This is a genomic window from Streptomyces sp. NPDC002088 (genome assembly GCF_040296605.1).
Lineage (GTDB): Bacteria > Actinomycetota > Actinomycetes > Streptomycetales > Streptomycetaceae > Streptomyces.
Map to the genome: position 1 here is coordinate 55,832 of NZ_JBEOXO010000029.1, position 57,054 is coordinate 112,885.

Consider the following 57,054-nt stretch of genomic DNA (forward strand, 5'->3'; position numbering starts at 1 on the left):
GTGGCTCTCGGCCTGCATGGTTGTACGGTCGGCGAGAAAGACAACGGCCAGGTTGTCGTCGCCGCAGACCGCAGTCAGCACCTCGTCAACGGTCGCCCCTGCCCAGGCCGGATCGTCGATGAAGAGGACGTGGGCCTCGTACTGCCTGTCTCCCCAGGGCTCCATCAGCGCCGCCGCCACGTCCTGCCACGCCTGGTCGTCGAGGTAGTCGGTTCTGACGACCAGGGCATCGAACTCATCACGGCCGGTGACGGCGGGCAACGTTCTCATGGATCCTTCTCCTCGGTGACGATCGGTGAGCCGTGCCCGACTGTCTCATGGGCCGTTTCCGAGGATGCGGGTCCGGAGGAGTTCAAACGAGGCTCGGCCATACATAGCTCGCTTGAGTGTTTTCACCCGGTTTACGTGTCCCTCGACGACCTCAGAGCTCCAGGGCAGGGTCAGACTGGCGGTCACCGCGTCGAGGTCCTGGCGGAGGAAGCCCGCGAAGCCCTTCATCGGCTTCGGCGCGTCCTGCTCGGCCTTCCGGATCCACTCCAGCAACAGGTATCCGCGCCGGTGACGGACCAGGTCGGCGAACGCCCGAGCGAGGTCGCAGGCCCGGGTGATGTCCGGGCAGGCGAGCCGGACTTAGTTTCGGCGTGCCGTGCGGGCGGTTCGGCAACTGCCTCGGGCTCCGGGGCAGAGGACTCGTCGGGACGCCCGGACGTTTTCATCCCCAGGCGTCGCCGTGGCGACGCGGCACAGGCACGGCGGCCCCGGCCGACGCGTCTCGGCGGCTCGCGCGGTCCCGGACATGCCACTGAGCCGGGGTTGGTGCGATCCAACGCCGTTATCTGGAACCGAAGTCCTTGAGACAGAACCCGAACACTCACAGGATCATTCCAGGATCGACTCGGCCCTAGTGTCATCGGTGTCAGCAGGAAACACCACAGCCGCTGGAGATCAAGATGCGTTCGCGTCTGGCCGCCCGTTCCGCCCGTCTCGTCCTGGCCGCAGTCGCCGTGACGGCCCTCGCCGCCACCACTACCGCCTGCGACCCCGAAGACAACGGTGCCGCAGACTCCGCGGCCCCTGCCCCCTCCTCCACTTCCTCCGCCAGCAGCTCCACCACGGGCGGCTCCAGCAACTCCGACTCCGACTCCGACTCCAGCTCCAGCTCCAGCGACTCGGGCTCCTCGGGCACGGCCGCCGGCACCGACGACGCCACGAAGGACGGCTACGGACAGTCCTGCGGCACCAACGACCTGGACTTCACGGTCACCTCGGAGTCCCAGGCCGGCGGCTACTACCTCGTCACCGCCAAAGCCAAGTCCGGCATCACCTGCTACCTGGACACCAACACCCCCACGGTGTCCTTCGGGTCCGGCACCGACGGTGTCGCCTCCCCCGTCGGGCAGGGCGGCGAGGACCCCATCAAGCTCACGGGCTCCACCGCCGCCTACACCGGCATCAGCCCCAAGACCACCAACGACGACTCCGGCAAGGAGCTCGAGAACGTCATCATCGCCACCACCGAAGACGACCCCAACCCCGCCGAGCTCAAGCTTCCCGACACGGCCACCGTCGACAAGCCCATCGTCACCAACTGGACCACCAACGCCTCCGAGGCCGTCCCGCGCATCGTCTGACATCTCCATGCAGGGCAACCGACCCACTCCACTGCACCATGCCACCGGCCGCCACGTCGGCCGGTTCAAGGCACGCCATGGCTCGCCGGGCCGCCAGCCCTCGCCCCAGGGCCGCTCCGCAGGGCGTCCCGCTGCTCTGGCGTGGAGGGCGGGCAACGGCCGACACGACGTGGATGGCGCCTCCCCCTGGGTCCATCCGGCCCTCAGCGCCTCCGTCAGCCCAAGCCAGGGGTGATCCACGTCAGCAACCGTGGCGAGGCTTTGCGGCCGTTGCTGGCGCCGAGGCGGGTGCGGCCGCCGGGTGGAGGGGGCGCGGGGGTGGGCCTGCGGTGGGTTCAGGGCCTTCTCGCGGTCCAGCGTAGACGCCGAATTCGCCCGACATCCGGCCGCACTTGGAGCCGGGTTCCCGCCGGTATTCCTGCAGGATGGAACGCCCAGCGGGGGTCGGTACGTCGAGCTGAATCTGGGCGCCTATCAGACTGCGCTGTCGAGGACCTGGCGCTGGAGTCGCTCGCGGAGTTCGGCTTCTTCGGGGGTGAGAGGTTCGTCGGGGCGTCGGATACGCGTCTGCTTGGGCGGCAGTGGGAACCCGTCCTCTTCGGCGCTTCTGCTCCGCCTCGGCCAGGCCTGGTACAGCGAGGCAACTGACGGGTTCTTGCCAGCACACCAACGGTGCACCTGGTATGACGTGGTTCACATCAGTGGCCTGTCACGTCCGGTGCGGGTTGCTTGTCCCATGGGCGTCACCGACACCGAAGCAGGACCCCGGCCTTGGGAGATCGAGATGAGTAACGGCCACCACGTCGTCGTCCTCGGCGCTGGCTACACGGGCATGTTCAGCGCCATCCGGCTGGCCCACCGCGCCCGCCGGACCGGCGTCAAGATCACCCTGGTCAACCCCTCGAGCCGGTTCGTCGAGCGGCTGCGGATGCACCAGATCGCCGCCGGGCAGGAGCTGGCCGATCACCAGATCCCCGACCTGCTTGCCGGGACCGGCGTCACGTTCGTCCAGGGCACCGCCGTCGCCATCGACCCCGAGGCCCGGCAGGTCACCGTCGACGGCGCCGAGACCCTCGGGTACGACACGCTCGTCTACGCGCTGGGCAGCTCGACCGACACAGGCAAGGTCCCCGGCGTCGACACCCAGGCGTTCACCCTCAACAACCCGGAGATCGCTGGTCGGTTCGCCGCGCGGCTCACCGAGGTCGCCGCGTCCGGCGGCACGGTCACCGTCTGCGGCGGCGGCCTGACCGGCATCGAGGCGGCCACCGAGATCGCCGAGAGCCACCCCGGCCTGGACGTCATGCTGATCAGCCTGGACGAGCCCGGCGGCATGATGGGCGCCAAGGCCCGCGCCTACCTCTACCGCGGGCTGGACCGCCTCGGCGTCACTCTTGAGACCGGCGCCCGTGTCACCAAGGTGCTGCCCGATGCCGTCGAGCTGGCCGACGGCCGGCTCGTCCGCTCCGACGCCTGCCTGTGGACCACCGGCGTCAAGGTGTCGCCGCTCGCCGCCGCCGCCGGGATCGCCACCGACGACCGCGGCCTCATCCTGGTTGATGCCACGCTGCGTTCGGTGTCCCACCCGGAGATCCACGCCATCGGCGACGCTGCCGCCGTCCGTCTGGCCTGGGGACAGATCCACGGCACCTGCCAGAGCGGCCTGCCCACCGCCCAGTACACCGCCGACACCATCGCGCGGCTCGTGCGCGGCAAGGCCGTCAAGCCGTTCCGCTTCGGCTACTTCCACCAGCCGGTCAGCCTCGGCCGCCGTGATGCCGTTATCCAGTTCACCAAGGCCGACGACACCCCCCGCCGCATGCACCTCACCGGCCGGAGCGCCGTCGCGTACAAGGAGATGGTCAGCGGCAGCCCGCTCAAGACCTACCGGTTCAGCAAGCGCATGAACGTCACCACCATCGTCTCCAAAGGCGGCCGCGCCACCCGCAAGCCCGCGGTATGACGGACGCATCGGCTCCCAGCGCCGTGATCTCGGGCCTTGCCGCCCTGGTTACGGCGCTGGGAGCATGAGCCTATGGTCGATGCCAGAGCTGAGCAGGACCCGTACATCGAGCACCGCAGGCTGCTGTTCGCCACCGCGTACCGCATGCTGGGCAGCGTCGCCGACGCCGAGGACGTCATGCAGGACGCCTGGCTGAGCTGGAGCACCGCGGACCGCGAAGCGATCCGCCATCCCAAGGCCTACCTGGTGCGCACGGTCACCAACCTCTCGTTGAACCGCCTGACTTCCGCGCGGGCCACCCGCGAGACCTACGTCGGCCCGTGGCTCCCTGAACCCCTGCTGACCTCCCCCGACATCGCCACGGAGACCGAACTGGCCGACACCGTCTCCACCGCGATGTTGGTCGTCCTGGAAACCCTCAGCCCCGTCGAACGTGCCGTCTTCCTGCTCCGGGAGGTCTTCGGCTACTCGCACGCCGAGATCGCCGAGATTCTCGAACGCCCCGAGCCGACGGTCCGCCAGATCGCCCACCGCGCCCGCGCGCACGTCCAGGCCCGCCGCCCCCGCTTCGACGCCGACCATACCCAACGCCAGCAGGTCACCGCCAAGTTCATGGAAGCCTGCACGGGCGGCGACCTGAACGCCGTCATGGAGCTGCTCGCCCCCGACGTCACCGCCTGGTCCGACGGCGGCGGCAAGGTCACCGCCGCCCGCCGCCCTCTCCACGGCACCGACCACGTCGCGCGCTGGATCGTGGGTTTCCTGGCCAAGCCCGAACTGGCCGCCCTGACCATGGAGCCGGCCGTCATCAACGGCGAGCTCGGCGTGCTGGCCACCCTCGGCGGGCACACCGTCGGCGCCCTCTCGTTCGACCTCGTCGACGGCCGCATCCAGAATCTGCGCTTCCAGGTCAACCCCGAAAAGCTCAGCGGCCTGACCCCCGACAACAGCTTGGCGCTCCGCTGAAGCGTTCAATCCTGGAGCATTACCGGCGGGACCCTGAGCCTGCACGAGCTGTCCAGGGCGGGCGCAGCCCATCGCTTGCGACGCCGAAGGCGCCCTTGACGGAGCTGAGCAGCCCCGACCCCTTCACTGGCGGGCGATTCGCCCCCAGTTGACCAAGGCAAAGGCCTGGGCAGCGAAGAGCATCGCTGGCTGTTTTCAGGGGTCTGGGCGGAATTTCGTCACGGTCACGATCGCAGCAGGACGCGGGTGCGGAGGAGCCGGAAGGATCCTCGTCCGTACATCTGCCGCTTGATCGTCTTAAACGGTTGACGTGCCCTTCGACCACTGCGGAGCTGTAGTCGAGCGTCATGCCGGCGAGGACGGCGTCCCAGTCCTGGCGGAGGAATCCGGCGAAACCCCGCACGGGCCCGGGGCCGTTGGTATCGGCCTCGCGGACCCAGTCGGCGAGGAGATGTCCTCGCCGGTCGCGGACCAGGCTGGCGAAGACGCGGGCCTGGTCACAGGCGGTGGCGATGTCCGGGCAGGCGATGCGTACCTCGTCGAGCTGGTCTTGTTCCTCACGGCTGAGCCCGTCGCGCGGCCTCATGATCCATGAAGTGATCTTGCGTGGTGTGGGGATGGGACGGGGAGGCTCGACCGCGGCGGTGCCGCCACGCATGGTGCGGATGTAGAGGCGGACGGCCTGATGGTTGCCGCGGTAGCCGTGCTCGTGGATCTCGCGGTAGAGCTGGGAGGCGTTGGTACAGCCGTCAGCGAATCGTTGTTGCAGGTAGGACCGGTAGGGGTCGAGTTGGCGGGGCCGGCGGTCGCGGGCCGACGCGATCAGTACGTCGAGGTCGGTGGTCAGGTAGCGGCGGACGGTCTTGCGGTGCAGACCGAACCGGCGGGCGATGGCGCTGATCGTCCACGTCGCCTCCCGCAACCGGTGGACGCGCGTTCTCGTCGAGGTGTCAGGTCACCTGCCAGGTGACCCCGTGGGGTACCAGGAAGTTGAGGAAGTCGGCCGGATCGTATGCCTGGGCTGGGGTGAGTACTCCTGGGCTCGCGCCGTGGGCGGCGAGGCGGCGGGCGCCCTCGACGGCGATCACGGCGGTGAGGCCGTACCCGTCGGGTCCGGTCACCCAGCCGCGGGCGCGGCTTCCGTCCCTACCAGTGGCTTCGGCCATCATCAGCCACCGGCCGTTGGCTCGGACCTCGTCCGCGACCGTCTCGGGGACGCTGTCCATGATGTCCGGGGTGAGCGAGGCGAACAGCGTGGCCACATCGGTCCTGATGGCGCTGTGGACCCGCCTCGCCGCCACGTGCCGTGGGATGGTGACCACGCCCGGGAGCGCGAAGGTCGTCACGGGCACCGCAGCCGTCTCGCCAGGCGGAACGATCACCTCCAGTGGTGAATCGCGTGCAGGCCGCCAGGCACCGTCGGCATACTCCAACGCTCCTTCAGCGAAGACGGACGCCATGGAGCGGGCGGTACCGCGCGAGGCCCCGCCGCCGGGCAGGCGCAGATCGGCAATGAGCACGTGGTCGACCGGGGCGACACGGTCCGCCACCAGCTTCGCGATCAGGTCGCCGGGGCCGCCGTCGTCAGCCATGGCCGGGACGACGCTCACCCCGGCGCATTCGGCCTCTTTACCGAAGGTGTCGAAGACCCGCCGCAGGTAGCCCTGTTCGCCGGTGGTGTCGACGTAGGGGGTCTCGCCGGTGATCGCAGCGCGCACCACCGGCTCGCCCCACAGCGTGAACGGGCCGGCGCAGTTGACCACGGCGTCGCAGTCGGCGAACGCCGCGGGCAGCCCCACAGGATCTGCCAGGTCCGCGACCCGGACCTCGGCGTCCGCCGCGCCGACCCGCACTGCGGCGGCGCGCAGGCGCTCCCGATCGCGGCCAACCAGTACTGGTGTGATCTCGCGGCGGCGCAGCTCGGCGACGGCGAGCCCTCCGGTGAACCCGCTCGCGCCGTACACGGCGATCCTCATGCTGCTTTTCTCCCTGTGGCTCGTGCTGGGCTGACGAGAGCGCCAGCTCGTTGATCACTGTAGGAACCACGTGGGGACGGCCACATGGCTCACGGTCCAGTACAGATGTCCATTCGTCCATCAAGATCGGCCCCAGGAGTACGGTGGGACAATGGATGTTGTCAGTGACGCTGTGGCTGCGATGCGCACCGGAGCACCGCACTCGTCACGCACCCGGCTGCACGCGCCGTGGGGAATCCGCTTCGAGCCCCAGGAGGGCGCTGGCTTCCACGTCATCCTGCAGGGAGCGTGCTGGCTGCTGCCCGTGCGAGGCGAGCCGCTGCCCCTGGGCGTGGGCGATGTGGTGTTCCTGCCCCGTGAACTCGGACACGCGATCGCGGACGCACCGACGACACCGTTGAGGAACGCCACCACGAGGCGCCTGGTCGATGCCGCTTCTCCTGCTGCTGGTGTCGGTGCGGGGGGAGCGGCCACCGTCATGCTCTGCGGCGCCTACCGGCTCGACCAGTCACGGACCCACCCGCTGCTCGCCGAGATGCCCGATGTCGTGCACCTCCCGGCGCGCGTCGGACAGCATTCCTCCCTGCGCGGCGCCGTCGACCTCCTCGGACGCGAACTGACCACCGAGCCATTGCCGGGTTCTGCCGGGGTTGTGCCGGCCCTCCTCGACGTCCTGCTGCTGTACATCCTCAGGGCCTGGCACGACGAACAGGCCGAACAGGCCACCACCGGCTGGGGACCAGCCCTCCGCGACCCAGCGGTCACCGCAGCACTACGCGCCATCCACCGCGCGCCCGCCCAGCCTTGGACCGTCCAGGCCCTCGCCACACAGGCCGGCCTGTCCCGATCGGCCTTCGCCGAGCGCTTCACCGCCACGGTCGGCTCCCCGCCCCTCACCTATCTGACCTGGTGGCGCATGACCACCGCGGCCCGGATGCTGCGCGACACCGACCTGCTCCTGCGTTCGGTGGCGGAGCGCACCGGCTACGCCTCCGAGTACGCCTTCGCCAAGGCATTCAAGCGTGAGTTCGGCATAGCGCCGGGCCAGTACCGGAACAGCTCGCGCTCCCTCCCCGGGGACAACGCGAACACGGGGTAGCCGTTCACGGCAAGGAAGCTTCGGCAACTCGGGGCCCCACAGGGTCGATGGCCACCAGAAGTCCCTGGCAATCCGGCGTATAACCAGCCGAGCACCTTCACGTGTACACCTGAGCAGAATCGCGGCTCTGGCAAGATTTTCGTAGCCGGAGATCATCTTTGTGTGGCGGCTGGCTGGTCTTCGTAGCGGGCGGCCTCTGGCTGTGTTCTGTCGAACTGCCTTATTTATTACCGCACTTGACGCTCGGTTGATGCTTCCGCTGCTGCCGTGGTGGTCCAGGCCCGGACGCGGTCCCGTGCACCGGCAGGGTGTACGGGGTGCGGCACGCTGAGCCAGTGGATCCACAGCCGTTATGTACGGCAGGTGTCCGACGTTGCGATCGGTGGCCGGCCGGTCCGGATCGAGCTGAGCGTGCGCCGTCTGTACTGCGAAAACTCTGCCTGCCCGAAGGTGACCTTCGCCGAGCAAGTACCGGGACTGACCGCGCGCTACCAGCGGCGCACGCCACTGCTGCAGCAGGTGGTCGAGGCGACCGGTGTGGTGCTGGCGGGCCGAGGCGGGGCCCGGATGCTGCGCATCCTGAACGTTGGGCTCTCACGGTCCACCGTGCTGTCCCAGTTGATGAGGGTGCCGCTGCCGCCGCTGGTCACCCCCAGGGTGCTGGGGGTGGACGACTTCGCGCTCTACGGCGACACCTACGGCACCCTTCTGGTCGATGCCACCACCCGTCTCCCACTGACACTCTGGGAAGGCAGGGACGCCGAACAGCTGAGCCGATGGCTGCGTGGTCATCCCGGCGTTGAGGTCGCTTGCCGCGACGGTTCGCTCACCTACCGGCAGGCCATCGCCGATGGCGCCCCTGAAGCTGTCCAGGGCAGCGACCGTTTCCACTTGTGGCAGGGACTGTCCCGGCGAGTCCAGGACGTTGCCGCCGCCCACGGAGGCTGCCTGCCCGCCGCGCTGCCCGCGCCCGAACCCGCCGCGCAGGAGGCTACTGAAGCGGCGGCAGCGGATCCCGAAGAAGCGGACACCCCTGCCGGTCGGCACGCCTGACGGCTGTTCGAAGCCGTGCACGCGCTGACGGATGCCGGCCGCTCCTACAGTGCCGCGGCCCGCGAGCTCGGGCTGGACCGCCGAACGGTGCGCAAGTACACCCGGGCTCGCACCTGGCACGAGGTGATGCGCCGTCCTCCCCGCCGCCCCTAGAGCGTGCCCGTTTTCGCCTTGGCGCACCTACTGGGCTTCGATCTGATGCCCAGGATCAGGAACTGGAAGGGCCTGACCTTCTACCGTCCGTCCAAGCAGAGCGAGTACGTGCACATCGACTCGCTGTTCGGGGACGCGGGCAAGAACGTCATCGACTGGAGATCGACCCGGAGGACCTGGCCCACATCTCGCCGTACCTGACCGAGCACATCAAACGGTTCGGCGAGTACTCCACCCACGAACTCGGCATCCAGCCCGAGGTGTACGACCCGAAACTCGACGTCGACTTCACCCAGCTCAGCGACCAGGACCCGGCCGCCTCCAGCTTCAGCGCGGCCGCCTGACCGCCACCTCTGCGAAGGACCCTGTCATGCCCGTTGAGCAGTACGGCCATCGGCCTCGCCCTGCACGCCGTGGCATGGTGGAACAACCTCTGCCGGACGCCGCAGTCAGAAAGATTCGCGCCGACGGGTTCCCCGCCACCGACGACAGGTGCGCCCGGCTTCCGCCGATCGCTTGCGGCCCTTCCACGACCCGACCCAAGAAGCGGACGCTCTCGGCGCCCCGATGGCAGCACCAACGTTATGAAGTGGTGGTGGCGCAAGCCCGTACGGCCCGTGGACACCGACCCCGACCTCGCTCACATTCGGCAGGAGCTGAGCGTCACGCCGACGGCCTGGTGAGTTTGGCGGCCACGGCGTCGAGGACCCAGTCCAGGCCGGTCGCGAAGGATGTATCGGCGTCTACATCCGTGCCGTCGTACACGGCCTTGGCCAGCGCCGGGAAGCGGCCCGTGGCCAACATGCTCGTCACATGCGGGCCGGAGGCGCGCTGCCAGTCACGCTTGGACAGGCCCGTGGCGCGCTCGGCCCGCAGGTTCGCGATCTCGCGCCTGATCGCGCCGGTGAAGTAGGCGCTGACAGTCTCCACGGCGCGCATGACGGTGTCGATGTCGGCGAGGCCGTCGAGGGCGGCCAGCGTGGCCTCGGTCACGGCGAGGCCGTTCGGGCCCAGGGCCGGGCGGCCGCCGAGCAGGTCGGCCAGCCATTCGTGACGGAGAGCGGACTGCCTGGTGCGATGGGCGAGGGCGCGCAGCGCCTCCCGCCAGTCACCGGGCTGCTCCTCGGGGAGAATCTCGGCCTGGACCTCGTCCACCATGAGGTCGAACAGCTCCTCCTTGGTGGAGATGTATCCGTACAGCCGCATCGGGCCGGCGTTCAGCCGGGCGGCTACCTTTCGCAACGACACCGCCTCCAGCCCGCCCTCGTCGGCCAGCGCGATGGCGGCGGCGACGATCCGCTCCCGGTCGAGCGGCACGGGGCGAGTCGGCGGCTCCGGCCGGTCCCACACAGTCATGGTCACACCGTTCTGTTGCGTTGCATCGCAATGGGGAAATACAGTGTATCGATATGAGACATCGTATCGCCGTGGTCGGGGGCGGCCCTGCCGGCCTTACTTTCGCCCGTGTCCTGCACCGTCATGGCTACCCCGTCGCCGTCCTCGAGCGCGATCCCGGCCCCGACGCCCGCCCCCCGGGCGGCACGCTGGACCTGCACGAAGGGCTGGGCCAGCTCGCGCTGGACAAGGCGGGGCTGCTGGCGGATTTCCAGGCGCTGTCTCGCCCCGAGGGGCAGGCCATGCGCATTCTGGACACGGCCGGGACCGTCCTGCGCGACTGGCGACCCCGTCCAGATGACCGGGCCAATCCCGAAATTGACCGCGGGCAACTCCGTGACCTGCTGCTCGGCCCTCTCGACGTCCAGTGGGGGCGGGGCGTGACGCAGGTGGTGCCGGGAACTCGGGACGGCGTGCTGGTCGATTTCGCGGACGGGCGACAGGAGACGTTCGACCTCGTGGTCGGCGCGGACGGCGCCTGGTCCCGGATCCGCCGGGCAGTCTCGCCGGTGACGCCGCACTACACCGGCGTCACCTCGGTCGAGACCTCCCTGGACGACGTCGACACCCGCCACCCTGACCTCGCCCGGTTGATCGGCGACGGTTCCGTGGCTGTGTACGGCGTGAACCGAAAGCTCGTCGCCCAACGCAACAGCGGCGGCCACGTCAAGGTGTACGCCCAGTTCCGCGCGCCGCTGGACTGGCACACGAACCTGGACCTGGCCGACGTCGAGGCCGTGCGATCAAGCCTGCTGGCTTTGTTCGACGGCTGGGCCGCTCCCGTCCTCGACCTCCTCCGCCACGGCACCGCTTTCGTCCACCGCCCCCTCTACGTCCTGCCCGTGTCCCACACCTGGGCCCACGTCCCCGGGGTGACGCTGCTGGGCGACGCCGCCCACTTGATGCCCCCATTGGGGGCGGGTGCGAACCTCGCGATGCTGGAAGGCGCAGAACTCGCCGAGTCCATCGCCGCCGCCCCCGGTCCTGGAGATCTGGACGAGGCCGTCCGCGCCTTCGAGGGGCAGATGTGGGCACGGGCCGGCAGATGGGCGAAAATCACGACGGCCGGTCTGGAACGCCTCGTGAGCCCGGACCCCACGCAAGCCCTCGCCGTCTTCGACGAAGTCCAGCCATCCTGACTGCCAAGCGCGAGAGCACCAGCACCAACAGCTCGCCACGGCTTCACGGGACAGTACGGCACCGCCGCGCTCCCTTCCGGCAAAACCACCGTTAGACGAACGCACGGACGCCTGCACCGAACGCAGCCCTCAGCACGCGAGGCCGGGATCGAGGACCCGGTCGGTCGTTGTTCGAGGAGGACCTGGGCACCTCCAGCCGCCTCCCCCCTCCAGATCGGATCGAGAACTGGCGACAGTTGAATAGGCGAGTCCACCAGTACCGGGGCCGTGGTGGTGCTGGAGGCCGGGCTGGTTGGTCCCGGACCGTGGCAGCCGTCGGGTGTCGTCGCAGATGGTGGTGGGTTGTGGGGTGTTTTGTTTCTTCTTCCGGGAGACGTACGCCTTGCGGTCCGGGGGTTCCGTGCTCGGGCGGCGCTCCTGCACCTTGGTGCCGTCCATGCGCATGCCGGACTCCGCTCGGCCCCGTCAATCGCATGTCCGTGGCCGGTAAGCCTGGGGTGCTTCGCCCGCGCGTTGGTGTTCGCGGGCCTTGACACCGAGCTTGTCGTCGAGACGGCCCGGTCGTCTTGGGGGCTGGTGTGCGTCACTGGGCGCTGTCGGGCGGCGAGTGAGGAGTGCCCGGACTGCGGGCGGTGCTGCGGCCGTGTCCGTGATTGCTGCCTCCGGCGGGTTCGCGACTTTCCGCTGTGCGGCCGGCCTGTGGTGATCACGCTGCTGATAGGCCGTTTCAACTGCGGCAACAACAGGTGTGCGTGGCGGAGGTTCGCCGAGGGGTTTTGGCAGCTGGCCACTTTGTACGCCTGCTGCGCGCGGTCCTTGCGTGCCGGGCTGGGGGTGATCAAACTTGCGCTCGCCGGTCGGGTCGGGGCCCGGCTTGCCACGTCCTTCGCCGTCGTGGTGGGCCGCATGAGGTTCCTGCGGCGGGTGATGGCACTGCCCGATCCCGAGCGTGGAGCGCTGCGGGTCGGCGGGGTGGACGACTGGCGGTCGGCGACCTGGACGGTGTCCGGGGCGCCGAGCCGCGCGCCGCAGCCCTCGGCCTGGGGCTGGTCGAGTGCCTTCGTGCGGGGAGCACGGGATCGGCCGACGGCCGCGCTCACCTCTACTTACACCCCGATTCACGTGCGAGGCACGCTGGCCCGTGGGCCACCCGATGGACTCACCTGCTCAGGGAGCGAGGCAGGATACCCCCGGGAGGCCGGCAGGGTCCACCAGACCGGCCGGGTCCAGGAGAGCGGCCGGGTCCACAAGTTCCGTGACCCCAGCGGGTGTCTCAGCGACGCATGTAACGGTCGCGGCCGGGTCCGGGACGGCGCTGGCGGGTGAGGCTAGAACCCCAAGGAGGGTGAGGGCCCCCAAGACCACAGCTACGGTGCGGCGCATGTTTTCCCCTGCTTTCGGTAGATGGAACATTCGAACCTTTCCCTCGACGAGAAGAGGGGGACCCACCACTCACTCGAATGAGTACCGGCGAATCGATCCTCCGCCTTCTGTTGAAGGCTGCCCATCCGGCGAGTGACATCGAAACGAGTTCTCGCGTACGCAGCCGGTCAGCGCAGCGCTGTGACCTGCTGTGGTCGGCACCGTAGTGGGGGGTTCACGGCCGAGATCGCACGCAGGGGCGTGCCGGCCCCGGTCCAGGCTGGCAAGCGCTGGGTGGTCGAGCGCAACCTCCTGGATGAACAACTGCGGCAAGCTCCGCCACTGCACAGAAGAGGAGCGGAAGGTTCGTGGACTTCTGCCTCTGCCTCGCCGCCACGCTCGTCACGCTCCGCATGCTCATTCGGCGCTCGGCCGAGCGCTTTCGCGGGGACGGCCGGCCCGCCCCCGCACTCCTTGCAGGGCACCGCCCCGGCCGTCGTGCGCAGCACATCGAGCACGTCGAACAGGTCCCGCTCCCGGTCGCCGGCGGGAGCGCGCGGGCAGTCCCAGAGGTGCACGACGACCGACCCTGGGCGGCCGTTGCGGGGCAGGATTCGCTGGACCTTCCACGCCCAGCGGTCCGAGGCCGGAGCATCCCGGTCCTCCCGGGGCAGGGCGTACGTCGGGACACCGTCGTACGCCACCCCGTCGACCGGGTGCGCCTGCTCAGGCCTCAGCCACACCCGGTACTCGCGCGCCTCGACTCCCTCCGGCGGCCCGTCGTGGGCCCACATCGGCAGGCCCACCCAGTACATCCAGCCGCCCAGCCGCCACTGGCGCCGCTCGTGCAGGCGGCCGGACAGCAGGCACGGTCGGCGGCGGAGAGGTCCTCCATCATTTCTCCGCGGTGGTGAGGGTCCGCCCGCGATGGCGGCTGTGAAAATCGCTGTCCGATTGTCGGAACGCAGTGATAGAGATTCAGGGTGACAATGACACTCGAGTTCCCCGTTCTGCTGCGACTGATCGACGAACGGTCGACTGCCTTCCGCGCCGCGGTCGCCTCCGCGCCCAGCCTCGACGTACAGGTGCCGACCTGCCCCGAGTGGACGCTGTTCGATCTGGCGCAGCACATCGGCGAGGGGCGCCGCGACTGGGCCGCCACCGTCGCCGCAGGGCCTGCTCCGGCCAAGTCCGCAGCGGAGGGCGCCCCGGCTGCGCCTCGGGAGCGCGAGGCCCTGCTGGCCTGGTTGGCGGAGTCCACGGAGCAACTGCTGGACGCATTGCGGAAGGCCGGCCCGGATCGCGGTTGCTGGACGTGGTGGGGGACGTCGCAGTCGCCGCAGACCTCCGGTGCCGTAGCTCGGCACCAGCTCCAGCAGTTCGCGGTGCACACGTACGACGCCCAGATCACCGTAGGTGCCCCGCAGCCGCTGCCGGACGAGGTGGCGCTCGACGGTGTCGACGAGTTCCTGTCCACCTGCGTCGCAACGACAAGTGCCTGGCCGCACAAGCCCGCTGCCGTCGACTTCCACGCCTCCGAGGGCCGCTCCTGGCGCCTCTCGCTCTCCGCCGACGGCGCACGGACCGCCCGCCTCCCCGGGCCCGGCACCATGCCGGCCACCGCTGCCGGCCAGGACCCGGACGCGGCCGCCGCCTCCGCCTCCGCTTGGGGCACGGCCAGCGAGCTGGTCTTCATCCTGTACGACCGTATCCCGGTCAACTCCCTGAAGCTCGACGGCGACCGACGTCTCTTCGAGCAGCTCAGCGCCTGGGACCCGGATGAGTAGGACGTGACGATGCGCCACCTCGTACGCCCCGGGGCATGCCTCCCGCCAACGGCTACAACCACGCCGTGGTGGCCTCGGGGCCGCGGGCGGAGCAGACCGTCGCGGCTGCGAAGCGGCTGACCACGGCGGCGGCTCACAAGCTGATCGGTGCGCCTGGTCGGCACCTGACGCCGTCAGTTCTCAGCGCTGTCCTCGTCGTCATCGAGTCCGGCCGCGTCCGGGTCGCGCAGCGGGCGCAGGGTGCCGCCCGCCGGCTGGGTGGGGGTGAAGCTGTAGCGGTCCAGGACGTTGAGGTTCTTGTGCTTGAGCGGGGACAGCCGGGCCATGTCCTCGTCACGGATCTCATGACCCTCCGCGCGAAGCTGGACGACGGCGGCGTCGATGTAGCGGGTCGTCCAGAGCACCACGGCGTTCAGGACCAGGCCGAGTGAGCCGAGCTGGTCCTCCATCCCGTCCCGGTACGCCTGGTGGATGGTGCCCTTCTTGCCGTGGCAGATGTCGCGGGCGAGCTTGTGTCGGGACTCCTGGACGGTGAGCTGCTTGTGCATCTGCCGCCGATAGGTGTCGTCCACGGGGTCTACCACCGCCAGGAGGTGGAGGGTCTTGGCAATCCGCCCGTACTCGGCGAACGCCTGCCCCAGCGGGGTGGGGTGGCCCTCGCGGCCGAACATTCGCAGCAGGTCATACGCCCTCACCTGGTTGGTGACCAGGGAGCCGGCCACCCGCAGCATGTCCGGCCATGCCGTGAGAACCTTCTTCACATTGACCTTGTTGCGGGCCAGCGCCTCCAGCGCCTCCAGCGGCCCGTACCCGCCCGCCGTCTCGGCGCCGGGCATCTGGGTCTTCCAGAACCGCTGGTCTTGAAGATCCTTGAAGCGCGGGGAGAAGCGGTAGCCGAGCATCTTGAAGATGCCGAAGACCATGTCGGAGTACGAGGCGTTGTCGGTGGCGACCATCTCCGGTTTCACCCCGCCGTCCAGGTTCAGCAGGGCGTCCAGGATGAACAGCAAGTCGCGCGGGGTGCCGGGCACCACCATCTGCCCGATACCGATGACCTGGTCGTTGATCGCGTTCAGCCAGGTGATGCCCCTCTTCGTCGCGAAGCACTTGGGGCTCGGCGCTGCGCTGATGGCGCGGACGGGGACGACGAAGCGCAGGCCGTCGACGGAGGCGAGCAGGCCCTTGCCCCAGTACTGCACGATCGGCACCCGGGCCTGGGCCTCGATCAGCGCGGCATTCGCCGCGGCGATGGTCCCCGCGCGCAGGTAGTACTGGTCGACGTGGACGAGCCGGGCCCGGGTGAGCGCCTCGTAGTTCGGGTTGATGACCGGGGTCATGCCGATGTTGCACGCCTCGCTCACGAGCGCCGGTATGTCGCCGGTCCTGACGAAGACCTCCGCCCGGGGAGCCACCGTCCGCTCCCCGCTGCCGGACTGCTCGTGAAGAGAACCCCAACTCATCGATGTGGCCCAGGTGTTGGTCAGGCAGCTCTCGGCGATGTTCGCGGCCGGGCTTCCCCGTAGTTCGCCGGCGAGCTTTCGTCCGAGCGTGCTCAGGGAGTCCGGAACGCCCCACGACTCAGGAGATGTGGGAATGGGAAACGTTACCTTGAGGGAGCTGGCGACCACCAGACCGGCGAGCCTGCCCAGGACTGAGCCATCGCCAACTCCCCGGAGGGAGAAGGTGAGCGCGTGTGGCAGCCACTCCGCACCGACGGGTGCGAACCTCTCCGCCACCGGCGACGAGGCCGCCCGGGCAGCGGCTCCGATGGGTCCCGATCCGGCGAGGGAAGAAGCTCGGATCGGATGCCCGGGCCGCGTACGTGTTCCTGGCGCCCGCCCTCATCGGCTTCACGGTGTTCGTGGTCTATCCGCTGATCCGGTCGGCGTACTTCGCGTTGACGCAGTACAACGGCCTGTCGGACCCGAAGTTCGTCGGCTTCGACAACTTCCGAAGGATGTTCAGCACCGACCCGTCGTTCTGGCCCTCGGTACGCGCCACCCTGCTTCTGGTCGTCCTGTACGTACCGCTGTCGCTGGCCATCGGACTGGCCCTGGCCGTCTTCTGCAACCACTGGACGACCGCCGACGGCAAGATCGGCGGCGTGCCCTCGCTGATGAACACGTACGGCATCTGGTACGACATCGACGCCTTCAAGGCCGCCGGCATACTGGTACCGGCGGCCGGCTGGACCTGGGACCAGATGTACGACGCCGCCGCCAAGCTGCACGAGAAGGGCGCCAAGTACGGCCTGGTTGCCGACGCGATGACCGCCCTCGACGCCCCCTTCAGCCTCAGTCTCTACTCCCAGTCCGCCGGCGGCGCACCCTTCACCGACGACGTCCACCACCCGACCAAGGTCACCGTCGACGCCAAGTACACCGAAGGCGTCGGCAAGCTCGTGGCGGGGATCAAGAGCGGCGCCGTAGCGCCTCCCGGTTACGACATCTCCAACCAGTAGTCGCTGTTCTCCGCCGGGCAGATCCCCATGCCATGGAGCGGCCAGTGGCTGGCCTCTGGCTTCCTGACCGACAAGCCGAAGATGAAGTACGGATTCGCGCCCTGCCCCAGGTTGACAAGCTGGCCACGCTGTACGACGCCGTGGGCATCTGCACTCCCTCGTACACCAAGAACGCGGACGCCACTTTCAAGGTCCTCAAGTACCTCGACTCCACCGTGTGGACCAAGGTGCTCCCCGACTCGCCCGTGGCGGTGCCCGCCTACACCGCTGCTCAGGACTCGTACTTCAACGCCCTCGACAAGGCGGGGCAGACGACGGTCGCCTCCACCGTCAGGACGGATCTGAAGGCCTCGTCCACCATCGGCGTGCGCTTCACCACCCAGTGGGCCAGTCAGGCCAGCGACCTGGTCATGGCGTACTGGCCCGACATCCTCCAGGGCAAGAAGCCGCTGTCCGATCTGCAGACCATGGCCGACAAGATCAACGATGTGATCAAGAACAATAGTTAGGTGCCCCGCTCCGGTTCGCCTCCGCTCGCGGTCGACGGGCAAGCCGCCCGCCGACCGGGGCGAACGAGGAGACCGGAAACGTATCCTGAGGGCGTTCGCCCGGTCAGGCCCGTGCGGCACCCTCCCAGGTGGCCGGACACGTGAGGAAAGTTGGTCTCCGCCCTACGTGAGCAGTCGTCTCCCGCAGCGCCAGAACACCAGGCCGACGATGCGCGATGTCGCAGAGCGGGCCGGAGTCGCCCTTGTCACCGTGTCCCGCGTCGTCAACGGCATCGGGACGGTCCGCGAGGAGACTGCCGACCGTGTGAACGCGGCGATCAGCGAGATCGGTTACCGGCGCAACGAGATCGCGCGTTCCCTGCGCCCCGGGCAGAACTCGTTGACCATCGGCCTGCTGCTCGGCGACCTGACCAACCCCTTCTACGCATCCCTGGCGAAGGCGGCCGTCGAGGTGGCCGCCCACGCCGGATACGCCGTTCTCCTCAGCACCGCCGACGAGGACCCGGAGGTCGAGCGCCGTGCCGTGGGCGAGCTGATCGGGCGACGAGTGGCCGGGCTCATCATCGTGCCCGACCAGGGCGACCACGCCTTTCTGCAGGAGGTCAACGGCCACGACCAGGTACCCATCGTCTTCGTGGACCGGCCCGCCACCGGAGCCGAGGCCGATGTCGTCCTCGTCGACAACGAGGGCGGGGGACGCACGGCGACACAGCACCTCATCGACCACGGCCACCGCCGGATCGCGATCCTCGTCGCCCCCTCGTACTACACCACCGGCCGTCGGCTGCGCGGATACCGCAAGGCCCTGCGGCAGAGCGGCATCGACGCCGACGAAGCACTGGTGGTCACCCTGCGGCGCGGCACCACGGAGGAAGCCGCCACCGCCACCCATGCCCTGCTCACCTCGCCGCATCCGCCGACGGCGATCTTCTCGACGACGGGCTTCCTCACCGAGGGCGTCCTGCGGGCGAGCCAGCAACTGGACGCCCGTATCGCCGTCGTGGGCTTCGACGACTTCAAGCTCGCCGACATGCTCCCCACCCCGGTCACGGTGGTGACCTCGGACACCGAGGAGCTCGGCCGCCGCGCCGCCCATCTCCTGATCGACCGCATCGACGGCGCGGACGCCCCCTTCCGCCGGACCGTGCTGCCTTCGCGGCTGATCGCCCGTGGCACGGGGGAGACGGCTCCCCAATAGAGCTCCCGGCCCGGTAGCGGCTCAGTAGAGCGTCGGCCACAACTCGCGCGGCCAGGCGAGCACGGCGTAGAGCTGGGCGAAGGCCGCCTGCTGGATCGCCTCGGTGGTACCGGACGAGTTGAGTGCACGAGGCCGGTGCCCGGGTCGCGCATCGTGGACCAGATCTCGTCGGCGTAAGCAGCCATCGCCTGGCGATACTTGCTGCTCCCGGTCACCGACTCCAGGAGCAGCAGGTTCTTGAAGAAGATTGAGTTGAAGAACACCGGCTGGGTGTAAGCCGTCCCTGCGTCACGTAGTAGGCGTAGGCCGCCTCGGCGATCGGCTCGGCCCGGCGCAGATACGTGCGGTCGCGGGTTGACCTGTGGAGGAGGACGTTGACGCCGACCGGAACACCCTGGTTGTAGGACCAGAAGGTCTTCTCGACCGTCCCCTTCAGGTCGAGATGGTCCCAGTACAGACCCCCAGGGCTTTGCAGATACGTGTTCGTCCAGTCGTAGAACCGTCTCGCCCAGTCCAGATAGCCGTCCTCACCGGTGATCTGGTGCAGGCGCAGGGCGAGTTGGGCGCCCGGCATGTTCGAGACGGTGTTGCGGTCCTGGCTCCAGTTCGCCTGGGTCCGGAAGACGCCGCCGGGAGCGGCGTGCGTGGAGTCGGTGTCCCAGCCCGACCTGACCGCTGCCTACACGGGCCGCGCAGGGAGTGCGGTGAATGGAAACGTTGCCACTGGGCATCGGGGGCGTCAACGGCCCGGGCAGCCCCAGTAGTTCTCCGCCGTGCCTTCAACGGCCGTTTTGGTACGGACCATTGACGCCGGAATGCGGTGGTGGGACCTTCACCATGGATACGTTTCCATAGCTCCGGACGCTCGGGCCTGTCCGCCCCCCACAGCGAAGCAGGAGACACAGACATGACCGTCCCCCTGATCCGGCTGAGACCCCTGAGAGCGGCGCTCGCCATGGTGCTGTTCCTCGTTCTTGCCCCGCCCCTGCTCCTCATGAGGGCGGCCCCGGACGCCGACGCTCTCGAGAACGGCCTGGCCCGCACGCCCCCGATGGGCTGGAACGACTGGAACGCCTTCGGCTGCAACGTCACGGAGCAACTGGTCAAGCAGACCGCCGACTATCTGGTCTCCTCGGGTCTGAAGGACGCGGGGTACCAGTACGTCAACATCGACGACTGCTGGATGGCCTCGGCCCGCAACTCCGCCGGCCAACTCGTCCCCGACCCGGTCAAGTTCCCCGACGGCATCAGCGGCACCGCCGCCTACGTCCACTCCAAGGGGCTCAAGCTCGGCATCTACGAGAGCGCCGGCACCGCCACCTGCCAGGGCTACCCCGGCAGCCTCGGCCACGAGCAGACGGACGCCAACAGCTTCGCCTCCTGGGGCGTCGACTACCTGAAGTACGACAACTGCAACCACCAGAACGTGCCCGACCAGCAGCGGTACACCGCCATGCGCGACGCCCTCGCCAACACCGGACGCCCCATCGTCTACAGCCTCTGCAACTGGGGCCTGGCCGACGTGTGGACCTGGGGTGCGGGAGTCGGCAACAGCTGGCGCACCACCGACGACATCAACGTCAACTTCTCCACGGTGGTGTCGATCTACAAGGCCAACGTCAAGCTCGCCCAGTACGCCAAGCCCGGTGCCTGGAACGACCCGGACATGCTGGAGGTCGGCAATGGCATGTCGTTCACCGAGGACCGCTCCCACTTCAGCCTGTGGGCCGAGATGGCCGCGCCGCTGATCGCCGGGAACGACATGCGCAGCGCCTCGGCGGCCACCCTCTCGCTCTACGGCAACAAGGACGTCATAGCCGTCGATCAGGACTCCCTGGGCAAGCAGGGCACCGAGATCTCCTCGTCGGGCGGTCTGCACGTCCTGGCCAAACCCCTCGCGAACGGTGACGTGTCGGTGGTCCTGTTCAACGAGAACTCGAGCGCGGCCACCATCACCACCTCGGCCTCGGCGGTGGGCCTCCAGGCCGCCTCGTCGTATCGGATCGACAACCTCTGGACGCACCAGATCAGCAGCACGAGCGGCAGCATCGCGGCCAACGTTCCGGGGCACGGCTCGGTCATGTACCGGGTGTCCGTCGGCAGCGGATCCAGTGTCGGGACCACGCACCCACTGATCGGAGCCTCCTCCAACCGCTGCCTCGACGCCTACGACGGTCAGACCACCCCCGGCACCAAGATCGAGATCTGGGACTGCGGCGGCGGCTCCAACCAGGCCGTCACCTTCACCGCCGCCGGTGAACTGCGGCTCTACGGCGGCACCCAGTGCCTGGACGCCTACGACAACGGGGTCGCCCCCGGCACGAAGGTGCAGCTCTGGACCTGCAACGGCGGCGCGAATCAACAGTGGCGCCTGAACGCGAACGGCACCATCACCGGCACCCAGTCCGGGCTCTGCCTCGATGTCACCGGAGGTGACAAGCCCGCCGGGAACGTCAACGGCACCCAGGTCGAGCTGTGGACCTGCAACGGCGGCGCCAACCAACAGTGGCGTCTGGGCTGACCGCCCTCCCGCCCCACGTCCATGGAGCATGTGACATGAGCTCAACGGCAAGACGCATCCGGAGAATCGGGACCGGCCTGATCGCGACCCTGGCCCTCCTGATCCCTGCCACCACCGGCGTCGCGACCGCCGCCCCCGAGGCAACGATCTGCAACAAGTACTGCGACGCCCGCGACCCGGCCCTGTCCCCGCAGGATCGGCAGCCCGTCACCGCCACCATCTACTCCCGAACCCTCGCCCTGCACTTCGACGACACCGACGCGATGGGCTGGGCCTCGATCACCAACGGCAGTCCGGGGGACGAGGTCTGGCTCGACCGCTCCTTCGACGGCGGCCGCACCTGGAGCTCGGGCAGCAAGCTCGGCGACACCACCATCCCCTCGGGACAAGGGGGTTGGCGCAGCCTGATGTACAACGTCGACGACTGGAACAACAACGGCGTCGGAGCCCTGCGCGCCTGCGGCAAGGCGGGAGACCGGGCCGAGATCGCCTGCACGGCTTGGGCCCGTACCACCTGGAACGCGTACAGCCGCCCCACGGCGGCGGCCACCGCGCTGATGCAGTCGTACAACAACTCCACCGGGCTGTTCGACACCACCGGCTGGTGGAACTCCGCCAACGCCCTGACCGCGATCATCGACAACATCCGCGTCACCGGAATGCCCAGCTACAAGTACGCGATCGCCAACACCTACGACCGCCAACTAGGCGCTCAGGGTGGCCAGTTCCGCAACGACTACATCGACGACACGGGGTGGTGGGGGCTCGCCTGGGTCGCTGCGTACGACCTGACCGGCGACAGTCGCTACCTGAACACCGCTCGCGCCGACGCGGACTACATGGCGCAGTACTGGGACTCGACGTGCGGCGGCGGGGTGTGGTGGAGCACGGCGAAGACGTATAAGAACGCGATCGCCAACTCCCTCTACCTGGAGCTCAATGCGGCGCTGCACAACCGAATTTCCGGCGACACGGTCTATCTCGGCCGGGCGAACGCGGAGTGGTCGTGGTTCAAGGGCACCGGCATGATCAACAGCTCCCGTCTGGTCAACGACGGCATTGACCTGTCGACCTGCACCAACAACGGGTCCACGGCATGGTCGTACAACCAGGGTGTACTCCTCGGCGGGCTGGCTGAGCTGTACCGCGCGATGGGGGACTCGGCCCTGCTGTCCACCGGCCGCCAGATCGGTGACGCCTCGACCACCTCCACATCGCTGAACTCCGGCGGAATCCTGCGCGAGCCGTGCGAGACGAACGGCTGCGGGGGCGACGGGCCCTCCTTCAAGGGCGCCTACGTCCGCGGGCTGAGCGCCTTCAACGTCCAGCTGTCCGACCGCCCCTACAGCGCGTACATCGCACGTCAGGCCGACGCGGCCTACGCCAACGACCGCAACGCGCTCGACGCGTACGGGCTGCACTGGGCAGGGCCGATCGACTCGACGGACGCCGCCCGCCAGCAGAGCGCTCTCGACCTGATGAACGCGGCGTCCTGACCGGTCATCGCCGACCGGCGCCGCCCTCCCTGGGAGATCCGGCGCCATGTTGCCCCGCAGAAGCCGAACCTCCATGGGGCACTGGCCGCCCCCGCGATCCTCACCGGCGTGGCCGCCCGGGCTTCGCCACCGCGTCGACCTGCCGAACAACACCGGCTCCAACACGGTCTACGCGTACGTCACCGGCCTGGCGATCGACAACGACAACGCCTGGTACCCGCTGCAGGCCGACGGCCAGACACTGTACTACCCCTCGTCCCCCGTCCTCGACCGGCACCCCTGTCGCGGCGGACTGCGCGATCCCGCTGAACGCCTCGGGTGCCGGCCCCAACAGATCACCATCCCCCGCGCAGCCGGCGGCCGGCTGTGGTTCTCCGTGGACCGGAAGCTGAAGTTCAAGCTCAACCCCGGTGCGGCGGTCTTCGAGCCGTCGGTGACCAACTCATGCGGTCCTTGAGCCCCACCGCCGGCATCGTCCTCCACGCCGTTCAGGAAGTGCTCGCTGTGGAGGAGGTCCGCCTGGGGAGAAGGACAAATCCCAGCGCCAGTGTCTTCCCAGGACGACTCCGCGGACTCCTAGGACGAGGGAAAGTCCCATACGGCTTGGCGCCCTTGAGGCAGGCGACTCTCGCCGATGCGAGGCTGATGCTGAGCGAGCGAGTCTTTAGCCTCTGCCAGGTCGGCATCCGGTGCAAGTTGGCAAGCTGGGCCATTCCCAACGACGTTGCCGCCTACGCTCGGAGCTTCAGCCGATCATCCCCCGCTGTTTGAAAGGTGCTTGTCACAGTCATGCGAACAACGAGCCATCCGAGCGGGCGTGCACAGCTGTTGAGGCAGGCGGCTGCCTTGGCGACAGCCGCGGCCTTGCTCGGCGCCTGCGGTGAGTCCGTCGCAGGGGCACCTCCACGTCCCACGGGCAGATCCTCGGTCGCGTCGTGTGTCTCGCCGTCGGGGGATCTGCTGGCCGACATCGACGGCGACGGCCGCGCAGACCGCGTCTCCGACCCCTCCCACACCGGTGCTCGACTGACCGTCGCGTTCGGCAAGGAGGCGGGCTACGGCACGCCGGTCGGGGTGAGGAAGCTGGTCGGAGGCTCCGGCGCCGGAGAGGAAGACGTGCTGGCGGCGGTGGCCGACTTCAACGGCGACGGCTGGAGCGACCTGGTCGTCGTGGCCACCGGACAGAAGCAGGGAGACGACGCGATCGAGCCGACCGCGGACGAGCTGATCTCGGGCCCCTTCTCGGCCTCCGGCCGGGGACAGCACACCCGGCATCTCGACCTCGGCGAGACCCGTGGCATCGCCGTGGCCGACTACGATCACGACCCCTACCCCGACCTGGCGGTGTTCAGTTACGCAGGCGACGGGGTCTACCAGACGGAGGCCCGCCTCGGCGACGGGGACACGGGACTCGCCGACGCGACCGCTGGCACGAGCAGGTACACCGTCGTCGCGGACCAGACCGATGACGACACCCCGAGCAACATGCCCAGCTCGGGTCTGCGCACGTTCTACCCGGCGTGCGGGAAGGCCGGTAGTCGGGGCTGAACTTTGCCGGTGCAGGCGCGTGCACGCGAGGCTGAGGGCCGGTCGACGAGAGGATGACGTTGTCCGGCTTGATGTCCCGGTGCAGCGCTCTGTGGTGGCGGAGCCTCTGCCACCGCGGGCTGTCCTGGGTGCGCCGCCAGGTCACGGTGTCCGTGGGGGTGACGCTCATAGCCTGCTCCTCAGGTGAGTGGGTGCTTCACGGTCGGCCTGGTCGCGCCTGAGGAACGCAACCAGGCCGCCGTTCACCCAGGTGTGCGGCACCCACCTTGCGCGTCAGAGCAGTTCGTCAGCCCGCTGCGGCGGTGAGTGCCCCGAGTGCGCTGGCCTGAGTGCGCCAGTCGGTCTGGTTGGGGCCGGCGCCGGCCCAGCGTTCACCCAGCGCGTTGAGGGAGGTGCGGTCCTGCGCCCACAGCGTGTCCGCCTGCTTCTGGATGTAAGCCTGATAGGTGCTGGAACCGGTGGCCTTCGCGAGGTCGGTGAAGTTCCGCATGAAGATGCCCTTGAACTGCTTCTGGTTGTCGTCGCAGGACGCCGAGCCGATGTCGCAGGACTCGGTGAGCACTCCGTCCCGGGTCAGCGTCGGGCTGCTGATGGCGGCGTCGGCCAGGGTGCGTGCGGTGGTCAGCAGCGAGCTGTCGCCGGTCGTCTTCCACAGTTCGGTGAAGGCGCCGATGGCCAGTCCCTGGTTGTAACTCCACACGGTGCTACCGTTGTTGGCGCAGGACGAGTCCAGCCCGTCGTTCACCAGCCCCGAGGAGTTGATCATCCCGCTGGCCTTGTACCAGGCGGCGGCCGTCTTCGCCCGCTGGAGCCATACCGTGTCGCCCGGGATGCGCTGGTGCAGCGCCGTGGTCAGCCAGAAGTACTGCCCGTTCGTCACGGCGTTCTTGTAGGTGCGCTCCCGGTCCCACCACACGCCACCGCCGCAGGAGCTGGGATCCCAGTACTGCTGGACGTAATTGGCGATCGTGACGGCCTCGTCGAGGTAGCGGGAGTCGCCGGTGTAGTCGTACGCGTCAAGCCAGGCGATGGCCCACCAGCCCGAGTCGTCGATGGAACGGCTGATGAAGTGGCCCTCGATCGCGTCCGAACTGCGGACACCGGCGGGGAAGACGCCCTTGTTCTGCTCGAAGGTGCGCGCCACGATCCAGTCGTAGTCGTGCCTGCCGGTGGTCCTCGCGAAGTCGATGAGGGAGGTGAGGGTGGCTGCCGAGTTCCACCAACTGCTGGGCCACCAGCCGTTGTAGGGGTCGTACGAGGTCATCAGAGCGTCCGCCGCGGCGCGTGCCCTGGTCGGCGCCGGCCTGACCCACGCGGTGCAACTGCCCTCGTTGTGACTGGCCTCCCGGCCGCAGGCGCGGACCGCGCCGCCGTAGAGAAGGCCGCGCGGGTCGCGGGTGGCGTACATCGCGGTACGGGTGGTGGTGGCACCGGACGGGGTGCTGGTACGGCCGAGGGAGGAGCCGTCGGGCCAGGTCGAGCCGCCGTCCCAGGAGCGGTCGAGCCAGATCTCGTCGCCGGCGCCACCGGTGTCGATACTGGCCCAGGCCATGGAGTTCTTCTGGTCGACGTGCAACCGGATCGTGCGGCCGTAGAGGGTGGTTGAGGGCACCGGCTGGTCGTCGCCCGCTGCCTGGCCGGCGCTGGTGCCGTCGCAGAGGGTGTCGCAGACGGTGGGGTAGACCCAGTTCGTGCAGCCGACGCCGGCGGCGTCGCCGCAGGCCCGCACGAGTCCGCGTCGGTGGTTGCGGGGGTCCGTGATGTTGTACATCAGCGTCCTGGTGCCGGTCCAGGTGCTCGGGATGCTCGCCTTGCCGAGAAGTCCCTCCCAGGTGGCTCCGCCGTCCCAGGAGCGGTCCAGCCACACCGCGTCGCCGGGCACGCCGTTGTCGATGCTGGCCCAGGCCATGTCGTCCGCGTCGGAGATGTGCAGTTGGAGGCGACGGCCGTTGAGGTTCTTGTCCGGCACCGGGAAGCTCTCCTGCCGGGCCTGTGAGGGGTCCAGCGTGTCACAGGCCAGGACGCACACGGGGGTGGCGGCGGCCGCCGGCGTTGCGGCCTGGACCAGTGCCGCGAACGCGAGAGCGGCCGTCAGTAGGAAGCTGAGGAGTCGTGACCTGGCAACGATGTCGGAGCTTTGTGAGGACACCGGAACTCGCCTCGATTTCACGATGGGGGATGCCGGTTGGCGGGTGCGACTGGGGCCGACGGCTCTCACCGAGCCGGGCAGGAATCGAGCACTGGTCCATACCTGTCTCCGAGGCAGTGAAGCGGCTTGGCGGGACCCTGTCAATGCCTCCAACGGGGGTGTTTTTCAGGGCGGTTCGGGGCTGCCGTGGCGGGTTGACACACCGTTTTCGGGCGCCCATCATCGGTGGCACTTCGACGAGGCTCCTCGTGTATCCAACTGTCCGATCAGGTGCTGGGTCTCGTGGATCGCCGCGTTGAATCGTTTCAGGATTTGCGTTTCCGTGTGCCCGCACCCGCCCCGGGAGGTTTCCATGCGTCGTCGTTCCCCGTTGAGTAGATCGCCAGGTCGGTACCACTTGCTCAGCCTCGCCATGGTCGTGGCGGCCGCGCTGGCCGTGGCTCCCGTGTCGCCCGCGTCCGCGTCGCCAACCTCAACCTCCAGCCCCCGAGCGGAGCTTGATGCCTTGAACTACTCGCCGACCTCACGCACCCTCAAGCCGACCGCCGTCCACCGCACGTCCGGCAGCGTCGCGAACCCGCAGAACGTCCTCAGCGGACAGCCGACGCGGATCTCCGGCTCGCAGTCGGCCATCACGCTCGACTTCGGCAAAGAGGTCGCCGGTATGGCAACGTTGTCATTCGGCAGTACCAGCGACAGCGGCCAGCGAGTCGGCCTGGCCTTCAGCGAGTCGTCCCTGTACGTGGGCAACAACAGCGACCGCAGCAGCGGCCGCGACGGCGAGGACGGAGCGCTCTACGCCACGGCCTCCGCCAACGGCACCTACACGATGCCCACCGCCCAACAGCGTGGCGGCTTCCGCTACCTCACCGTCTTCCTCGACAGCTCGGGCTGGGTGGACCTCAAGGGCGTCAGCCTCGCCTTCACCGCGGCTCCGGGAAAGGCCAACCCGGCCGACTACGCCAACTACTTCTCCTCCAGCGACGAGCTGCTCAACCGCATCTGGTACGCCGGGGCGTACACCGTGCAGCTCAACACGATCGCCTCCGACGAGGGCCGCGCCTGGCCGCCACCGGCCTCGGAGTGGGACAACGGCGCCACCGTCGGCGTGGGCGACTCCGTCCTGGTCGACGGGGCCAAGCGCGACCGTACGGTGTGGCCCGGCGACCTGGGCATCGCCGTACCCACGCAGTACGCGTACTCCAACGACCTCACCTCGACCCGCAACGCGCTCACCACGATGTACAACGTGCAGTCGGCGGAGGGCGAAATCCCCTGGTCGGGCCCGCCGTTCAACCTCACCGGCTCGGACACCTACCACACCTGGACGCTGCTGGGCACGGCCACGTACTACACCTACACCGCCGACCGGGCGTGGCTGGACTCCGAATGGGCCAACTACACGCGCGGGATGTCCTTCATCATCAACAAGATCAACGGCAACAACCTGCTCAACGTGACCCGCACCCAGGACTGGGCCCGGTCCGGCCAGGGCGGTGAGAACATCTCCGCCAACGCCCTGCTGTACGCCGCGCTCAAGGGCGGCGTTACCCTCGCCCAGGCCAAGGGCGACAGTGTGCTCGCCGCGAGCTGGGCCGACAAGGCGGCTGCCATCAAGGTCGCGGCCAACTCCCGCCTGTGGGACGCCTCGAAGGGCATGTACAAGGACAACCCGACCAGCGCCCTGTACCCGCAGGACGGCAACTCGCTGGCGGTCTGGTACGGGTTGACCGACTCCACGGCCAAGTCGAAGAGCGTCATGGCGGGGCTCGGGAAGAACTGGGGCATCTACGGCCCCACCACTCCCGAATGGGGCGGTAACGTCTCGCCCTTCGCCGGCGGAATGGAACTGAACGCCCACTTCGCCGCCCACGACGACTACACCGCCCTGGCGCAGATCCGCCGCACCTGGGGCCACATGCTCAACAGCGACATCGGCACCAAGAGCACCTTCTGGGAGGGCGTCAAGGCCGACGGCGGCCTCGCCTACGGCGGCTCGTTCATGAGCCTGGCCCACGGCTGGTCCACCGCGCCCACCTCCACGCTCACCTTCGACGTGCTCGGCACCGCACCGGAGTCGGCGAACGGCGCGTACCGCTTCGTCCCGCACCCCGGCGACCTGACCAGTGCCGAGGGCCGCATCACCATGCCCCAGGGCGCCATCAGCGGGTCCTGGTCCCGCGACCCCGCCGCCGGCACCTACACGGCGCACCTCTCCAGCCCGTCCGGTACCACCGGCCGTATCGGAGTTCCGAAGTTCGGCGGCTCCAACATCTCGGTGTCCGTGAACGGCAACGTCGTCTGGAGCAACGGAACCTTCACGCCCACCTCGGGCATCACCGGCGCGAGCCAGGACGACACCTACGTCTACCTGACCGGCGTCGCGCCGGGCAGCTACACCGTGAACGCCACCGGACTGGGCAATCCCGCTCCGCCTGCCGAACCGGGTACCGGCGCCCTGCGAGCGGGCTTCACCCGGTGCGCAGGCGAGGGCGGCACCTGCTCCTTCAGCGGCACCCGCTCGGTGGCCTACGGGGCCGGGTCGTACACGTACAAGACAGTGACCGGCAGCACCGCCTGCACCAGCGACTCGTTCGGTGGCGATCCGGCGTCGAATCTCGTCAAGTCCTGCTACGTCGCCGACGCGGGCGGCCCGCCCGGATACACCGTCTGTGCCGCAGAGGGCGGAACCTGCGCCGTGCCCGGCTACAACCGTGACGTCGCCTACGGCGCCAACGGCAACTTCGCCCACCAGGTCACCAACGGTTCCGTCGCCTGCACCAACGCCCACTTCGGCGATCCCATCGACGGAGTCGCCAAGTCCTGCTACCTGCCGCCCGACGGAGCCCCGCCCGGCGGCTGGACCAAGTGCGCGTCCCAGAACGGCACTTGTCCGGCCGCCGCGGGACAGCCGGTGATGTACGGGGCCTTCGGAGCGTTTGCCACGATCACGGCCACCGGTGACACCCCATGCACCGACGCCACGTTCGGCGACCCGATCTCCGGCGAGTCGAAGGCCTGCTACACCGCGAGCGGCGGCCCGGTCGGCTACGCCACCACCTGCTCCGCCGAAGGCGGCACCTGCGCCTTCAGCGGACAGCAGACCGTCGCCTACGGAGCCCGGGGCAGCTTCGTGTACAAGTCGTTCACCGGCGGCACCGGCTGCACGACGGCGGCATTCGGCACCGATCCGCTGCCCGGCGTGAGCAAGTCCTGCTACCTCACCTCCTGAGGAGCGCAACGCCTCCGGCAGCCTCCGCCTCCCCGCGTGTTCGGGGGCTGCCGGATCACTCCGGATGGGCCACTGCCTCCTTCTGCCGGTCGTCGTCCCAGACCGGAGCCGCCGCCCACCTCAGCTGCCCGCCGTCCGCGGAAGGGGCGCTGACCAGGACGGTGTCCACCGCGAACCCCGCATCCCGCAGCTGAGCGGCGACGACGGGCCCCAGCTCGGGGTCGTCCTCCAAGACCAATACGCGCATGGCCCGGAGCTTGGACGGTGTGGGCGCCGGGGCCCGGTGATCCACAGGGCCCCGGCGCCGGACGCTCGGATCAGCTGCTGGGGACGGTGTCCTGGAACGTGGTGCCGGCGCTGCGATACGCCGTCACCTTGGCGGCGACCTGCGCCGGCGTGAGGACCTGGTCCTTGACGTGCAGGACGTAGTCGACCTGCTGGTCGTACGCCCGCGCGGTGGAGCTGGTCAGGCCGCCGAAGTCGATCAGCCACTGGTTGAAGTTGATCGACATCGGCCGCTCCGGCAGGTACGCGGAGTCATGGGTGCCGAAGAGCTGCCCGTCGATGTAGTACTTGATGTTGCTGTTGTCGATGGTCAGCACCAGGTCGTGCCAGCCGGCGTAGCTCTGACGGGCTTCGGTGTGCTGGTTGACCGCCACCCACGGGTCGGCCTGGTAGGTCTCCCAGGACGTCGTGTAGAGGATGTTCGACGTCTCGCCCCAGCCGCCGTTGGGCAGGTACTCGAAGTCGTACTCGGCGTAGTCGTCCGCCAGCGGGGCCGTGAGGTCGTTGATGGTGAAGAACGTCTGGACGAGGTGGTCGCCGTCCGGGCCGTACTTGGGCGCGTCGTTGAACTTGACCCGGGCCGCGTAGGTGCCGTTCTTGAACTTTCGTGCCTGGGTGAGGATTTCGGTCTGCTCGGTGCTCGCTCCGGTGCCGGCGGTCGAGGCCTCCAGGTTCATGATGGAGTTGCCGCTCGTGGTGGCGAAGGTGACGTTCTCGGGCGCCCAGGTGGCGCCGGACACGCCGGGGCCGCCGGAGTTGGAGCGCACGCTCCAGCCGTTCGCCGAGATCTTCGGGTCGCTGTAGCTGCTGTAGTTGAAGTCGTCGAACAGCGTGGCGGCGTCGGCCGGGGGATCGGTCGGTGGGTCGGTGGGCGGGGTCGTCGGGTCGTTGCCCGCGGGGGCCGTGCCCCACAGGGTGGTGCCGGCCAGCTGGGCCGTGACCTTGGACCAGTCGCCGTACGACGTCTGGGAGGCGCCGAAGGAGTAGTCGTCGCTCTGGTTCAGCGACTGCCACGTCGACTGGTAGAAGCGCAGCTGCATGTCGCCGGTGTCGGCGCCCGGGGCGAGCGAGCCGGCACCGGAGGTGAAGCCGATCTCCAGGTAACGGTCGGCGGTGGCGGTCGGGTTGGCGAGCGTGCCGAAGGTGCCCGTGACGTTGGCGCAGCCCTTGACGGCCCAGGAGCAGGCGAAGCGATAGGTCGCGCTCGCCGAGTCGGCCTTGAAGTAGTAGCGGATCTTGACGTTCGCGAGTTGCACGGTCGTGGTGCCGGTGTTCTTCACCTTGAACCAGGGCTCGGACTGGTCGGCGGTGGCTCCCGTGGCGCTCGTGCGGTACTGGACGGTCAGCCCGTCGCCGGCCGCGCTCGCGGTGGCCGGGAGTGCGGTGAGCGCGGCGGCGCCCATGGCCACCGCGACGGCGGCGGACGCGGTGGCGCGCAGCCGGGTCTTCGCGAATCTCATGGTTGTTCCTCTCCAGAAGGGTGGGGTGATTCCGGAACGGGACGGGGTCGGACGTGGTGTTGTCAGGGGTGGCGCTGGACGCCGAGGGCGTCGAGCCGGGCCGTGTGCTCGTCGAGGCGGGACCGGAAGTCCGCCCAGTCGGTCACCCCGCTCCAGCCGCGGTCGGCGAGGGCGCACAGCCGCGGGTAGGTGAGGTACTCGATGTGGGCGGGTGTCGTGACGAACTCGGTCCACAGCTGGGCCTGTGCGCCGAGCACCTGCCCGGCCGCCTCGGCGTCCGCCTCCTCCGGCACGGGGTCGTGGTCATGGAAGGCCCGCAGATCTACGACGGTTCCGGGCTGGGCCGGCGGCTCGTGCGGGGCGTCGGACTGGGCGTAGTCGAGGTAGGTGGCCCGGTGGTAAGCGCTGACGACGGGGTGGCCGCGACGGGCGGCCGTCAGGGTGTGGGCCGAGTCGCGCCAGGTCATCACCGTGAAGTCCAGGGGCAGTTCGGCGCCGGTCTCGGCCCAGCCGACCGGGCGGCGTCCGTTGCGGACGAGGTGATCGCCGATCTGCCCGAGGAACCAGCCGTGCAGGGCCTCGGGGTTCGGCAGGCCCTTCGTCACGGCTCGTTTGCGTGCGGCGGCACTCTGCGTCCACTCGGTGGTGGGGCACTCCTCGCCGCCGACGTGGATGTACGGCGAGGGGAAGACGTCCATGACCTCGTCGAGGACGGTACGGCAGAAGTCGAGGACCTCGTCGTGGACGCCGAGGACGGTGTCGCACACGCCCCAGCGCGTCCAGACGTCGAGGGTGCGCTCCGGGTGGTTGCCCAGTCGGGGGTAGGCGGCGAGGGCGGCTCGTACATGCCCGGGCATCTCTATCTCCGGCATGACGGTGACGCCGCGCGCGGCCGCGTACTGGACGAGGTCGGCGAGTTCGGCCCGCGTGTACGACCCACCGTGCGGGGTGCCGTCGTACGTGTCGCTGCCCGCCGGACCGACCTGGGACTCGGCGCGGTGGCCGCCGATCTCGGTGAGCTTGGGAAAGGCCGCGACCGGCATGCGCCAGCCCTGGTCGTCGGTGAGATGCAGATGGAACACGCTGATCTTGTGCAGGGCCAGCAGGTCCACGTACCGGCGAAGGTAGGAGACGGGTTGGAAGTGGCGGGCCACGTCCAGCATCGCGCCGCGCCAGGGGTGTTGCGGGACGTCGGTGATGTCGGCGCAGGGCAGCAGCCACCGCGTACCGGGCTGCGGGATCGCTGACAGGGCCTGTGGGGGCAGGAGTTGGCGGATCGTCTGGATGCCGCGCAGCAGACCGGTGGGGTGCGCGGCGCGCAGCAGTACGGCGTGCCGGTCGATGGCGAGGGCGTACCCCTCTTCGCCCAGGTCGCTGAGGCCGGAGTCGAGCGCCAGGGTGAACTGGCCGTCCGGGGACGGTCGTAGGGACAGTCCGGTGGCGGGGGCGAGCAGGGTGCGCAGCAGTTCCGCGGCGGGTTCGGCGCCTGCGCCGAGCCGCAGGGTGGTGCCGTGGTCGAGCGTGAAGTGGCCGGGCCGGAACGAGGCCTCGGTGGGGCGGGGCACGAGTGCGGGCATGGATCGCCTCCGGAACGGGGTCGCGGGGGTGGGTGTGGGGGTCAGCCCTTGACCGCTCCGGCCGCGAAGCCGGAGGTGACGTGGCGCTGGAGCAGCAGGAAAACCACAAGTGCCGGGGCAGCGAAGAGAGTCGAGGCGGCCATGGTGGCGCCCCAGTCGGTGCCGAAGACGTTCTGGAACGAGGACAGCCACACGGGCAGGGTGCGGCTGTCCTGATGCTTGATGATCAGGAAGTTGGCGTACGTGAACTCGTTCCAGGCGGTGATATAGCCGAACAGCGAGGTGGCCATCAGCCCTGGGGCCAGCAGCGGGAATGCGATGTGCCGGAACGCGCCGAGCCGGGTGCAGCCGTCGACCTGGGCGGACTCCTCCAGTTCCGGTGGGATGGTGCCGATGAAGCCGCGCAGGACGATGACGGTGAACGGCAGCGTCATCATGAAGTAGACGAGAGTCAGGGTCGGCAGCCGGTCGAGCATGTCGGTGTCCCGGGAGATGATGTAGACCGGGATGATCAGCGACTCCCAGGGCGCCATCTGGGCGATGAAGACCATGAGCATGAACTGCCGGCGCCCCCTCCACTTCATCCGGGCCACCGCGTAGGCGGCGCCGAGCGCGATGACGAGGGCGAGCAGGACGGCGCTCAGCGTGACGAGGATGCTGTTTCGCCAGAACAGACCGAAGCCGTCGGCGCCGACGGCGGCGCGGAAGTGGTCGAGTGTCCAGGCCTCGGGGACGAACCGGGGGCTGTCGGACTGGATGTCGCGGGTCGGTGTGAACGCGGTCGCGACCATCCAGTAGACCGGGAACAGACAGACGACGACCGTGATGACGGCGGCGGCGTTCAGGGGCAGACGGCGGATGCGGGGCCGGGTCGTGCTCATGCGAGCTCGTCCTCCTGGCGGAACATCTGGCGGAAGTAGAAGACGAGCACGCCCGACATCAGCACGACGGTGACCATGGAGGCCGCCGACCCGAGGTCGTAGCGCTGGCTCGACAGGGCGGTCTGCACCGCGTACACGGGCAGGATCGTGGTCGCGTCGCCGGGCCCGCCGTTGGTCATCACCCAGATCTGGACGAACGCCTTGAAGGTCCAGATCACCTCCAGCGACAACACGAGCATGAAGATCGGCCGGACCATCGGGAAGGTGATGGAGCGGAAGATCCGCGGCCCCGACGCCCCGTCGAGCCGCGCCGACTCGTACAGCTCGGTCGGGACGGTGGTGAGGGCCGAGTACAGGGTGATCGCCGCGAAGGGCACGGACTGCCACACGACGAGGGTGACCACGATGGCGAAGGCCGCCGGGCCGTGCGCGAACCAGGGGTAGCGGTCGAAGGACTCGAACCCGAGGTCGGTCAGGACCGCGTTGACGATGCCGAACTCCGAGTGGAACAGCCACTGGAAGACGGTGGTCGCCGCGATGACGGGCATCGCCCAGGTCAGCACGAGCGCGCTGAGGACCGCGGTCCGCCCGAACCGGCCGAGCCGCTCGATCATGAGCGCGACCAGCGTGGACAGCACCATGATCAGCACGACGTTGACCGCCATGAAGAGGAAGGTGCGGCGCACGACCTCCCAGAAGCGGCCGTCGCCCAGCAGCGTCTCGTAGTTCTTGAACCCGACGAACCGCGCGTCGCCCACGATGAGTTGGCGCAGTCCGAAGTCCTGGAGCGAGATCACCACGGCGCGGACCAGGGGATAGACGAGCAGGTAGAGCGTGCCGAGGACGGCGGGTGAGATCAGGACGTACGGCCAGATCCCGCGCCCGTCGGACTGCGACGGGCGGCGCGATCCCGCGCCGGCGGTCCCCCGGCGTGGTCCGGGGCTGAGTAGGGGACGGGAGGCGATCTGCTCTCGGACGGCCGACACGGCGCTCTTCCTTCTCGTGCGTCGACGGCTCAGGAGCCGGAGTTCATCGCCGTGGTGATGGCGTCGGATGCCGTGGTGGCTTCCTTCTGCGCATCACCCCCGGTGAGAACGGCGGTCATGTAGTCCTTGATCGGGTTCTTGGCCTCTACGGCGGCCCAGCCCGGGGTGTTGGGTGTGGCGTGGCCCTCGGCGGCGCCGACCGCCATGGCCGCCGCGCCCGGGTCGGAGGCGACCGCTGAGGCCAGAGTGGTCTTGTTCGGGACGTAGCTCATGGCGACGGCGAGCTTCTTCTGCCAGGTGTCGCCGGTGAGTTCCTTGATGAAGGTGTAGGCCGCGTCCTGCTTGGTGGAGGCCGTGGGGATGACGAGGTCGGACCCGCCGGTGAAGACCGCGCCGGGTGTGTCGGCGGTCTTCCCGGGGATCGGGAAGAAGCCGAGCTTGCCCTTCAGCGCGGGGTTGTTCTGGATGACGACGTTGGCGCCACCGGGTGTCGCGATGACCTGGGCGACCTTCCCCTTGGCCATGACGTCCGCCTGGGGCGGGTTGGCCTCGTCGGCGTCCTTGGGGCCCTTGCCGAGGGCCTGGAGCTTCTTGTAGAACTCCATGCCGCGGATTGCCTCGGGGGTGTCCAGGCTGCCCTTCCACTTGCCGCCGGACTCGGTGGCGAGGTCGCCGCCCTCGTCCCAGACGAAGCCCGAGAGGGTGTACCAGTTCTGGCCGGGCAGATAAATGCCCTGTGTGTCACCGGTGTTGAGCTTCTCGGTGGCGGCGATCCACTGGTCGCGGGTCTTGATGGCGGCCGCGTCGATGCCCGCCTTCTTGAAGAGGTCGGTGCGGTAGATGATGACGCGGTTGGCGGCGTAGTACGGGATGCCGTACTGCTTGCCCTCGTAGGCGCCGGGCCCGGCGAGGCCCTTGAGCCAGTCCTTCCCTCCGAGTTCGTCGACCTTGTCGCTGAGGTCGAGTAGCCCCCCGCTCTGAGCGAACTGGGCGACCTGCGTGTTGCCGGTCTCGATGACGTCCGGTGCGTCGTTGCTGGCGAGGGCCGCCGTGACCTTCTCGCCGATCCCGTCCCACTCCTGGATCTGCACCTTGACCTTGATGTCCGGGTGAGCGGTCTCGAAGCCCTTGACGAAGTCCTTCTGGAACTGGGCCGAGACGCTGTCGCGCATCAGCCAGACGTCGATGGTGGTGCTCCCGCCGGAGCTGCCGTCGGAGGCATCGGAGGAGCTACTGCAGGCACTCAGCCCGGCCGTCATCACGAGCACGGACACACCGGCAAACAAGCGGAGCTTCACGGTTCACCTCTGGAGGACATGACCTAACCACCTGACCAGTGAAGTCCACTGGACAGCTCACCTGTTGATGTGGGGATGAAGGTGGCATAGACCAATCGCGGCGTCAACCCTCCCTGCTTTGAAGGGTTTTGGCGCGTGGGTCAGTCAGGATCTGGACGATCGCTGCTCGGTGGCAGTTACACTTCCCTGGCCAAGAGGGCAGTTGCGGGCGACCACTGGTCAACTGGTCAAGTGGTTAATTGGGGATTCCGCGCATGAGGGAGTGCAACATGAAGGCCGACGAACCAGGTGCGGTGCTCAAACGGGAGCGAGTTCGCGACTTCATCCTCGACCTCGTCGAGTCACACCGCCCGGGGGACGCGATCCCCTCCGAGCGCTCCCTGTGCGCCCACCTGGGTGTGTCCCGCCCGACCCTGCGCGCGGCGGTCGATGAACTCGTTGCCGCGGGCCTGCTGGTCCGGGAACACGGTCGCGGCATGTTCGTGGCACCCGAGAAGATCACCCAGGAACTCGTCTCCGGTCAGCAGACCATGACGGTGCCTCAGGCCTCCGGGACCTGGTCGAGCCGCCTGCTGGAGTTCACCACCATCCCGGCAGGCGCACGCGTGGGCCGCAAGTTGCGCGTATCACCCGCCGCCGAGATCGTGTACGTGGCACGGCTGCGCCTGGTCGACGGCGCCCCGATGGCCATCGAGCATCTGCACATCCGGGCCGATCTGGTCCCCACCCTGTCCGCCCAGGAACTGGAAGCCGGCGACCTGTACGAGCACCTGCGCGAACAGCATGGCGTACACGTACAGGAGGCTGTTCAGGCGATCGAGCCGACCGTCGTCACCCGGGCCGAGGCCGAGCTGCTCGACGTGCCCGAGCTGTCCCCGGCGCTGCTCTTCGAGCGGCTCACCTCGGACACCACGGGTCAGCCCGTCGAATACGTCCACTCGATCTACCGAGGCGACCGCTACCGCATCGTCTCCCGGCTCACCCTCGGCCCCTCGGCCACGGCGGCGCCGGCCCGGCTCGGACATCACCCCGGCATCCCCCCGGGCGACTTCGCCCACCGTGACACCATCGCGTCCTCCACGCGGGGGGACATCCAGTCGGCACCGTGAGCCACTGCGGTTTCCCGGTGGGGGCGTGGGGGGAAGGCCTGGCGAGCGCCGGTCTGTACTGAGTGCGGCACCGACTGGCGGCGGGCCTCGGGTTCCGTGGGCATCTGCGTTCCGGGGTCCCAGCGGGAGGGTCTACAGGTCTCCGGGCCGCGCGTAGCGGTAGAAGAACGGGCCGATCTGTCCGGCCAGTGCGCGGGTCAGAGCGGAACTGTCCTCCAGCAGCCGTGCAACGGCACTTCAGCGGATGTATGGCTGCCGACCTGTGTAGACGCTACTTCCTTGGGGCGGTCATGCGGTCGGATTATCCAGGTCGCCATCTTCTACCTGCGGAAAGTCGCTTCTAAGAAGCTTCTCGGCCAGCTCTTCAACAACACTGCCCTGACCATCAGCCGCGCAGTGAGAGATGTCCGCCCGCTTCTGTAACTTCACGGTGTCTTGCTGCCAACAGGACCAGGGACAGGCAGGCGATGCGCCCCGGTAGGGCGCCGCGCCCAAGCTGTCTAGACGATCTATTCCAAGGGGTTCAGTGGTTCGCGCGTCGAGCGTGGATACCGCTCGCCCAGGGTCAGGCGCTGGCCGGTGCTGCGGATGCCAGTCGTGCCGCTGGTGGTAGCGGTGCGTGGTGAGGGCAGGCTTCGAACGCCTGGATCGCCAGCCCTGCGAAGCGTCGGGAGGCCATGACCTGGGTGGCGGTGGATGTGGCGTGGATACCCTTGTTGGCCATGAGTACGAGAATGAGGTCGTCCAGAACGAAGTCGGGCCTCAGGTGCCCTGCGTTCTTGGCTCGCTGGGCCAGTCCGGCGACTGCTTTCACCGTGTACTCACGTCCCGCGACATCCGGCGCCCCCGGGAGGGTTGACAGGAAGGCTTCGGTGAAGCCCCGATCGCGTGCGTGCAGCTCACAGATCTTCTCGATCACCAGGCAGAGGCCACGCCACGGATCAGGATCTGCGCACCCCTCGTCGACGATGGTGCGACATGCGCGCAGCTGGTCCGCGAAGGCTTCGGCGACCAGCATCTGCTTGGTCGGGAAGTGACGGTACAAGGTGGCAGGTCCCACCCCGGCACGCCGCGCGATCTCCCGCATCGGCACATCCAGGCCCTCGGCCGAGAACAGCGCTCGGGCCGCGTCCTGGATGCGGTCGCGGTTGTCCATCGCGTCGGAACGCAGCTTATGAGGCAAGTGGCTGGTCACTCTCTCACTTTAACTAAACGGACGGGGGCGTCCGATACCGTCCAAGACGTAGAAGCTCGCCGAGATCATTGGGGCGCACAGCACGGGGACCGATCCTCGGCCGTGGCGTGAAGCCTCTTCCCATCAGACGGGATCGGTGGCGGGTATGGAGCAGGATCGTGCTTGAGCGGTCCGAAAACGTGGAGACGACATTGAAGGCAATCGCGATCCAGAAGTTCGGGGGTCCTGAGGGTCTGGCTGTTGTCGACCTGCCGATACCCGCACCTGCTGCCGGGCAGGTGCTGATTGCCGTTGAGGCGGTGGGCGTCGGTGGTGTCGACACCGTGATCCGAAGCGGGGCTCTGGCCGCCTACGGCTTCAAGGAGGGTTTCATCCCGGGTGGCGAGGTGGTGGGCACCGTGACCGCGGTCGGTGACGGCGTCGACGCGTCGTGGATTGGCCTGCGGGTGTGGGGCTTCACCGGCACCGGCGGAGGCTACGTCGAACAGGCCGTCGCGCCGTTCGAGCAGATTCTTCCCCTGCCCAGTAGCCTGTCCGCCGTCGCCGCGGTGACCCTCGGTAGTTCCGGTGCGGTGGCCCACTTCGGGCTTCGCCACGCCCATTTCGCTCCCGGGGAGACGGTCTTGGTGCGTGGCGCGGCCGGCAGCATCGGGATCATGGCCGTTCAGCTCGCTGCTCGCGGTGGTGCCGCCGCGGTGGCGGTCACGACATCGTCGGCCGAACGCGGTGAGCGGCTGCGCCGTCTCGGCGCGACCCACGTGCTGGACCGCTCCGGCCACGGAGGGAAGGAGGCTCCAGCGGGCTATGACGTCATCATCGACGTTGTGGCCGGTGAGGACATGCCGTCGTTCTTCGACAGGCTCAACCCGAACGGCCGCATGGTGGCCGTGGGCGCTGTCGCAGGTCAGCCGCCCGCGGACTTCGGCACGAAGATCATGGCGGCGTTCCAGAAGTCGATGTCCTTCGCCGCTTTCAGCGCAGCTACCGTCACCCAAGCCGACCTGCGTGCCGTGCGCAGCGAGCAGTTCGCCGCAGCCAGTCGCGGCGAGATCGAAACAGTGGTGCACGAGGTGCTGCCACTGGACAAAGCCGTGCTGGCGCACCAGAAGATGGCCGCGGGTGAGGTCTTCGGGAGGATCGTGCTGACACCGTAGTCGAAGGTATCCACGCCGGGATTGCCGCGATCCCCTGCGCAGTCGAGGCGAGGGAGTCCAATGTCGGTGCGTGAAGACGGACTTGGACTCCCTCGCGACCGCGCTCTACGTGAAGACCGATGATCCGGACCACTACCATCCCGTCCCATCCCCAGGGGTGCATGGGCGTCCAGGGCGCCTTGGCCGCCGGCGACTCCGGACGGGAAGTCCGCGACCTCCTCGTCGTCTGGCGCAACAACGGCTACGTCTGCGTCCGGGAGCGGTTCCAACGAGCCGTCGACGACGGCGACCTGCCTGCGGAGACCGATCCGGGACTCCTGGCCCGCTACGTCACCACCTTGGCACACGGCATCGCCGTGCAAGCCGCGAGCGGCGTCTGCAGCGATGAACTCCAGGCGATGACCGACGCCGCCCTGCGCACCTGGCCACCCTCATGAGAACCGCCCGTCAAGGGCATCAACACCGGCGCGTGGCCCGAGTGCCACGGCTATACCGTCAGCGACCCGGTCGCCGGGGAACTGCGCGAACCTGGTCCACGCGATCCTGAGCGACGTGGACCTGACCGGCGCGAACCTCACCTACGCAAACCTGACCGGCGCGTACCTGACCAGGACCGTGCGCATGCTTCTGCCGCCAGGGGCAACCTGGAGTTCGTCAACTCGGTGGCCTGCCGAGGTGGCATCGATTGTCGCCGAGCAGTCCGACGAGGTGAGTCCTGGCGTCCACCGGGTGCGCGGCGGCCCGGCGCCAGACCGGTCAGGTTCGGTTCGGGTCTGAAGGCCGACACAACACTGTCGAGGGTGGCGATGCGTGCCATCTCGTTGAGCTGGCTGTCAGGGGGCCGGTAACGGCGCCGACGATCGCCTCGGTCGTCTCGCGGACCTATATACTTCAACCAGCCTCGTACTGACTGCCGGTAGATGTCGTCCAGCCGATCTCGTCCTCGTCCAGCTGGACCGGCGGGGGGAACACGGCAGCGGGGTCGGTGGTGCAGGGCAGGGACAGCATTGCTCCTGGACAGGCTGATCAACACGAGCCACCAGGTGTTCATGAGCAGACCTCCTACAGGTCGAACAACCGACCTAAGGCGGCGATCACCAAAGCGTGAGCCGGGCCCTGGGCTGCTGCCGAGGCTGTCGGCGAACTGATCCGTGTTGCTCAGCCGACCGGTCCCGTCATCGTGTGCGGCCGTACTGCCGGTTCGAGCAATGTCCGCTGCTGCGCGTCGAGGGCGACGCGGATGCCGACCGGCATCGGCAGATTCGGGCCGGCGTGTCCGAACTCGACGTTGCCCAGGACCGGGATGTCACGGTCGCCGAGGACGTCGAGGACTATCTCGGACAGGGGCGGGGACGCGTCGGGCGAGCCGAGTCCGTCGATTGCGTACGGGACGCCCACGACCATGCCGGAGATCCGATCGAGGATGCCGCAGTGCCGCAGTACCTGTAGATAGCTCCACACATACGATGCCTGGCCGTCCATCTCCTCCCAGAACAGCACCGCGCCGTAGAACCATTCGAGCGGCAGCGCGTAGGGCATTGCCTGCGCCAGCACGATGCGATTGATCTCCCCGCCGATCAGTCGGCCTTCGGTGCGGCCGGAACGCCAGCACTCCCACGACGGGGTGGCCGGCAGCGCACCGATTGCCTCGGCGCCGGTCAGAAGCGTTGCGTAGAGCTTTTCAAGTTCCGCTCTGCGTGCCGTGGGCGCGGCCTGCCAGTGTCCGCCGAGTCCAGGGGTGGCCAGGTCGGCATGGAAGCCGACCAGACCCGTGCGCGCGTAGAGCACCAGATGCAGCAGGGAGATGTCGCTGTAGCCGAGGATCGGCTTGGGGTCGGCAGTGATCGCCTCGACGTCGATCAGGTCGAGGTAGCCGAGCGCCGTCTGGCCGCCGTCATGCGCGATGATCGCGCGCACCTCAGGATCACGCAGTAGTCCATTGAACTCCTTGGCGATCTCCGCTGGCCGAGCCGCGCTCCACCAATGGTGCCGCCCTGCTTCGAGCAGCGGTGCCCGACGCACGCGGAATCCCATCCGCTCGAGCACGACTACCGCCTGCTCGAGGTCGGGCTCGTAAACGGCATGAAGCGGGTCTGTACGGTCTTCGGTGTAACTCCCGATCATGGAAGCAGCACCTGATGAGCGACGTGACTGTCTCTGCCGAGGCGGTTGAAGAGGTCCGGCCGGCTGCGTTGCCGGCGGACGTGCTGGACGAGCAGTTGATCGGGCAGTTGGTCGACCGGGCCCGCGCGAGCGGCCTGCAGCTGACCGGTGAGGGCGGGCTGCTGCAGCAGCTGACCAAGCGCGTGCTGGAGTCTGCTCTCGAAGGCGAGATCACCGACCACCTCGGCTGCGAGAAGCATGACCCAGCCGGTGCCGGCAGCGGCAACAGCCGTAACGGGGCGCGGTCCAAGACCGTGCTGACCGACGTCGGCCCGGTGGAGATCACGGTGCCGCGTGACCGGGACGGCAGCTTTGAGCCGCAGATCGTCAAGAAGCGGCAGCGGCGGCTGACCGGCGTCGACGAGATGGTCTTGTCGCTGTCCGCGCGTGGTCTGACGCACGGTGACATCTCCGCCCACCTGGCTGAGGTCTATGGCGCGAGCGTGTCCAAGCAGACCATCTCGACCATCACCGACAAGGTCATGGACGGGATGGCCGAGTGGCAGAACCGGCCGCTGGACCCGGGGCGGTCTATCCGGTGATCTTCATCGACTGCGTGCACGTGAAGGTGCGCGACGGGCAGGTGGCGAATCGGCCCGTCTATGTTGCCCTGGCGGTCACGGTGGACGGCACGCGCGACATCCTCGGCCTGTGGGCCGGCGACGGCGGCGAAGGCGCAAAGTACTGGCTCCAGGTCCTGACCGAGATTAAGAACCGGGGCGTCGAGGACGTGTGCATGGTCGTCTGCGACGGGCTCAAGGGCCTGCCCGACTCCATCTCGGCGGTCTGGCCCCAGGCGGTCACCCAGACCTGTGTCGTTCACCTGATCCGGGCGTCGTTCCGCTACGCGGGCCGCCAGGACTGGGACAAGATCTCCCGCGCTCTCAAGCCTGTCTACACGGCTCCGACAGCGAGCGCGACGGAGGACCGGTTCCTGGAGTTCCAGGAGGAGTGGGGCGCCAAGTATCCAGCGATCGTGCGGCTTTGGGAAGTCTGCTTCATACTGCCTGTCCTGTCTCGTAGTTGGTGTTCGCTCGTCGCTTGAGGTGGGAGGAGGTTGCTACGCGCTGTTTCCAGTACGCCTCGATGTCGTTGTCCCAGGCGATGCACCAGCGGCGGTGTCGTGCCTGGCGGGCGGTCATTTCGGCGCTGCGGATCCAGGGGTAGATCGCGGCTTCGTGGATGCCGAGGAACCGGGCAGCCTCGGGCACGGTGATCTCCCCTGGTTCGGTGGGGTTGTTGCGCCGGGAGCCGATCGCGTGCTGGGCGCGGATGTGACGGATGGAGTTCACCGTGAAGGGGCGGCAGTTGCCGGTGGTGAATCCGAGGCTGTTGAGGTGTTCGGCGATCTCGGCGTCGCTGTGGACATCCAACAGCTCGCGGACGATCTCGATGGCTCGGGTGGGGTTGCGGTTGGTACGGCGGTCGCAGGTGATCTGGTCGACGGCGCCGGTGTGCCAGCGCACCCCGATGTGAGCACGGGCGTCATCGACATGCCGCACGGTCACGTCCGCGATCAGTGTCCGCAGCAGGCGCTTGCGGTCCTTGGCCGTGGTGGTCGGCGCCTGCCACAAGGCCGGCAGGTCACGGGCGAGCTCACGCAGCCGCGCGACCTCGGGCAGGGCCGGCTCGGCAGCGATCAGGTCAGCCAGCACGGTCTCGGCCTGGGCCAGTGCGGCAAGTTTCGCCTCCCAGCGGCTCTCCAGCGAGCGGGCGACCAGCCGGTTCTCCGGCTCGACCTGGCTGAAGGCGCGCTCGGCGCGGTCGGCTTCATTGCGGGCGCGTTCGACGGCGAGTTCGGCGGCCCGGTGCGAGCGCTGGTGGCGGTGGTGGACCTCATCGGCCGCGGCCAGGGCGAGGTGGACCTGCTCGGGAGTCAGGGCGGCCAGCAGCAGATCGACCACCTGCGGGTCGACCGCCGCGGCGGCGATCGAGTGGCAGCCGGTGCTCGTCCGGAGCGGAGCCGCGGTCTGTCCACGCCTGCGGAAGCGTCACCGTCACACCGTCACCGGCGGTGCAGATGAACACAGACCGCTGGAGCGACGCACCGTGCGGCACACCCGCAACCGGCGCCCCGACAGCGGATGGAAGGGATGCGTGACCAGCAAGGTGTCCTCAGAAACGCCGCGAAGAGGGGCACTATGCGATGTCCTCTGGGAGAACCCCTGGGCCGAGTTCGTGCCCTTCCTCCAGTTCGACAGCGAGATCCGCCGCGTCGTCTGCACCACCAACGCGATCGAGTCGGTCAACGCTCGCATACGAAAAGCCGTCCGGGCCCGCGGGCATTTCCCGAACGAGGCCGCAGCCCTCAAATGCGTCCATCGGCATCCCACCTGGCCCTGGACAGCAGATGCTGCAAGCCATCCGGGGTCGCGTTCCCGGCATGCTCGGCGAGCGTCCAGCAGTTCTTGCGCGGCAGGTCCGACAACAGGCCAAGGACGAACTCCCTTGTCCGGCGCCGCGGTTCCACCCGCGCGAACCGCGGCGCGATGCGGCCCATCAGGGACTCGAACATGTCCTGCCAACGGGCAGGATCTATGCTGTGACCTGCGGCCACCGACTGATCTTCTGTCTTCACACACTGATGATCACCGGTGGCCGTGCAGGTTCCCGGACCAGCCCATCAACACGATCATGATCTGCGGGCGAAGTGAGGGCCGGCCCAACCGGTGGCAGCCACTACCTCCCGCGCGATGTCAACGACAAGCCGTCCGTCCGTCGCCACTCGCACGGTCTCCGCGGGGGCCCGCTGGTCCAGGAGCCGCGCCTTGCGGACACTTCCTTCCAGCTCCTGCTCTAGCTCTGAGCCAAGTTCTCGTCCCACCAGCCGCTCGCGGGCGGTGGCATCGGAGGCAGTGAGCAGGACTCGTATGATCCCCACTCCGGCCCCCATGGCACGCTCGAACATGCCCGTCGCCTCCGGCAACACACTCACGGTGTTCGTATAGATCAGCCGTCGGTAGCCGCGCTGGACGAAGTTCGCCCACACCGCAGTCAGATTGCTCTCGGTGATCTCCGCGCGGTGAGGGTCTCCCTCTGGAGCCGGATGCACCTGTCCCATGAAGTCACCGTCGATGATGGCGTGAGCGACCGCCTCGGCGCGCAGCAGCGCCGAAACCTCCCACCCCACCGTCGTCTTGCCGACACCAGCTCGTCCTCCGATGAGCAGTACTTCTGCGTGATCCATGGGGGCAGCGTGCCAGCGGGCGACCACCTCACGCGATCCGATATCGATCCGGTCGCCTGATCCCAGCCCCGCCCACAAGATCACGATCTTCGGCTGGAGTATTAGGGGCCCCCAAGCCCGCGAGTACCAACGACAACACCGCTCACGACGTCGCCTGGCAACGGTCCGTACAGCCAACCTGCAACCATCTGGGCCAGCTCCGCTGGTCCAGCAGCGCTTCGGGAAGGCGGACGAGGCCGACACGGACGGTACAAGTTCACTTCGTTGTGAGGTTATGACTCCGACGGGGCTCCGGGCTGGCTACATTTGAGCTGCGAAAGAAGCCCGCATTGGCTCGAATCCAGGGGGGACGGCTGCGGTGGGGGACACAACACTGGGTGTAGTGCTGGTACACGGATTCAAGTCAAGTCCCGTCACTTGGGAGTCCTTCCGACTACTCGTTGCAGGAGAAAGGGAACTGGCGTTCGTACGTACAGTCCCGTTCTCCTACGACACGGCTATCTGGTCCTTCAATCCATTGAGGATGCTGCCATCAATCGACACTGTTGCCGACAGTCTTAAGGAGTTCCTCGACACCGAATGCCAGGACTTCGATGGACTAGTTATGGTCACCCACAGTCAGGGCGGCCTAGTCGTTCAACGATTCCTGACACGGATGGCTCAAGAGGGGAGGGCTGCGGAGCTGTCCCGCATCCGGCGGGTCGCTATGCTCGCCTGCCCCAACAATGGGTCCGAGATCGCCCTTCCACTGCGCCGGCTGCTGGTCCGGAACAACCCTCAGGAGGCTCAACTCCGCCCACTGAACGAACAAGTGGCCGACACGCAACGCTTGATCCTGCGGGATTTCGTCTATGCGTCCAGCACCAGCGAACGCACCTGCCCCATTCCGTTCTCCGTATTCGCGGGCGAAAGCGACAACATCGTACGACCGTCGTCAGCCCGCAGTGTCTTTCCTGATGCAGCTGTCCTTCCGGGCGATCACTTCACCATTGTCCATATGGACACACCCATGCACCGGACTTACACGACACTGCGACGCCTGATCCGTGACGCGTCACGCGACGATAGAATTCCACCCATTAGCGGAAGGGAAACAGGAAAAGAAACACATGCCCGAGATGAGAAGCCCGATCTCCCTACGCTGCTCGCCGTGGTTAGCGCTGCAGAGCAGATTTCAGACATGGATGATCCCGAGTTCCGGAAACTAGTTCTGCGGCTTATGCGAAAACAACTTGCTCCACTATACGGTTTCACCGCGGCCTATCAGGCCAACACTCGCGACCACTTGGTGGAAATCATCCAGCGTTGCCTCGACCATCGCGACCCGCATGCCACATTGGACGCCTTCTTGGGCGCGGTGGCCAGTCTGCGCCCCGATGAAAGGGGGACGGCCAACCTGCGCGCAGTGATCGGGGAGCACACATGACGGTTCACCAGTCCAGCCTTCCCGAAGAAGGGGACCACCGATGGAACCGATGGCCCCAATCAGCCCTGGACAGGCTACGCGACGCCATCTGCGCGTTCAGCGACGCACTCGTCGACAGAAGCTTTCTGATCCGACTCATTAAGCATACTAACAGGCACCTCCAGCAATGGGACATTACATTCACGGTGGCGCACTGCGAGAACCCTAGAGATTTCGTCGCGGAACTGGTCAGCACTCTCGATGGCCACGCGGAGCGGGAGCGCGTACTGCTGTCATTGCGCAACTCGTTTGAATTCTTCCGCGGCGAGGAACGAGCCATGCTGGCCCTCGACTCAGCGGTGGAAGAGCTCGCACCGACGGGAAAACTGTCCTCGCATTGGCGGGAACTCGTTGTTTGGTGCCTCCGTCAAACAGGGGCAGAAATCTCACGCCCTCTGGTTGTCGAGGCAGTGGAGCGTGCCCTCCGGCCCGGGGAGGTGGCGCCGTTGCGGGGAACCGAATCGCTTCCCTCGATTATCCATCGACTCAGTGACCCCCTAGACAACCGAATACTCGACACAAACGCCGCCGCAGGTTCTGGACCTGAATTCACGCCGCCTCTCGTGCTGCGTTTCCTCTCAGAACTTGCTCCCGCACTCCCCGACACTAAACGAGAAGGGTTACGTGTACTCATCGAATTGGCTGCCGACGAGCTGCAGCTGCCCGACCTTCAGCGGAACCACCTGCTGAGGCGTGACCGTGTGCCCGCGGTACATGTCGACGCGCGGGTCCTGCAGATACGCCTGCAGGAAACAGTGCCTGGCAGCAATGAGTACTTCCTAGAAGGCGTGGTCTACGATCGTACGCACAACGGTCTGCGCAATCCACGCAAGCGTGAAGCTGAACACCCGATCAGCCTGAAGCATCTCAAGGACACAGGACGTACCTGCCTAGCGAACTGGCACGACCTCGCCGACTGGTTGGATCACGCAGATCGCTCGCACGTAGAGTTCCTGCTGCCCTGGTCGCTGCTCGGGCACCCCGTGGACCACTGGCTGACGGATGGCCACGAATACCCGGTCGGCCACAAGTATCCCGTCGTAGTGCGGTCGCTGGACCGGCTGGAGCAACCTTCGTGGCATTCGTACTGGAAATCTCGCTGGCGACTCCTGATGAGCGGAACGTCCCAATCAGGTTCCGACCAGGCCATTGGCTGGCTCGCGCTAAACGCGGAAGACACGTTCCAGCCACGCGGAAGTGTGCTTCAACTGCGCGGCGTGCGTGGAGAAGTGCGCGCATGGCTGGACGAGCATCCGGAAAACACGGGTCTGGGACTTGCTTTCGCCTACGAACCAGCTGACGACAGACGTTCGGTTGGCTTCCGGGAAGCCGTACGTGAAGGGGTTCCCTTCGTGGTGTGGCGCCGGGATGGGGGCGACCCGCAGGAACTGGCAGAGCGGCTCGCGGCGCTCTCTGCGGAGAGTCTCTTCGACCTGCCGTACCAGATCCGCAGGTGGAGACGTGCCGCACTGGATGACGATCTGGGCGATCTCCGGAATCACCTCACCCTCCTCTGGGATAACCCAGAATGCACCTATACGTGTGCCCCGATGTCCGCGCCGTCCGCCGGAAAGCCCTCTTCATGACCACGAATAGCCCTCACACCCAATCCGGCCTCTCTGGTAAGGCATCCATCGACACGGGGGATCCTGCTGTGCCCGACTGGTGGATATACCGCTGCACCGATGAGCAGCACGACGGCATCAGCCGTCTACCTGGAGCGCCGCCTTGGCGTTCATTCACCGGCGGCCCTCCGCGTGAGGATCTCCTCGATGCCTCCGAATTCTCGGACAGTGCGCGACACCGCAATTACAGTCGGTACGTCCAAGCCTCGCGTTACCAGGCGGAACGTGCTGACATCCACTTGGTGAACTTGTCGCTTCTTCTTCGCCGGCCCCTGCTGGTTACGGGTAGTCCGGGCGTGGGCAAGTCAACCCTGGCCTACAGCATCGCCCATGAGCTCCAGCTAGGGCCGGTGCTGCGCTGGCCGGTCACCAGTCGTGCGACACTTCACGACGGTCTCTACCAGTACGACGCCATCGGACGCCTCCAGGAAATGGGGCTGACAGAGCGCGTCGCCGAACGGCACCATCCACGCGGTACCCGTCGTACATCTGGCAGAAAACGAGCGATGCCACCGGACATTGGACGCTACCTCCGTCTCGGTCCCCTGGGAACGGCGCTACTGCCCTGGAGGACGCCTCGTGTGCTGTTAATTGACGAGATCGACAAGAGCGACGTCGACTTTCCTGGTGACCTGCTCCACGTCTTCGAGGAAGGGGAGTTCACGGTGCCCGAGCTTGCCCGTCTCCACCAGCCGAAGGCAAAGGTGATGACTGCCGATGACGAAGGATGGGTAGAGTTGCGGCGAGGGCGCGTCCAATGTCATGAGTTCCCCATCGTCGTAATGACCAGCAACGAGGAGCGCGAATTCTCCCCCGCATTCCTGCGACGTTGCGTCCGTTTGGATATCAAGCAGCCCAACGCCGCGAAGCTCGAACGTCTTTTGGCAGCACATCTGCCACCACGCGAGAGCGCTCATCCAACACTCCGCACTGACATGGTTGCGCAATTTCTGCGCAAACAGGACGACGAAGGCGCCGCGCTGGCCAATGACCAGCTCCTCAATGCGGTACGCATTGCCGAGCTCCTCCGGGGGGGCAAGGAGGAGCACGATCTGATTGTCGAGCACTTGCTGCGGCCACTCAACGAGGAGTGAGCCGTGGACGACAAACTGGCGGAGGCCTTGAGTAAGCTCCTACCGGAGGACGGTCCGCCTTCGGCCCAAGAGCTGGCTGACGTGCTGTGGGTCGCCCGGTTCCTAGGGCGTACCGTCTCCGACGAGGGCCTGGTGTCGGGGGCCTCGGGCCCATCCTCCGATCTCGATTCCTCGTCCCCGTGGCCTACGTCCGTCAGCGAGGAGCCGCCGCTACCGGACGCCTCGTCCCGAGACGAGCAAGAGCGTCACAGTCAGTCAACTGTCGTCGACAGTCACGAATCAGAGGTCCCCCTACACGTGGCCTCGACGATTGGACAGGCCAGCGCACGCGCAACAGAAGACAGCTCTGTTTACCTCCCTGCCGCCGTAGTCCGCTTATCTCGGGAAGGGCTGCTTCACGAGCCACTCGAGCTCTCCAGAGCTCTTCGTCCGCTGAAGGTGCAGAGAAATGCTCCCGGCTGGCCCATGCTGGACGAGGAGGCGACGGCAACGGCCAGCTGCGAGGCATCCATGCTGATGCCCTCGTGGCTCCCGCGGACCGAGCGGCTTTTCTCGGTGGACCTGGTGGTTGATACCGGCCCCTCCATGCGCATCTGGCAACAACTAGCTGCCGAGCTACGCCTGTTACTCGAAAGCCATGGCGCCTTCCGAGTAGTTCGCACCTGGACCCTCAATCTCAGCGGGCCCAAGCCAAGAGTTACCCCATTTCGTCGATCGTCGCACGGACGGACGGAGCCCGGCAGGTCTGCGCACCAATTGGCGGAACCAGCCGGTCGGCGGGTGTTGCTCCTGCTCACCGACGGAGTGGGCGAGCACTGGCGTCGTTCCGAATTCCGCGACGCCCTCTCCACTTGGTGCAGGAGCCGACCAGCCGCCATCCTGCACGTGCTATCCCAGAGGGTGTGGCACCGAACCGCCATCCACGCCGAACCGGCGCTGGGCTGGCCGGCGCCGACAGGTTCAACTATTCCCGTTATCCGTCCGCGGACACAGCCGCGTGGGGCGACGAATCGAACTAAGGGGACTACCTGGGTTCCCGTGCTCGAAGTGGATGCCAACTGGCTCAGGCCGTGGGCCGGGCTTGTGGGCCGCGTTTCGCACTGTTCGGTCCCCTTGTTGGCCCTTCCGCTCCGCGGAGACGACAACCACGATCCCGGTCCCGGTCCCGGAGCGGACGGTGCATGGGAGACGCTAAGTCCCGAAGCCATGGTCGAGCACTTTCGCGGTCAGGCCTCGACCGGTGCCTATGAGCTAGCCGGATACCTCGCGGCCGTCCCCCTCGTGCTTCCAGTGATGCGCATGGTGCAACGCACGATGATGCCGACATCTCCCCCGGCGCATCTGGCCGAAGTCTTCCTTTCTGGGCTTCTCGTACCGGATGGCAGTTTTCCGAATCATCCATCCGATCCTGACTTGGACCTCTATGACTTTCGTCCGGGGATCCGCGATGTCCTGCTCGGGACCCTGACCCGCACAGAAGCACTTCAGGTGCTGAATGTGATGGGCAAGGTGTCCGGGAGAGTCGCCCGCAGGTTCGGCGGCACCCTCAACTTCCGGGCTCTCATTCCCAGTTCCGAGCCAGGTCGGGAATGGCAGATCCCGGTGGAAGCGGCGCCATTCGCCCAAGTCGCGACCACGGTACTCAGCAGACTCGGTGGAGATTTCGCTGAGTTGGCCGCCGATGTTGCTGCGCGCCTGACGAGCGGCCAGGCCGATGCCACAGCACGGACGTGCTCTGCCTCCACGAACGGAGCACCGCCAGACTTCGCGGCACGGACCATAGGTCAGGTCGAACAGAACGAATCCGGCCTTGAGGGTGCTGAGGTCCAGGGCCCGGCAGCCACTCCAGCCCGGCTCGGGGCCGCGGCACCCCTCCCTGTGGCCCTCGCCAGCGCTGCCGCGCCGCAGCAGGCCGATCGGCTCCTATTGCACGTCTCCACCCCTGGAGCACTCCGCGTGACGTGGTGGCCGGCCGGAAGCGTCCAGCCAGCCTGGGTGAGCGACACCGTTGAAATGACATGGCCGTTGCAAGGGCACGAGTTGGAGGAACTCCGCTGGTATTTGGAGGAGTATCTGCGGGCGCCGTTCGGCGTGTATGGCGAGCGTGGCCCCCAGGTCGCCGCCCAACTGCAGAGTTGGGGAGAGAAGGTTTTTGAGGCTGTGTTCGGAACCGGGTCGGCCCGAGACGCCTACATGCGAGCCCGGACACTGGCAACAGCACGGCGGGGCTCTCTGGAGATCGTGGTGATCTCGGGGGCTCCAGGGCCGTTGGGGTGGCCATGGGAGCTGATAGCCGAGCCTGGACGCCAGACACCGCTTGCTCTGGATGAGCAGATGACCGTCTCCCGCACTATGCCAACTGCGAGGTTGGGCGACGTCTTCATCACCGGGGGGTCGCGCCTGCGGATCCTGATGGTGATCTCCCGGCCGCATGGCACTCGCGATACGGGATACCAGATGATCGCTCGTCCGCTACTGCACCGTCTCAAAGCTGTGCGCGGACAGGTCGAGGTGGTGGTGCTGCGACCCCCGACCCTGGAGCACTTGCAGCAGATGCTGGGCCAAGCGTGGAGTTCGGGTGAGCCGTTCCACATCGTGCACTTCGATGGGCACGGCGTGTTCGGCCAGGCCGCCAACCAGCTGGGCAGGCCAGCGATGCCTGATGGGCAGGGGATGCTGGCTTTCGAGAAGCCGGACGGTGACCCGGATCTGGTGCCTGCGGGCAAGGTGGCGTGGCTGCTCAAGCAGGCTCAGGTACCGGTGGTGGTGCTCAATGCGTGTCAGTCCGCGGCGGTGGGCTCTGAGGTCGAAGCGGGCGTCGCGACCCGGCTGCTGCAGGAAGGTACCGCGGCTGTGGTGGCGATGGCCTCGGGTGTATATGCGGTAGCAGCGGCCGAATTCATGGCTGTGTTCTACGAGCGGCTGTTCGCAGGCGATCGGGTCACCGAGGCGGTTGCGGCGGGGCGCCGGCACCTGGCCAAGCAAGATCTACGGCCCTCGCCGAAGGGAATGATGCCGCTGGCCGACTGGGTGGTGCCTGTGTTGTACTCCCGCAGCGAGGTCAACTTCCTCAGCTTGCGCGCCGAGCGCGAGACGGGGCAGTCGCTGGAGGAGTTGCTGGACCAGATCCGCGAAGGTTCCGAATCCGGCGAGACGGGCCCAGGGGACGCGCTCGAGGCGGTGGGGGCGTTCATCGGCCGTGACGCCCTTCTCTACACCCTTGACGTGGCTGCCCGGCGACAGCGCGTCGTGGTACTGCACGGACCCGGCGGAACCGGAAAGACCGAACTGGCCAAGTCGTTCGCTCGCTGGTGGCGCGACACCGGCGCCCTGGATCCCCCGGACGAGGTGATCTGGCACTCTTTCGAACCTGGCGTCGCCTCCTTTGGCCTGGACGGAGTCATCACCAGCATCGGACTGCACGTGTTTGGCACCCAGTTTGCCCTCCTCGACCCCGCCCAGCGCCAGACCGTAGTGGAGGAGGTCCTGCGCACACGACGGCTGCTGCTGGTGTGGGACAACTTCGAATCCGTCCAGACTATGCCCGACCCGTCTCAGGCCACCCCACAACTGGCGGATCAAGACCGCGACGCGTTGCGCGCTTTCTTGGTCCGCATCGCAGCCCACGGCAGGAGCGCGGTCGTCATCACCAGCCGCACCGCAGAAACCTGGCTCGGCCCCGAGATTCGCCGGGTGGAGGTGCCCGGCCTGGACAGTGAGGAAGCCAGCCAATACGCCGACTACCTCCTGGCCCCATACCCCAACGCTCAGCTCCGCCGGGAAGCGAAGGCCTTCGGGGAACTGATGCACTGGCTGGACGGACACCCTCTCAGCATGCGCATCGTCCTGCCACACCTGAACACCACCAGCCCGTCAGAGCTGATGGCTGGGCTCCAGGGCAGCGCCCCCCTGCCCGATATCGACTCCGGCGACCGCACTACTTCCCTATCCGCCAGCATCACCTACTCTTTCACTCACCTGGCCGCCTCCGACCAGCAGACCCTCACCGCCCTCAGCCTCCTCTGCAGCGTCGCTGACACGGATGTCTTGGGCCTACTCTCCGCGGCCCCGGACGTTCCCGAACCCTTCAGTGGCCGCACCGCTGCCGAGTGGACGGAGCTGATGGACCGGGCAGCAGGTGTCGGTCTGCTGACGCCCCTGGGCGCGGGCATGTATCGCATCCACCCGGCCCTGCCCGCCTACCTCGTCGCACACTGGCAAATTCACGCCCCCGACGCCTATCGCGAGCAACACGCCGCCACCACCCGCGCCCTCCTCGACGCTCACGCCGTCTTCGGACAGTGGCTCACTGAGCAGATCAACAGCGGTGATGCTCAACTCGCCATGGCCTTGATCAGCTACCAGCAGCGCACGCTGGGCACCATGCTTGGTTACGCCCTCGATCACAGCCTGTGGCAGCAAGCTCGAGCCATCATCGATCCGCTGAACGATTACTGGAACGCCCGGGGACTGATGGAGGAGGCGGGTGCATGGGTTGACCGCGCACGGCTGGTGTTGGAGACCCCCGACGGCGTCCCTCCCGACCTCGATACCCCGGAAGGCGCACTGTGGCTGTTCCTGAGCAGCGCTCAAGCCGAGCGGGAGATCCGGGCGCACCGGTTGGACCAGGCCGAGCACACCTTCCACGGCATCCTCAACATCCTGCAGCAACAGCCCACCACACCTCAGCGACATATCCACCTTGCCACCACCTACCACCAACTCGGCAATGTCGCCCAACAACGTGGCCGCCTGGAGGAGGCCGAAGACTGGTACCGCCAAGCCCTCACCATCGACGAAGAACTCGGCAACCGGCCAGGCACAGCCACCGCTTACCACCAACTCGGCAATGTCGCCCAACAACGTGGCCGCCTGGAGGAGGCCGAAGACTGGTACCGCCAAGCCCTCACCATCGCCGAAGAACTCGGCAACCGGCCAGGCACAGCCACCGCTTACCACCAACTCGGCAGTGTCGCTGAGGATCGGCGGCGCCTGGAGGAGGCCGAAGACTGGTACCGCCAAGCCCTCACCATCGACGAAGAACTCGGCAACCGGCCAGGCACAGCCACCGCCTACCACCAACTCGGCAATGTCGCCCAACAACGTGGCCGCCTCGACGAGGCCGAAGACTGGTACCGCCAAGCCCTCACCATCGACGAAGAACTCGGCAACCGGCCAGGCACAGCCACCACCTACCACCAACTCGGCAACGTCGCCCAACAACGTGGCCGCCTCGACGAGGCCGAAGACTGGTACCGCCAAACCCTCACCATCGCCGAAGAACTCGGCAACCGGCCAGGCACAGCCACCGCTTACCACCAACTCGGCAATGTCGCCCAACAACGTGGCCGCCTCGACGAGGCCGAAGACTGGTACCGCCAAGCCCTCACCATCTACGAAGAACTCGGCAACCGGCCAGGCACAGCTGCCTGCTTCGGGGAATTCGGTCTCCTGGCCGAGGTGCGGCAACAACCGCAGGAGGCCTTGGCATGGACGGTCCGGTGCGTGGCCCTGTTCGATCAGTTCCCGCACCCGGTAACCGGACGAGGACCGGACCAACTCAGGCGGCTGTCACACACACTGGGCGTTACTGCTCTGGAGCAGACCTGGCAGACCATCACCGGCCGCCCTCTCCCGCCCGCAGTACGCCGCTACGTCACCGCAAGACCGCCCGCCCCTGCCTAGCCTGGGTCTGTAGGCGATGTCGGAACTGAGGTGGAAGTCGTAGGAGTTGGGGCTGAGGCAGGCCGGGTCGAATGGGGCGATGGTGATGTCGCCGTTCTCGACGCGGTAGGCGATCTCGGGGCCGGTGAGGATCATGCCGCTGCCTCCAGGGCGTGCGTCTGGCCGGCCGCGGCCCCGGGGTGGCAGGGGACGGCTTCGTTGATGCGGCCGTAGTAGCCGCGGTAGGGCTGCGGATGGCCCTCGGGAGCCCAGAAGCTCACCTGGCCGATTTTCATCCCGGCACAGACGCGCAGCGGCTGGACTGTGACCATCTCCAGCGTCCAGCTGTGGCAGGCGCCGAGCTGGCCGAGGTCGGCGCTGATCTGTAAGAAGCTGTTGTCTTTCCGGGCTTGATGACGGCGTTTTCGCTGGTCGGGCATAGGGTCGACGGTCCTGTGGGAGTGGTGGTCTGTCGTGTCGCCGCTGCTATGGAGGTCATGGATGCCGTCGGTCGTGGGGCTGCTGGAACAGCGCGAGCTCGTCGCTCGCCATCGCGTGGACGAGCTGCGGGAGGAGGCCGACCGCATCCAGGCTGAACTGGCCGTGGCCGAGCGGGACTGGAAGGAATGGGCCATCGCTCGCTCGCTCGCGGGTGGGTGAGGTGCTTGCCCCGGCAGACGAGACCGAGCATGGCCACGACCAGGCCGACCGGACAGCACCGACCGCCGACGGGCAGGCCGAGGAGGCATCGTCAACGCCGGTAGCGGCGAAGGCGAAGTCGCAGGTGCCGGTCTGGCGTGAAGGGCTTTGGTGGTCGGCGTTGTCGGTGGACTACCAGCGCATCCTCAAGGCGCTCGCGGACCGGGTCCGGCTCGGGCAGGGCCCGCTGACCTGCCAGGAGATGGCCGCCTTGTTCGGCATGGACGTGGGTCCGGCGCGGGTGGAGGCGCTGAGGTCGAAGGCGAAACGCCTGGTCGCGCGCGGCTGGCTGGCCGAGCCGGCTCCGGGCCGGTTCACGCTTCGGCAGGGTGTGAGCGGGCCAGGCGGCGGGTCATGAGCAGGGTCATCGACCAGTAGCTCATCGCCTCGGCGCTGGTGGTGCGGCGTTCGACGTCGCGCGCCAGGCGGCGGGTGCGCATCAGGTGGGCGAAGAGGCGCTCGACGATCCACCGCTTGGGCAGCACCACGAAGCTCTTCTGGTCGTTGCTGCGTTTGACGATCGCCAGGACCAGCGCGAGCGTGGCCAGGCAGTATTCGACGAGGCTGCCGGTGTAGCCGCCGTCGGCCCAGACCAGGGCGAGGCGGTGGTGGACGTCGGCGACTTGGTGCAGCAGGACCTGGGCGGCGGCCCGGTCGCCGACATCCGCGCTCGTGACCATGACGCCCAGCAGCAGGCCGAGGGTGTCGACCACGACGTGCCGCTTGCGCCCGTTGATCTGTTTGCCGCCGTCAGAGCCGCGGCTGTCGGCGCCGACGACGGCGTCCGCCTTGACCGACTGCGAGTCGATCACGCCAGCCGTCGGCTCAGCGTCCAGGCCCAGCCGCTCGCGGACCTGGCCGCGCAGCCGGTCGTGGAACTCCTTGACCAGGGCGTGGTCGCGCCAGCGGCGGAAGAAGGCATACACCCGGTCCCACGGCGGGAAGTCGGCAGGCATCGCCCGCCACTTGACGCCGTTGGAGATAGCGGATCGCGTCCAGCACCGTGCGGTGGCAGTATCCCTCCGGCCGGCCGGCCGGCCGTCCCGCTCGCGCATCCAGCCCGGCGTCGGCAGCAGCGGCCGGACCTCAGCCCATTCCGCGTCCGTCATGTCCGACGGGTACCGGCGCTGCCGCTCGGGCCGGTCAGCCGCGTTGCCGTACACGTGCGCGAGGCAATCACACGTTGGAGCGGCCGAGTTGGACTGCCCGGCCATCGACACGGAAGACTGCACCGGGGCCTCCTGTTGCTCTATGGATTCGACACCCACGAGCTGTTCAGGAGGCCCCGTCTTCATGCTCTGGCCACGACAGGATCACCCGACCGGGAATCCGCGTTCGACCGCTACCACTCAAGATCGAAAAGACAACAGCTTCTCACATTCGCCATCTTTGATTCCACGAGGCATCGAATCCAGGTGGCGCGGCCGTTGACCGGCGCGACGGCTGGTGTCCTCAACGCACGAGGCTCCCGCGCCGTTACTGACTTCGGCGTTTCGGGGTCTGGATCTGTGTCGGGACCGGTGACGCGGTCCGTCCGGGCTGGTACGCCGGAGGTATGCGGTATCCGGACGGGG

At 67.7% G+C, this 57,054-nt stretch carries 42 protein-coding genes and 8 pseudogenes (1 of these 50 running past the window's edge); 28 read left to right on the forward strand and 22 right to left on the reverse strand.

Annotation, left to right across the window (positions count from 1 at the left end; genetic code table 11):
• Together ABT114_RS41115 and ABT114_RS41120 are read right to left on the reverse strand one after the other, a co-directional pair.
• Window positions 1–270, reverse strand: the 5' portion of a protein-coding gene (locus ABT114_RS41115) for a DUF6924 domain-containing protein (protein ID WP_351149636.1). The gene continues 207 nt to the left of window position 1, outside the view; 270 of the gene's 477 nt are visible here — the first part of the coding sequence; the start codon lies at window positions 268–270; its stop codon lies off the left edge, out of view.
• Between the two features lie 45 nt (window positions 271–315).
• Complete coding sequence (locus tag ABT114_RS41120) at window positions 316–609, reverse strand: transposase (RefSeq protein WP_351149730.1); 294 nt, start codon at window positions 607–609, stop codon at window positions 316–318.
• 341 nt (window positions 610–950) lie between these two features.
• Here ABT114_RS41120 and ABT114_RS41125 point away from each other — a divergent pair, with 341 nt between their 5' ends.
• The 3 genes from ABT114_RS41125 (at window position 951) to ABT114_RS41135 (ending at window position 4,560) form a co-directional block, all read left to right on the forward strand.
• Window positions 951–1,631, forward strand: coding sequence for a DUF4232 domain-containing protein (locus ABT114_RS41125; protein ID WP_351149638.1), 681 nt, complete (start codon window positions 951–953; stop codon window positions 1,629–1,631).
• A gap of 784 nt (window positions 1,632–2,415) precedes the next feature.
• The gene (locus ABT114_RS41130; protein ID WP_351149641.1) at window positions 2,416–3,594 is read left to right on the forward strand and encodes an NAD(P)/FAD-dependent oxidoreductase; all 1,179 of its coding nucleotides are present in this window, start codon (window positions 2,416–2,418) and stop codon (window positions 3,592–3,594) included.
• Window positions 3,595–3,666: 72 nt separating this feature from the next.
• The gene (locus ABT114_RS41135; RefSeq protein ID WP_351149644.1) at window positions 3,667–4,560 is read left to right on the forward strand and encodes an RNA polymerase sigma-70 factor; all 894 of its coding nucleotides are present in this window, start codon (window positions 3,667–3,669) and stop codon (window positions 4,558–4,560) included.
• A gap of 19 nt (window positions 4,561–4,579) precedes the next feature.
• On the opposite strand, the gene ABT114_RS41140 is transcribed toward ABT114_RS41135, so the two are convergent.
• Together ABT114_RS41140 and ABT114_RS41145 are read right to left on the reverse strand one after the other, a co-directional pair.
• Window positions 4,580–5,482, reverse strand: coding sequence for a hypothetical protein (locus ABT114_RS41140; protein ID WP_351149646.1), 903 nt, complete (start codon window positions 5,480–5,482; stop codon window positions 4,580–4,582).
• A gap of 28 nt (window positions 5,483–5,510) precedes the next feature.
• Complete coding sequence (locus ABT114_RS41145) at window positions 5,511–6,536, reverse strand: saccharopine dehydrogenase family protein (protein WP_351149649.1); 1,026 nt, start codon at window positions 6,534–6,536, stop codon at window positions 5,511–5,513.
• Between the two features lie 151 nt (window positions 6,537–6,687).
• On the opposite strand from ABT114_RS41145, the gene ABT114_RS41150 reads away from it, so the two are divergent.
• The 3 genes and pseudogenes from ABT114_RS41150 to ABT114_RS41160 all read left to right on the forward strand — a co-directional run.
• Entirely contained in the window at window positions 6,688–7,635 is a 948-nt protein-coding gene (locus ABT114_RS41150) for an AraC family transcriptional regulator (RefSeq protein WP_351149651.1), read from the forward strand.
• A 270-nt stretch (window positions 7,636–7,905) separates the two neighbouring features.
• A complete protein-coding gene (locus tag ABT114_RS41155; protein WP_351149733.1) occupies window positions 7,906–8,688 on the forward strand; it encodes an ISL3 family transposase in 783 nt (260 codons plus the stop codon).
• Between the two features lie 153 nt (window positions 8,689–8,841).
• Window positions 8,842–9,042 (forward strand): annotated as a pseudogene (locus ABT114_RS41160) (Tn3 family transposase); the annotation flags it as partial.
• Between the two features lie 462 nt (window positions 9,043–9,504).
• Here ABT114_RS41160 and ABT114_RS41165 read toward each other — a convergent pair.
• Entirely contained in the window at window positions 9,505–10,197 is a 693-nt protein-coding gene (locus tag ABT114_RS41165; RefSeq protein ID WP_351149653.1) for a TetR/AcrR family transcriptional regulator, read from the reverse strand.
• Between the two features lie 53 nt (window positions 10,198–10,250).
• Here ABT114_RS41165 and ABT114_RS41170 point away from each other — a divergent pair, with 53 nt between their 5' ends.
• The 3 genes and pseudogenes from ABT114_RS41170 to ABT114_RS41180 all read left to right on the forward strand — a co-directional run bounded on the left by ABT114_RS41170 (window position 10,251) and on the right by ABT114_RS41180 (window position 14,524).
• Window positions 10,251–11,375, forward strand: coding sequence for an FAD-dependent oxidoreductase (locus ABT114_RS41170; protein WP_351149656.1), 1,125 nt, complete (start codon window positions 10,251–10,253; stop codon window positions 11,373–11,375).
• A 1,593-nt stretch (window positions 11,376–12,968) separates the two neighbouring features.
• Window positions 12,969–13,198 (forward strand): annotated as a pseudogene (locus ABT114_RS41175) (IS5/IS1182 family transposase); the annotation flags it as partial.
• A gap of 522 nt (window positions 13,199–13,720) precedes the next feature.
• Window positions 13,721–14,524 carry a maleylpyruvate isomerase family mycothiol-dependent enzyme gene (locus tag ABT114_RS41180; protein ID WP_502988484.1) on the forward strand — a complete coding sequence of 268 codons (804 nt, stop codon included), beginning with the start codon at window positions 13,721–13,723 and terminating at the stop codon, window positions 14,522–14,524.
• Between the two features lie 173 nt (window positions 14,525–14,697).
• Here ABT114_RS41180 and ABT114_RS41185 read toward each other — a convergent pair.
• Window positions 14,698–16,104, reverse strand: a pseudogene (locus ABT114_RS41185) (Tn3 family transposase); the annotation flags it as partial.
• A gap of 113 nt (window positions 16,105–16,217) precedes the next feature.
• Here ABT114_RS41185 and ABT114_RS41190 point away from each other — a divergent pair.
• From ABT114_RS41190 to ABT114_RS41200, 3 genes are all read left to right on the forward strand, one after another.
• Window positions 16,218–16,985, forward strand: coding sequence for an extracellular solute-binding protein (locus ABT114_RS41190; RefSeq protein ID WP_351149659.1), 768 nt, complete (start codon window positions 16,218–16,220; stop codon window positions 16,983–16,985).
• 44 nt (window positions 16,986–17,029) lie between these two features.
• Window positions 17,030–17,494 (forward strand): hypothetical protein, encoded by a 465-nt coding sequence (locus tag ABT114_RS41195; RefSeq protein WP_351149662.1) that lies wholly within the window; start codon window positions 17,030–17,032, stop codon window positions 17,492–17,494.
• A 208-nt stretch (window positions 17,495–17,702) separates the two neighbouring features.
• Window positions 17,703–18,692 carry a LacI family DNA-binding transcriptional regulator gene (locus ABT114_RS41200; protein WP_351149665.1) on the forward strand — a complete coding sequence of 330 codons (990 nt, stop codon included), beginning with the start codon at window positions 17,703–17,705 and terminating at the stop codon, window positions 18,690–18,692.
• Between the two features lie 211 nt (window positions 18,693–18,903).
• Here ABT114_RS41200 and ABT114_RS41205 read toward each other — a convergent pair.
• Window positions 18,904–19,299, reverse strand: a pseudogene (locus tag ABT114_RS41205) (glycoside hydrolase family 76 protein); the annotation flags it as partial.
• 300 nt (window positions 19,300–19,599) lie between these two features.
• Between ABT114_RS41205 and ABT114_RS41210 the strand changes: the two are divergent.
• The 4 genes from ABT114_RS41210 (at window position 19,600) to ABT114_RS41225 (ending at window position 24,257) form a co-directional block, all read left to right on the forward strand.
• On the forward strand, window positions 19,600–21,213 hold the full coding sequence (locus ABT114_RS41210) for a glycoside hydrolase family 27 protein (protein ID WP_351149667.1): 1,614 nt from the start codon (window positions 19,600–19,602) through the stop codon (window positions 21,211–21,213).
• Window positions 21,214–21,248: 35 nt separating this feature from the next.
• A complete protein-coding gene (locus tag ABT114_RS41215) occupies window positions 21,249–22,709 on the forward strand; it encodes a glycoside hydrolase family 76 protein (RefSeq protein WP_351149670.1) in 1,461 nt (486 codons plus the stop codon).
• Window positions 22,710–22,782: 73 nt separating this feature from the next.
• On the forward strand, window positions 22,783–23,166 hold the full coding sequence (locus ABT114_RS41220; protein WP_351149673.1) for a beta-1,3-glucanase family protein: 384 nt from the start codon (window positions 22,783–22,785) through the stop codon (window positions 23,164–23,166).
• A 389-nt stretch (window positions 23,167–23,555) separates the two neighbouring features.
• Window positions 23,556–24,257, forward strand: a complete 702-nt coding sequence (locus ABT114_RS41225) for an FG-GAP repeat domain-containing protein (RefSeq protein WP_351149676.1) — start codon at window positions 23,556–23,558, stop codon at window positions 24,255–24,257.
• Window positions 24,258–24,543: 286 nt separating this feature from the next.
• Here ABT114_RS41225 and ABT114_RS41230 read toward each other — a convergent pair whose 3' ends face one another.
• On the reverse strand, window positions 24,544–26,166 hold the full coding sequence (locus ABT114_RS41230) for a glycoside hydrolase family 76 protein (RefSeq protein ID WP_351149738.1): 1,623 nt from the start codon (window positions 26,164–26,166) through the stop codon (window positions 24,544–24,546).
• Window positions 26,167–26,911: 745 nt separating this feature from the next.
• Between ABT114_RS41230 and ABT114_RS41235 the strand changes: the two genes are divergently transcribed.
• On the forward strand, window positions 26,912–29,638 hold the full coding sequence (locus tag ABT114_RS41235) for an alpha-L-rhamnosidase-related protein (RefSeq protein ID WP_351149679.1): 2,727 nt from the start codon (window positions 26,912–26,914) through the stop codon (window positions 29,636–29,638).
• A gap of 55 nt (window positions 29,639–29,693) precedes the next feature.
• On the opposite strand, the gene ABT114_RS41240 is transcribed toward ABT114_RS41235, so the two are convergent.
• From ABT114_RS41240 to ABT114_RS41265, 6 genes are all read right to left on the reverse strand, one after another.
• Window positions 29,694–29,885 (reverse strand): hypothetical protein, encoded by a 192-nt coding sequence (locus ABT114_RS41240; protein ID WP_351149682.1) that lies wholly within the window; start codon window positions 29,883–29,885, stop codon window positions 29,694–29,696.
• 70 nt (window positions 29,886–29,955) lie between these two features.
• The gene (locus tag ABT114_RS41245) at window positions 29,956–31,383 is read right to left on the reverse strand and encodes a cellulose binding domain-containing protein (RefSeq protein ID WP_351149684.1); all 1,428 of its coding nucleotides are present in this window, start codon (window positions 31,381–31,383) and stop codon (window positions 29,956–29,958) included.
• A 62-nt stretch (window positions 31,384–31,445) separates the two neighbouring features.
• Window positions 31,446–32,960, reverse strand: a complete 1,515-nt coding sequence (locus tag ABT114_RS41250; RefSeq protein ID WP_351149686.1) for a beta-N-acetylhexosaminidase — start codon at window positions 32,958–32,960, stop codon at window positions 31,446–31,448.
• Between the two features lie 41 nt (window positions 32,961–33,001).
• Window positions 33,002–33,841, reverse strand: coding sequence for a carbohydrate ABC transporter permease (locus tag ABT114_RS41255; RefSeq protein ID WP_351149688.1), 840 nt, complete (start codon window positions 33,839–33,841; stop codon window positions 33,002–33,004).
• Window positions 33,838–34,827: a carbohydrate ABC transporter permease gene (locus ABT114_RS41260; protein ID WP_351149691.1), complete on the reverse strand. Its 990-nt coding sequence runs from the start codon at window positions 34,825–34,827 to the stop codon at window positions 33,838–33,840. The genes ABT114_RS41255 and ABT114_RS41260 overlap by 4 nt, the downstream gene beginning before the upstream one ends.
• A 29-nt stretch (window positions 34,828–34,856) precedes the next feature.
• Window positions 34,857–36,125, reverse strand: a complete 1,269-nt coding sequence (locus ABT114_RS41265; protein WP_502988485.1) for an extracellular solute-binding protein — start codon at window positions 36,123–36,125, stop codon at window positions 34,857–34,859.
• 269 nt (window positions 36,126–36,394) lie between these two features.
• Here ABT114_RS41265 and ABT114_RS41270 point away from each other — a divergent pair, with 269 nt between their 5' ends.
• Entirely contained in the window at window positions 36,395–37,234 is an 840-nt protein-coding gene (locus ABT114_RS41270) for a GntR family transcriptional regulator (RefSeq protein ID WP_351149694.1), read from the forward strand.
• A gap of 288 nt (window positions 37,235–37,522) precedes the next feature.
• On the opposite strand, the gene ABT114_RS41275 is transcribed toward ABT114_RS41270, so the two are convergent.
• Both ABT114_RS41275 and ABT114_RS41280 read right to left on the reverse strand, forming a co-directional pair.
• Entirely contained in the window at window positions 37,523–37,663 is a 141-nt protein-coding gene (locus ABT114_RS41275; protein ID WP_351149697.1) for a hypothetical protein, read from the reverse strand.
• Window positions 37,664–37,799: 136 nt separating this feature from the next.
• Window positions 37,800–38,429, reverse strand: coding sequence for a TetR/AcrR family transcriptional regulator (locus ABT114_RS41280; RefSeq protein WP_351149700.1), 630 nt, complete (start codon window positions 38,427–38,429; stop codon window positions 37,800–37,802).
• A gap of 191 nt (window positions 38,430–38,620) precedes the next feature.
• On the opposite strand from ABT114_RS41280, the gene ABT114_RS41285 reads away from it, so the two are divergent.
• From ABT114_RS41285 to ABT114_RS41295, 3 genes are all read left to right on the forward strand, one after another.
• The gene (locus ABT114_RS41285) at window positions 38,621–39,583 is read left to right on the forward strand and encodes a zinc-binding dehydrogenase (RefSeq protein ID WP_351149743.1); all 963 of its coding nucleotides are present in this window, start codon (window positions 38,621–38,623) and stop codon (window positions 39,581–39,583) included.
• 119 nt (window positions 39,584–39,702) lie between these two features.
• Window positions 39,703–40,020 carry a TetR family transcriptional regulator C-terminal domain-containing protein gene (locus ABT114_RS41290; RefSeq protein ID WP_351149703.1) on the forward strand — a complete coding sequence of 106 codons (318 nt, stop codon included), beginning with the start codon at window positions 39,703–39,705 and terminating at the stop codon, window positions 40,018–40,020.
• 91 nt (window positions 40,021–40,111) lie between these two features.
• Window positions 40,112–40,360, forward strand: a complete 249-nt coding sequence (locus ABT114_RS41295) for a pentapeptide repeat-containing protein (RefSeq protein ID WP_351149746.1) — start codon at window positions 40,112–40,114, stop codon at window positions 40,358–40,360.
• Window positions 40,361–40,741: 381 nt separating this feature from the next.
• Here ABT114_RS41295 and ABT114_RS41300 read toward each other — a convergent pair whose 3' ends face one another.
• On the reverse strand, window positions 40,742–41,707 hold the full coding sequence (locus ABT114_RS41300) for a S66 peptidase family protein (RefSeq protein WP_351149706.1): 966 nt from the start codon (window positions 41,705–41,707) through the stop codon (window positions 40,742–40,744).
• A 23-nt stretch (window positions 41,708–41,730) separates the two neighbouring features.
• On the opposite strand from ABT114_RS41300, the pseudogene ABT114_RS41305 reads away from it, so the two are divergent.
• Window positions 41,731–42,737, forward strand: a pseudogene (locus ABT114_RS41305) (IS256 family transposase); the annotation flags it as partial.
• A 7-nt stretch (window positions 42,738–42,744) separates the two neighbouring features.
• Here the strand turns inward: ABT114_RS41305 and ABT114_RS41310 are convergent.
• Entirely contained in the window at window positions 42,745–43,650 is a 906-nt protein-coding gene (locus ABT114_RS41310) for a hypothetical protein (protein ID WP_351149709.1), read from the reverse strand.
• Between the two features lie 247 nt (window positions 43,651–43,897).
• Here ABT114_RS41310 and ABT114_RS41315 point away from each other — a divergent pair.
• Window positions 43,898–44,068: pseudogene (locus tag ABT114_RS41315) on the forward strand (transposase); the annotation flags it as partial.
• On the opposite strand, the pseudogene ABT114_RS41320 reads toward ABT114_RS41315, so the two are convergent.
• Together ABT114_RS41320 and ABT114_RS41325 are read right to left on the reverse strand one after the other, a co-directional pair.
• Window positions 44,067–44,246: pseudogene (locus ABT114_RS41320) on the reverse strand (IS701 family transposase); the annotation flags it as partial. The pseudogenes ABT114_RS41315 and ABT114_RS41320 overlap by 2 nt on opposite strands.
• Window positions 44,247–44,378: 132 nt before the next feature.
• On the reverse strand, window positions 44,379–44,933 hold the full coding sequence (locus ABT114_RS41325; protein WP_351149748.1) for an ATP-binding protein: 555 nt from the start codon (window positions 44,931–44,933) through the stop codon (window positions 44,379–44,381).
• A gap of 382 nt (window positions 44,934–45,315) precedes the next feature.
• On the opposite strand from ABT114_RS41325, the gene ABT114_RS41330 reads away from it, so the two are divergent.
• Genes ABT114_RS41330 through ABT114_RS41345 form a run of 4 tightly spaced genes read left to right on the forward strand, consistent with a single transcriptional unit; the run spans window position 45,316 to window position 54,802 of the window.
• Window positions 45,316–46,359, forward strand: a complete 1,044-nt coding sequence (locus tag ABT114_RS41330) for a DUF7379 domain-containing protein (RefSeq protein WP_351149711.1) — start codon at window positions 45,316–45,318, stop codon at window positions 46,357–46,359.
• Window positions 46,356–47,984: a VMAP-C domain-containing protein gene (locus ABT114_RS41335; RefSeq protein ID WP_351149714.1), complete on the forward strand. Its 1,629-nt coding sequence runs from the start codon at window positions 46,356–46,358 to the stop codon at window positions 47,982–47,984. Before ABT114_RS41330 ends, ABT114_RS41335 begins: the two co-directional genes overlap by 4 nt.
• The gene (locus tag ABT114_RS41340) at window positions 47,981–49,117 is read left to right on the forward strand and encodes an AAA family ATPase (RefSeq protein ID WP_351149716.1); all 1,137 of its coding nucleotides are present in this window, start codon (window positions 47,981–47,983) and stop codon (window positions 49,115–49,117) included. The genes ABT114_RS41335 and ABT114_RS41340 overlap by 4 nt, the downstream gene beginning before the upstream one ends.
• A 3-nt stretch (window positions 49,118–49,120) precedes the next feature.
• The gene (locus ABT114_RS41345; protein ID WP_351149719.1) at window positions 49,121–54,802 is read left to right on the forward strand and encodes an SAV_2336 N-terminal domain-related protein; all 5,682 of its coding nucleotides are present in this window, start codon (window positions 49,121–49,123) and stop codon (window positions 54,800–54,802) included.
• 131 nt (window positions 54,803–54,933) lie between these two features.
• Here ABT114_RS41345 and ABT114_RS41355 read toward each other — a convergent pair whose 3' ends face one another.
• On the reverse strand, window positions 54,934–55,221 hold the full coding sequence (locus tag ABT114_RS41355) for a hypothetical protein (RefSeq protein ID WP_351149722.1): 288 nt from the start codon (window positions 55,219–55,221) through the stop codon (window positions 54,934–54,936).
• Window positions 55,222–55,282: 61 nt separating this feature from the next.
• Here ABT114_RS41355 and ABT114_RS41360 point away from each other — a divergent pair.
• Window positions 55,283–55,838, forward strand: a pseudogene (locus ABT114_RS41360) (hypothetical protein).
• On the opposite strand, the gene ABT114_RS41365 reads toward ABT114_RS41360, so the two are convergent.
• Window positions 55,795–56,712 carry an IS5 family transposase gene (locus ABT114_RS41365; RefSeq protein WP_351149724.1) on the reverse strand — a complete coding sequence of 306 codons (918 nt, stop codon included), beginning with the start codon at window positions 56,710–56,712 and terminating at the stop codon, window positions 55,795–55,797. The pseudogene ABT114_RS41360 and the gene ABT114_RS41365 sit on opposite strands and share 44 nt — an antisense overlap.
• Between the last annotated feature and the right edge of the window lie 342 nt (window positions 56,713–57,054).

What these genes read in the sequence shown, in the direction of transcription:
- ABT114_RS41125 (WP_351149638.1), top strand. Translation starts at nt 951, where the DNA reads ATGCGTTCGCGTCTGGCCGCCCGTTCCGCCCGTCTCGTCCTGGCCGCA.
- ABT114_RS41130 (WP_351149641.1), top strand. Translation starts at nt 2,416, where the DNA reads ATGAGTAACGGCCACCACGTCGTCGTCCTCGGCGCTGGCTACACGGGC.
- ABT114_RS41135 (WP_351149644.1), top strand. Translation starts at nt 3,667, where the DNA reads ATGGTCGATGCCAGAGCTGAGCAGGACCCGTACATCGAGCACCGCAGG.
- ABT114_RS41145 (WP_351149649.1), bottom strand. Translation starts at nt 6,536, where the DNA reads ATGAGGATCGCCGTGTACGGCGCGAGCGGGTTCACCGGAGGGCTCGCC.
- ABT114_RS41150 (WP_351149651.1), top strand. Translation starts at nt 6,688, where the DNA reads ATGGATGTTGTCAGTGACGCTGTGGCTGCGATGCGCACCGGAGCACCG.
- ABT114_RS41165 (WP_351149653.1), bottom strand. Translation starts at nt 10,197, where the DNA reads ATGACTGTGTGGGACCGGCCGGAGCCGCCGACTCGCCCCGTGCCGCTC.
- ABT114_RS41170 (WP_351149656.1), top strand. Translation starts at nt 10,251, where the DNA reads ATGAGACATCGTATCGCCGTGGTCGGGGGCGGCCCTGCCGGCCTTACT.
- ABT114_RS41200 (WP_351149665.1), top strand. Translation starts at nt 17,703, where the DNA reads ATGCGCGATGTCGCAGAGCGGGCCGGAGTCGCCCTTGTCACCGTGTCC.
- ABT114_RS41210 (WP_351149667.1), top strand. Translation starts at nt 19,600, where the DNA reads ATGACCGTCCCCCTGATCCGGCTGAGACCCCTGAGAGCGGCGCTCGCC.
- ABT114_RS41215 (WP_351149670.1), top strand. Translation starts at nt 21,249, where the DNA reads ATGAGCTCAACGGCAAGACGCATCCGGAGAATCGGGACCGGCCTGATC.
- ABT114_RS41220 (WP_351149673.1), top strand. Translation starts at nt 22,783, where the DNA reads ATGGGGCACTGGCCGCCCCCGCGATCCTCACCGGCGTGGCCGCCCGGG.
- ABT114_RS41230 (WP_351149738.1), bottom strand. Translation starts at nt 26,166, where the DNA reads ATGGCCTGGGCCAGCATCGACAACGGCGTGCCCGGCGACGCGGTGTGG.
- ABT114_RS41240 (WP_351149682.1), bottom strand. Translation starts at nt 29,885, where the DNA reads ATGCGCGTATTGGTCTTGGAGGACGACCCCGAGCTGGGGCCCGTCGTC.
- ABT114_RS41245 (WP_351149684.1), bottom strand. Translation starts at nt 31,383, where the DNA reads ATGAGATTCGCGAAGACCCGGCTGCGCGCCACCGCGTCCGCCGCCGTC.
- ABT114_RS41250 (WP_351149686.1), bottom strand. Translation starts at nt 32,960, where the DNA reads ATGCCCGCACTCGTGCCCCGCCCCACCGAGGCCTCGTTCCGGCCCGGC.
- ABT114_RS41255 (WP_351149688.1), bottom strand. Translation starts at nt 33,841, where the DNA reads ATGAGCACGACCCGGCCCCGCATCCGCCGTCTGCCCCTGAACGCCGCC.
- ABT114_RS41270 (WP_351149694.1), top strand. Translation starts at nt 36,395, where the DNA reads ATGAAGGCCGACGAACCAGGTGCGGTGCTCAAACGGGAGCGAGTTCGC.
- ABT114_RS41290 (WP_351149703.1), top strand. Translation starts at nt 39,703, where the DNA reads ATGATCCGGACCACTACCATCCCGTCCCATCCCCAGGGGTGCATGGGC.
- ABT114_RS41300 (WP_351149706.1), bottom strand. Translation starts at nt 41,707, where the DNA reads ATGATCGGGAGTTACACCGAAGACCGTACAGACCCGCTTCATGCCGTT.
- ABT114_RS41325 (WP_351149748.1), bottom strand. Translation starts at nt 44,933, where the DNA reads ATGGATCACGCAGAAGTACTGCTCATCGGAGGACGAGCTGGTGTCGGC.
- ABT114_RS41335 (WP_351149714.1), top strand. Translation starts at nt 46,356, where the DNA reads ATGACGGTTCACCAGTCCAGCCTTCCCGAAGAAGGGGACCACCGATGG.
- ABT114_RS41340 (WP_351149716.1), top strand. Translation starts at nt 47,981, where the DNA reads ATGACCACGAATAGCCCTCACACCCAATCCGGCCTCTCTGGTAAGGCA.
- ABT114_RS41355 (WP_351149722.1), bottom strand. Translation starts at nt 55,221, where the DNA reads ATGCCCGACCAGCGAAAACGCCGTCATCAAGCCCGGAAAGACAACAGC.